Raw genomic sequence first — 57,671 nt, 5'->3', positions numbered from 1 at the left:
GCCGGCTCGTCGTCCTCACCAGCTCCTGACGCCGACTCGCAAGGCCATCGCCTGACACCATCCCCTGCGGCCGTTTCCTGCGGCCGTCTCCTGCGGCTGTTTCCTGACGCCGGGATCCGACGCGGTGCCGCTGTCACAGATCGCGGGGCACCCCGGTCAACACTGTGTATCCGTCATAGGGCAAGGAGAACACCGTGGAATCGCGTCTCGACTTCTTCGGCCACCCGCTCGCGGGCAAGGTGCTGAAGCACATCAATTCGGCCGGCAAGGCCGTCTCGGACTCGACGCTGCCCGACGCGGTCCAGGAGCTGGTCAAGATCCGCGCCAGCCAGATCAACGGCTGTGGCTTCTGCACCGACATGCACAGTACAGACGCCGCGCTCGCCGGCGAGACCGCCCAGCGCCTCCACCTGGTCGCGGCCTGGCGCGAGGCGACCGTCTTCACCGACGCCGAGCGTGCCGCCCTGGAGCTGGCGGAGCAGGGCACCCGTATCGCCGACGCGGCGGGCGGGGTCACGGACGAGGTTTGGGCGAACGCCGCCAAGCACTACGACGAGGAGCAGCTCGTCGCCCTGATCTCGCTCATCGCCACCATCAACGCCTACAACCGCATCAACGTCATCAACCAGCAGCCCGCCGGGAGCTACCAGCCCGGACAGTTCGGCTAGCGCGGAACGGCCGGAAACCGCACGGGGCGACGCCAGTTGGCCCGTGCACCGGCTTGTAGCATGGCGATCCACTACTGGAGGACATCGAGGACAGCTATGCGCGCCGGGCATGACACAGACTCCCTCGACGACTCCCTCGACCGGGCGACGAAGGAGTTCGTCGCGGCGCGTCCCCGGCTCTTCGGCATCGCCTACCGTGTCACCGGCAGTGCCACGGAGGCCGAGGACATCCTCCAGGAGGCGTGGCTGAGGTGGCAGCGCACCGACCGCTCCGAGATCCACGAGCCCGCGGCCTTCCTGTCCACGGTCACCGCCCGGCTGGCGATCAACCACATCCAGTCCGCCAGGGTGCGGCGCGAGTCGCACATCGGGCCCTGGCTGCCCGAGCCCGTCGACACGAGCGCGGACCCGCAGCTCGGCGCGGAACGGGCCGAGGCGCTGGATCTCGCGGTGCTCTTCCTCCTCGAGAAGCTGAACCCCGTGGAGCGTGCCGCGTACGTGCTGCGGGAGGCTTTCGAGTACCCGTACAACGAGATCGCGGAGATCCTGGAGACGAGCGAGGCCAACACGCGTCAGCTGGTGAGCCGTGCCAGGAAGCATCTGTCGGCCGAGCGCAGGAAGCCGGTCGACGCCACCGCGCACCGGCGGCTGTTGGAGGTGTTCCTCGACGCGGCGCAGTCCGGCAACCTCGCGGTCCTCGAAGAGGTCCTCGCGGCGGACGTGGTCAGCTACTCGGACGGCGGAGGGGTGCGCGGCGCGTCCAGGATCCCGGTCGCCGGGCGCCTTCGCGTCGCCAAGTACCTGGCCGCCTTCGCCCCGCGGTTCTGGCCCCCGTCGGAGGTCCGCTGGGTCGAGGCCAACGGCCGCCCGGCCGTCCTGGTCTCGGCCGGCGGGCAGGCGGTGGCCCTGCTCTCCGTCGATGTGTCGGAGCAGGGCATCGAGCGCGTCATGTGGGTCATGAACCCGGCCAAGCTGGCCCCGTACGTGGCTTCGCTGGACCACTGACACGCGACCGCGCGCAACGACCGGACCACGGGCCCCTGTCACAACAGGAGCCGCTGTCCGGTCCCTTCTTTCACCAACCGTGTGACACCGAAACCTCACGGAGAACGAGGTCACTATGCGCACTCTGTCCAGATCAGGCACCGTCGCGGCCCTGCTCGCCGCCCTGTCCCTCCCCGGGGTGGCCCACGCGACCCCGGCGGGTCCCGGGGTGACGGGCAAGGTCATCTCCCAGTACACCGTCGACGGGACCGACTACATCCTGCGGGAGATAACCATCCCGCCGTCCCAGGCCACCGGCTGGCACTTCCACGACGGCACGCTGTACGGCTACGTCAAGCAGGGCACGCTCAGCCACTTCGACTCCGGCTGCGCGTCCGACGGTGTGTACTCCCGGGGCAGTTTCCTGACGGAGCCCTCCGGCGCCGACCATGTGCACATCGGCCGGAACCTCGGCACCACCGACGTCGTCCTGGACGTCCTCTACGTCCTGCCGCACGGCGCGCCCCTCTCCCGCGACGCCGCCAACCCCGGCTGCGACTTCGAGTAACCGATCACAAGCTGTTGCGTTCGGCGCGGAACACTATGATGTCCGGGGACGACCCGTACCAGTGTTCCGGCCGAGCGGTACCGGAAGTGAGCCGGGACGTTGCAGGTGGGGTCGAGGACGAGAGGAACACATGGTTTCCGCGGCGGCGCACAACATTGAGGTCACCACCGAGAGCCTCCAGGCGGATCTGGCCCGCCTGAAACTGCAGAAGCAGGCGCTGGAACGGGAACTGGCGGCGGTCGTGGCCCATCTCGGCTCGGTACAGCGGACCCTGAGTGCGCTGGAGCCCCTGATGCGCGCCTCGGCCGCCGCGCCGGTGTCGGCGGGGGCGGTGGAGGCCGTCCCCGCCGGCACCGGCACCGGCACCGACACGGATGCCGACACCGGCGCTGACGCCGATACCGACATCGACACCGACACCGACGGACAGCCCCGGAAGAAGTACGGCAAGCTGACCGAGCAGATCCTGGAGTACTTCGCCGAGGCGGGCGACGCCGACGTGCGGGCCCGTGACGTCGCCGCGGCGCTGGGCCGCGACACCGACAGCGGAAGCATCAACGCCGTGCGCAGCACCCTCGACCGGCTGGTCGGCACGTCCCGGATCCGCCGCGCGGGCCGGGGCCTGTACCGCGCCGAGCGGTCCTGAACCAGGACGACAAGGGCAGGTCACTGCTCCGTGGAGCGGGAGCGTGCGCGGAAGGTGCGCCGGTAGGCGTCCGGCGGCACGCCGACCGTGCGGTTGAAGTGGCGCCGCAGTGTCGTGGCGGTGCCCATGCCGGTGGCCGTCGCGATGGAGTCGATGCCGTCGTTGGTGGTCTCCAGCAACTCCTGTGCGTGGCGGATCCGTTGGGTCAGCAGCCACTGCAACGGGGTGGTGCCGGTCACGGACTTGAAGTGGCGGCCCAGGTGGCGCGAGCTCATCCCGGCCCGGCGGGCCAGGTCCTGAACCGTCAGCGGCTCGTCGAGCCGTTCGAGCACCCAGGGGAGCAGTCCGCCGAGCGGCGCGTTGTCCGGGGCCGGTACGGGTGTGGTGACGAACTGGGCCTGGCCGCCGTCCCGGTGCGGTGGCACCACCAGCCGGCGGGCGACCGTGTTGGCGATCGCCGAGCCGTGGTCGAGCCGGATCAGATGCAGGCACAGGTCCATGGCGGCGGCCTTGCCCGCGGAGGTGAGCACGCTGCCGTTGTCGACGTAGAGGACGTCCGGATCCACCGTCACGCGGGGATGGCGGTCGGCCAGGACCCGGGTGTGCGCCCAGTGCGTGGTCGCGCGGCGGCCGTCGAGCAGGCCCGCGGCGGCCAGGACGAAGGCGCCCGTACAGAGCGAGGCCACGCGTGCGCCTGCCGCGTGGGCGGCGCGCACGGCGTCGACCAGGTCGGCGGGCGGGTCCACGTCGACGTCGGCCCAGCCGGGGACGATCACGGTGTCGGCCCGCGTGAGCCGGTCGAGGCCGTGCTCGGGCGCCAGCCGGAACCCGCCGACCCGTACGGGCGCGGAACCACAGACGGCGAGGTCGTACCAGGGGACCGTCACATCGGCCGGTGCGGGGCCGAAGACCTCGCAGGCGATGGACAGTTCGAAGTGCAGCATGCCGTCGGTGACGGCCAGCGCGACAGTTCTCACGTCCGGAATTGTACGGGCCGTGTCGTTCCGGACACTAGTGCCGCAGGCCACCCCTCGGAAGGATGTTCCGCGACGGAGCAGACGGATCACGGGAGGGCAGTCATATGGGATCGGCACCCACGGTGGCGGTGTTCGGCGCGTACGGGCACACCGGACGGTTCGTGGTGGCGCGGTTGCGGGAGCGCGGGTTCGTCCCGGTCCTGTCCGGACGCGACGCGGGCAAGCTGACGGAGATGGCGGCGGCCGGTCCCGAGTCGGAGGTCAGACCGGCCACGGTCGGCGACCCGGCCTCGCTCGACCGCGCGCTGGCCGGCACGGCGGCCGTGATCAACTGTGCCGGGCCCTTCGCCTCGACGGCCGCACCGGTGATCGAGGCGGCGCTGCGCGCCGGGATCCCTTACGTCGACGTGGCGGCCGAGATCGAGGCCAACGCCGACACGTTCGCGCACTTCACGGGGCGCGCCCGGGCCGCGGGAGCCGTGGTCGTCCCCGCCATGGCGTTCTACGGCGGCCTCGGCGACCTGCTGGTCACGGCGGCGATGGGCGACTGGACCGCGGCCGACGAGGCGCACATCGCGTACGGGCTGAGCGGTTGGCACCCGACCGCGGGGACCCGTGCCTCGGGTGTGGTGTCGCACGAGCGGCGGGACGGCCGGCGCGTCCGTTACGCGAACGGGCGTCTCGAGTACCACCAGGACGCGCCGCCCACCCTGGAGTGGCCGTTCCCCGAGCCCATGGGCGCGCGGACCGTCGTCGGGGATTTCACGATGGCCGACTCCGTCACCGTACCCAGCCATCTGTCCATCCCGGACGTGCGCAACTACATGACGGCCGAGGCCGCCAGGGACCTGTCGGACCCGGCGACCCCGGCACCGGCCGCGACCGACGACGACGGGCGCTCCGAGCAGACCTTCCTCGTCGACGTCGTCGTGCGCCGCGGCGCGGAGGAACGCCGGGCCGCGGCACGGGGCCAGGACATCTACGCCATCACCGCGCCGCTGGCGGTGGAGGCGCTCGACCGCATCCTCACGGGCCGGACCAGGACGACGGGCGTCGCCTCCGCGGGCCGCATCTTCGACGCGACCGACTTCCTGCGCGCGCTGTTCCCGCACATCTCACTGGAACTGCGGTCGTGAGAAGGGCCCTAGACGAACACCGACAGCAGCAGGGCCATGCCCAGGCCGAAGACGCTCACCAGGGTCTGCACGACCGTCTGCGTCTTGGCCGCCTGGTTCAGGTCCATGCCGAAGGACTCCTTCACCAGCCAGAACCCGGCGTGGTTCACGTAGTTGAGACCGATGGAGCCGGCGCCGATGGCGATGACGAGCAGGGACGCCTGGAGGCCGCCCGTGTCGCCGATCAGCGGGGCCACGATGCCGGTGGCGGAGACGATGCCGACGGTCGCCGAACCCGTGGTCAGGGAGAGCAGCAGGGCGATCAGCCAGCCCAGCAGGATGACGCTGATGTGCGCGCCCTTGGCCGCGTCGGCGATCGCGTCGCCGATCCCGGAGTCCTGGAGCACCTGCTTGAAGGCACCGCCGCCGCCGATGATCAGGAGGATCGCGGCGATCGACTTCAGGCTTCCGGTCAGGGAGTCGCGCACCTCGTCCCCGGACCGGTTCCCGCGGGCGAACGTCACGCCGAGGGCGAAGAGCAGCCCCGCGAGCATGGCCACCAGCGGCTCGCCGATGAAGGTCAGCGCCTGCGCGAACGCGCCGGACTCGTCGAGCGTCGTCTCGGCCAGGGTACGCAGCAGCATCAGCGCGACCGGGACCAGTACGGCGGCCACGGCGAGCGCGGTCGGCACCTCCCGGCGGGCCTTCACGTCGGCACTCGCCTGCGCACCGGGCCCGGACACCCCGGCGGACGCACCCGTCTTGCCACCCGCGCCGGTACCCGTGCCGCTGCCCGTACCCGTGCCGGTGAACTGCGCGACCAGCGCCGCGTCCGGACGGACGTCGGGCAGCCTGGGGGCTATCCAGCGCGCGTAGACCGGACCGGCCAGGACGACGGTGGGCAGGGCGCAGACGAGACCGACGACCAGCGTGAGACCGAGGTCGGCGTGCAGACCTGTCAGGGCGGTCAGCGGTCCGGGGTGCGGCGGCAGCATGCCGTGCAGCGTGGACAGGGAGGCGATGGCGGGCACCCCGAGCAGGACGTACGGGGAGCCGTTGGCGCCGCCGCGCTCCTCCATGCGCCGGGCCACGCTGAAGATCAGCGGCAGCAGCACGATCAGCCCGATCTCGAAGAACATCGGGATGCCGATGACGAAGGCCGCAGCCCCGACCAACCAGGGCAGCCGGCTGACGCTCGCCCGGTCGACGAGGGCGTGCGCGATGGCGTCGGTGGCCCCGGAGTCGGACAGCAGCCGGCCGAGCATCGCGCCCAGCGCGAGCGTGACGCCGACGTCGCCCAGGGTGCCGCCCGCGCCCTCCTCGATCGACTCGGTCAGCTTGGCCACGGGCTCGCCCGCCGCCAGGCCCGTCGCGACGGTGACCACGATCAGCGCGACGAAGGGATGGACCCGCAGCCGCCCGTTGATCAGGTAGATGAGGGCCGCGATCGCCACCGTCAGGATGAGCAGCAGCCACCAGGTGTGTGAGGTCATGCGGGTGCCTTTCGTACGGGCATGGGTGTCTTGCGCGACGGGCTCGGGTGAGGTGCGGAGCGGTGATGTGGGCGGGCCCGGCGGCGCCGGTCGGGCGTACGGCGGCAGGACGGGTCAGTCGAGACCGAGCTGGGCCACCAGGCGGGCCACGGCCTTGTCCTGCTGCTTCAGGTACGCCTCGAAGGTGTGCCCGGTGGCGAAGGCGTCGGTCCAGCCGTGCCGGGCGAGCGCCGTCTTCCACTGGCGGGACGCGTGCAGCGCGGTCAGCGCGTCCACCCAGCGCCGCCGCTGGGCGGCGCTGATGCCGGGCGGGGCCACCACCCCGCGCCAGTTGCTGAAGACCAGGTCGATGCCACAGGCCCGGAGCGTGGGGACGTCGGGCAGCGCGGCGACCGGGTGCTCGCTGGTGACGGCGAGGACCCTCAGCTGACCGGCGTCGATCTGGTCGAGGAACTCGCCGAACCCGCTCGTGGCGAAGTCGACCTTCCCGTCGAGCAGGGCGGGCAGCAGGTCACCGCCGCCTCCGTCGTAGGCGGCGTAGTCGACCTTCCGGGGACTGATGCCGACGACCTGCGCCAGTTCCATCGGGAGCAGGTGGTCGGGGCCGCCCGCGGAGGAGCCGCCGCCGACCGTCAGCGCGGCGGGGTCCTTCTTCCACGCGGTGACCAGGTCGTCGATGGTGCGGTAGGGCGAGTCGTCGCGGACCACCACCGCGCCCGGCTCCCCCAGCAGGCGGGCGAGAGGGGTGGTCCGGTCCAGGGACACCCTCGCGTGCGCGACGTGCGAGGCGCCGACCACGCCCAGACCCATCTGGAGGGCGAGCCCGCCGTTGCCCCGTTCGTTCACGAGGCGTTGCAGGCCGACCGTCCCACCCGCCCCCGGAACATTGAAGACCTGCACGTCGGAGGCGGCACCGATGTCGTCGAGGACCCGTGCCACGGTGCGCGCGGTGGTGTCGTATCCTCCCCCGGGAGTGTTCGGGACCATGATGCGCAGGTCGTCGCCGGCGTCCTGTCCCGCTCCGGGCCACGCCCCGCAGCCGGCCGTCAGCAGCAGTGACAGGGCCGCGAGGACGCGCAGGGCACCGGCCGCGCGGACCGGTCCGTCCCCGCGGGCGCGAGGGGCACGGGTACGAGCTTTCATGGCCCCTCTCTTTCGCGGTCGGCGGGGCGGACGTCATGATTGTGCACCTCGCCGGGCGAGCCCCCCAGCTTGTGTCACCAGGAAAGATTGAGTTCGTTGTGGTCACCACGTTCCGCCGCCAGAGCCTCGCGGGCGAGATGCTGGTGCTCCAGCTCGCCATCGTCGTGGTGGTGCTCCTGGCGGTCGCCGCGGTGTCCCTGGCCCAGTCGGAGGCGACCTTCAACCGGGTCGAGGGGCGGCGGGTCTCGGCGCTGGCGGAACAGCTCGCCGCCAACCCGCTGGTCCGCAACCAGCTCGCCCGGCCGGCACCGCAGCGGACGCTCGCGACCCTGGTGCACTCCACCCTCGTCCAGTCCAACGTGTCGTCCGTCACGGTCGCGGACTCCTCGGGGCGCATCGTGAGTTCCACGAACCCGACCGTGCTCCGCTCGAAGCTGCCCCGGCACGCGGGTGTCGGCCGGGGCCGCAGCTGGTCGGGCTCGCTGACCTGGGACGGCAGCCATGAGCTGGTGGCGCAGGTGCCGGTGCTCGGGGCGACGAGCGGCCATGTCGGCGAGCGCCTGGGCACGGTGATGGTCGGCGCGGCGTCCCCGACCGTGTGGCAGCGGTTCAGCGGCGCGTCCTCGTACCTGCTGGTGTATCTCGGGGTGGCCAGCGGGCTCGGTCTGGGCGGCTCCTGGCTGCTGTCCCGGCGGGTCAAACGGCAGACGCTGGGCCTCGAACCACGGGAGATCACGGGCCTGGCCGAACACCGCGAGGCGATGCTGTACGGGATCGCGGAAGGGGTGATCGCCCTGGACCCGCAGCTCCGGCTGACCCTGGTCAACGACATGGGCAGGCGGCTGCTCGACCTGCCCGCGGACTGCGTCGGGCAGACGCTGGCCGAGCTGGGTATCGAGGGCCGGCTGAAGGACGTGCTCAGCGGTACGCCGGCCGAGCACGGGGACCGGCAGGACGCGGTGGTGGTGCGGCACGGCCGCGTCCTGGTGATGAACCGGATGACCGTCACCAAGGGCGACCGGGAGCTCGGCTCGGTCACGACCCTGCGCGACCGCACCGAGCTGGCCCGCCTGGAGCAGGAGATCGGCTCGTTCCGCAGCTCGGCCGAGCTGCTGCGCGCCCAGGCCCACGAGTTCGCGAACCAGTTGCACACCATCTCCGGGCTGATCCAGATCGGCGAGCAGGAGGAGGTGGTGCGCTACATCCGGGCGGTGACCAGACGCCGCCAGTCCCTGGACATGACCATCGGACAGCGGGTGCGGGACACCGCCGTCGCCGCGCTGCTCATGGCGAAGTCCTCGCTCGCCGCCGAACGCCGGGTGACGCTGCGGATCTCCGACCACACCTCGCTGGGGCGCCTCGCACCGGACGAGGCCGCCGACGTGGCGACCGTCATCGGCAACCTGGTCGACAACGCGATCGACGCCGCCTGCACCCCGGGCCGGGGCACCGGCGACCCCTGGGTGGAGGTCGAGCTGCGCCAGGACGCCTCCAGCGTGGAGATCGTCGTACGCGACTCGGGCCCCGGTGTCGCGCCCGAGCTGGCCCAGGAGGTCTTCACCCACGGCTTCACCACCAAGGCGGCCGTCAAGGGCGAGCACGGGATCGGCCTCGCCCTGACCCGGCTCGTCTGCGAGAGCCGCAGCGGCGAGATCGCCGTGACCAACACGGCCGACGGCGCCCAGTTCACCGCCCGGATGTCCGTGAGCCACCCCGCCGACGAGGCGCCGGAAGGACCGACACGATGAACCCGATGCCAGCGCGGCCAGGACCGGCCGGCACCCGTGCCACCCGCACGATCGACGTCCTCGTCGTGGACGACGACTTCATGGTGGCGCGCGTCCACCGCACCTTCGTCGAGCGCGTACCGCCGTTCAAGGTCGTCGGCACCGCGGGCACCGGCGAGGAGGCCGTCGCCGCCGTCGGGACGCTCCGCCCCGATCTCGTCCTCCTCGACCTGTACCTGCCGGACATGTTCGGGCTCGACGTCATCCCCCGGCTGCGGACCGCCGGGCACGACTGCGACGTCATGGTCATCAGCGCCGCCCGCGAGGCGGAGAGCGTCCGCGGGGCCGTCCGCCAGGGAGTCGTCGACTACCTCCTCAAGCCCTTCGAGCAGGAGGACCTGGCCGCCCGCCTGGAGCGGTACGCGGACCGGCGCGACCGCCTGCTCACCTCGGTCGTACGCGGCCAGGCCGACGTGGACCGGTTCCTGGTCGGCGGCGCGGTGCCGCAGCGGGGCAACACCCTGCCGAAGGGGCTGAGCGTCGAGACCGCCGACCTCATCGCGGGCGCCCTGCGCGCCGCCGACGGCACCCTGTCGGCGGCCGAGTGCGCCGCCGAGGTCGGCATCTCCCGGGTCAGCGCCCGCCGGTACCTGGAGCACTTCTACGCCACGAGCCGCGCCGACGTGTCCCTGCGCTACGGCACCGCGGGCCGCCCGGAACGCCGGTACGGCTGGCGGACGTGACGCGCCGCGCCCTCCTCGACGCACGCACACCGACGAAGGAGACCCGTGTCCACACCCGTCCAGCCGCCCGCCGGCACCGCATCGAGCCACCGGGCCGTCGAGAACCTGATCGCGCGCTACGCCGAACTCGTCGACGACGGCGACTTCGCGGGCCTCGGCCACCTGCTGGCCGACGCCGTCTTCACCGGCAGCGGCCCCTCGGTGAGCGGCCGCGAGGCACTGGAGCGGATGTTCCGGGACACCCTGATCGTGTACGCCGACGGCACGCCGCGGACCCAGCACGTCACGACCAACCTCGCGGTCGAGGTCGACGAGGAGGCGGGCACGGCGGCCGCGCGCTCGTACGTCACCGTGTTCCAGGCCCTGCCCGAACTGCCGTTGCAGGCCATCGCCTGCGGCCGCTACCACGACCGTTTCGAGCGCCGTGCCGGACAGTGGCGCTTCACGGAGCGCCGCGTCCGCATCACCCTCGTCGGCGACGTGAGTCACCATCTGCGCCGGGGCGCCGCGCGGGACTAGCCGCCACCGGACCACGGCCGTGACACCCGTACTCCGGCGGGTGTCGCGGCCGTGGCGCGGCACGTCATTCCTTCGGGTGGAGTAGTCCTCTGAGGCCCAGGGGTATGCCCTGCTCGCTGGCACGATGAGTGACAGCAAGGACTCCGGTCACGCAGGTACGCCGTCCGGTCCGGCCGCGCGCGAGTGGCGCTCCGCCGTCAAGTGGTCCGCGCACACCGCCCCCTGACCCGTGAGTACGCGCGGTCGGTACTCACCCGTCAGGACCAGGGGTTCGCGGCCCCCTCCCAGGAGGTTCCCGTTGTCCCGTCACCAGCCGTCCGCTCAGCACGGCGCGGGCCGCGCACCGGCCCCCGCCCCACCGGAGAACGACCCGGCGGACTCCTCGGCGGAGATCCTGCCGGTGACCGCGGCGCAGCGCGAGATCTGGCTCGCCGAGCAGCGCTCCCCGGACCCGCGCGCGCGTCAGGCGCTGCGTCTCGGCGAGTACCTGGAGATCCACGGGCCGGTCGACCCGGAGCTGTTCGGGGCGGCACTGCGCCAAGTGGTGTCCGAGACCGACGCGTTGCGCGTGCGCCTGGTGTCCGGTGCGGACGGCCCCGTGCAGATGCTGGAGCGCGAACCGCCCTGGGTTCTCACGTACGTCGACGCCGGCGACGAGCCGGACCCGGAGGCCACCGCGCGCGCGTGGATCTCCGCCGACCTGGCCCGGCCCATGGACCTGGCCGCCGGCCCGCTGTTCAGTTACGCCCTCTTCCGGCTCGCCCCGGACCGGTTCTGGTGGTACCACACCTACCACCACGCGGCGGTGGACGCGTTCGGCTACGCCCTGGTGGCACGACGGGTCGCCGATGTGTACACGGCTCTTGCCGGGGGCGGGCGGACGGACCCGAGCCCCTTCGCGCCCTTGTCCGAACTGGTGCGGGCCGACAGGGAGTACCGGGCCTCCCGGGACCGCGTCGCCGACCGCGCCTACTGGATGCGGCACCTGTCCGGATGGACGAGGACCGCCGTGCCGCCGCCCGCGTCGAGGGGTACGACGGCCGAGCTCGCCCCGGCCGGGGAGACCGCCTCGTCCGGCATCCCGGCACTCGCCGCGGTCCCGAAGACCGGACTACGCCCGCTCCTGCGTCCCCGGGCGCTGAAGGCGGCGGCAGCCCGTGCCGGCGTCTCCCGTTTCCGTTTCGTGTTCGCCGCCGTGGCGCTGTACACCCACCGCCTGACGGGCGATCAGGACGTGGCGATCGGCCTGACCGTGTCGGGCCGGGTGGACCCGGCCTCCCGTGCGACGCCCGGAATGCTCGCCAACGCCGTGCCCCTGCGCGTGACGGTCAGGCCCGACATGCCGCTGGGCGAACTGCTGGCGCAGGTCGACGACCGGATGCGCGAGGCGATGGAGCACCAGCGCTACCGCGGGGAGGACCTGCGCCGCGACCTCGGCCTGTCCCGGGGCGCCCGCGCCGCGTTCTCTCCGGTGGTCAACCTCATCGGCTTCGACTACGGCATCACCTTCGCCGGCCACCGCTGCGTCGCGCACAACCTCTCCTTCCCGCTGGGCGCGAACCTGATGATCATGGCGTGGGACCGCCGGGACGGCTCAGGCATCCACATGCGCCTGCACGCGGCGCCCGGAGCGTACGGGAACGGGGAACTCGCGGACGCGCAGCGGCATCTGCTGCGCCTGCTGGACGACTTGGCGGACCTCGACCCCGGCTGCCCGGTCGGCACGGCCGACGTGCTCTCGGCCGACGAGCGGCGACTCCTCCTCGACCAGGGGGACGTCTCCGCGTCGGGTGCCCCCGCCGTCCCCGTACCGGTGCTGTTCGAGGCGCGGGTGCGCCGCGCGCCGGACGCGGAGGCGCTGGTGGCGGGCGACACGACGCTGACGTACGGGGAGTTGAACGCGCGCGCGAACAGGCTCGCGCACGCGCTGGCCGCCCGGGGAGTCGGCGCGGAGGACGTCGTCGCCCTCGCCCTGCCGCGCTCGGTGGAGCTCACGGTGGCCGTGCTCGCCGTGTTCAAGACGGGGGCCGCCTATCTGCCGGTGGACCCGCGGTACCCGGCGGCGCGGCGGGAGTTCATGCTCGCCGACGCGCGCCCCGCCCTGGTGATCGACGGTCCGCAGGCGGTGGCCGGGCTCTCGGCGGGGCAGCCGGACACCGACCCCGGCACCACCGTGGACCCGCGGCACCCGGCCTATGTCATCTACACCTCGGGGTCGACCGGGCGGCCCAAGGGGGTGGCGGTGACCCACATGGGCATCGCCTCCATGGTGAGGTGCCAGGCGGAGCGTCTGCGCATCACCCCGGACAGCAGGATGCTCCAGTTCGCCTCACCCAGTTTCGACGCCTCCGTGTGGGAGCTGTGCGCCGCCCTGCTGGCCGGGGCCACGCTGGTGCTCGCCCCCGCGGACGACCCCGTGTCGATCCTCACCGACCCCGGCGCGTCCGTCACGCACGCGGTCCTGCCGCCGTCCGCGCTGGCGGCGGTGGACGAGCGCGACGTGCGTGTTCCGACGCTGGTGGCAGCCGGCGAGGCGTGCCCGCCGGGGCTGGTGGCGCGGTGGGCGCCGAACCGGAGCATGCTCAACGCGTACGGGCCGACGGAGACCACGGTCATGGCGAGCCTGAGCCGGCCCCTGACACCGTCGGACGCGGCACCCCCGATCGGCCGGCCCATCCCCGGCAGCCGGCTCTACGTCCTGAACGGCACGCTGCAACCGGTGCCCCTGGGCACCGCCGGCGAGCTGTACGTCGCCGGGGCCTCCCTGGCACGCGGCTATCTGCACCGGCCCGCGCTGACCGCCGAGCGGTTCGTGGCCGACCCGTACGGACCGCAGGGGACCCGGATGTACCGGACGGGCGACGTGGTGCGGTGGCGGGACGACGGCGAGCTGGAGTACGTGGGCCGGGCCGACCACCAGGTCAAGGTCCGCGGTTTCCGTATCGAACCGGGCGAGGTCGAGTCCGCGCTGTCCGCGTGCCCGGGTGTGGTGCGGGCCGCGGTGCTCGCCCGGCCCGACCGGCAGCAGGGCGACCTCCGGCTCGTCGCCTACGTCGTGGCGGACGGGGACGGGACACGGCCCCGGCGGCTGCGCGACCGGCTGCGCGAGACCCTGCCCGAGCACATGGTCCCGTCGGCCTTCGTGCTGCTGGACGAGCTGCCGCTGACCCCGAACGGCAAGCTGGACCGCGACGCCCTGCCCGAACCCCACGACGAGCCCTCCGCCTGCGTCGTACGGGCCCCCCGCACCCCGCGCGAAGAGCTGCTGCGCGAGTTGTTCGCCGAGTTCTTGGGGCTGCGGCAGGCCGGGCCCGACCTGCACTTCTTTGAGGCGGGCGGGCACTCGCTGCTGGCGGTCAGGCTGGTGTCCCGGATCCGCGCCGTGCTCGGCGTGGACCTGCCCCTGACCGTGCTGTTCGAAGCGCCCACGGTGGCACAGCTGGCGGCCCGGCTGGACGGCGCGGACCGGGAACGCCCGGCGCTGACCGTCCAGGAGCGGCCGGATCCCCTTCCGCTGTCGTACGCGCAGCAGCGGCTGTGGTTCCTGCACCAGGTGCAGGGGCCCGTCGCCACCTACAACATCCCCTGGGCGCGGCGGCTGACCGGCGAGCTCGACAGGGCGGCGCTGGAGCGGGCGCTGGGCGATGTGACGGACCGGCACGAGAGCCTGCGCACGGTCTTCCCGGACGTCGACGGCGAGCCCTTCCAGCGGATCCTCGACACGTCCGCGGCGCGGCCGTCACTCACGGTCACGGAGGTGGACGACGAGGAATCGCTGCGGTCGGGCATCGAGCGGGCCGCCCGCCACGCATTCGACCTGTCGGCCGAGCCGCCCCTGCGCGCGGAGCTGTTCGCCCTGGGGCCCGCCGAGCACGTCCTGGTGCTCGCGATCCACCACATCGCCGCCGACGGCTGGTCCATGACGCCCGTGGCCCGCGACCTGGCGACCGCCTACGCGGCCCGCCGCCAGGGCCGCCGGCCGGCCTGGGAGCCCCTGCCGGTGCAGTACGCCGACCACACGCTGTGGCAGCGCCGGCTCATGGACGACCGCGACGATCCCGACGGCCCGCCCGGCCGTCAACTTCAGTATTGGACAACGGTGTTGGCGGATCTGCCGTTGGAGATCGCGCTCCCCCGCGACCGGCCGCGTCCCGCCGTCGCCTCGCACCGCGGCGCCCGCGTCACGCTGGACCTCGACGCCTCTTTGCACACCGCCCTGACCGGGCTGGCGCGCCGGTCGGGGACGAGCCTGTTCATGGTGCTGCACGCGAGTCTGGCGACACTGCTGACCAAGGTGGGTGCGGGCACGGACATCCCGGTCGGCACGGTCACCGCCGGGCGCGCGGACGAGGCCCTGGACGACCTGGTGGGCTTCTTCGTCAACACGCTGGTGCTGCGCACCGACACCTCGGGCGACCCCGCCTTCACCGAACTCCTCGACCGGGTCCGCGGTACGGCACTGGAGGCCTACGCCCACCAGGACACGCCCTTCGAGCAGTTGGTGGAGAAGCTGAACCCGCCCCGGTCCCCGGCCCGCCACCCCCTCTTCCAGATCGTGCTCTCCCTCGACGCCGACGACTCCGGCGGGTTCACGCTGCCCGGACTGCGCGTGTCCAGCGTGCCGGTGTCGACCGAGACCGCCAAGTTCGACCTCGACATCGGTGTCCGGGAACAGCGCGCCACGGACGGCGAGTGTCTCGGCCTGCACTGCGCCCTCAACTACGCCACCGACCTGTTCGACCACGAGACCGTGCGGGAGCTGGCCGCACAGTGGGCACGCCTGCTGGCGGCCGTCGTACGGGACCCGGGCCTTCCGCTCAGCCGCATCGACATCCTGTCCGAGGAGGAGCGCCGCGGCCTCGGTGGCGACACCGGCGAAGCGCCGACCGAGCAGGCACCGGCCGCGACGGTGCCCGAGCTGTTCCACGCACAGGTACGTGCCGCACCCACTGCCGTCGCCGTCGTCACGGACACCGAACCACCCCTGACCTACGCCGAGTTGAACGCCTCCGCGAACCGGCTGGCGCACGCGCTGACCGACCGGGGCATCGGTGCGGAGGACGTCGTCGCGCTCGCGCTGCCCCGGTCGGGCCGTCTGGTCGTGGCGCTGCTGGCCGTGCTCAAGGCGGGGGCCGCGTACCTGCCGCTGGACCCCGCGTACCCGGCCTCCCGTATCGCGGACACGGTCGGGGACGCGCGCCCCGCACTCCTGCTCACGGACACCGTCACCGCCGCGTCCGGCGGCCTCGCCGACACACAGGTGCCGCGCCTGCTCCTGGACGCTCCGGGAAGCGTGCGGACGCTGGAGGCTTTTCCGGACACCGATCCGGCGGTCCGGCTGTCGCCCGACCACCCGGCCTACGTGATCTACACGTCCGGCTCGACCGGGCGGCCCAAGGGCGTGGTGGCCCGGCACGCGGGCGTCGCCAACCTCGCCGCGCAGTACCGGGACGAGGTGTTCGGTCCGGCCGCCGTACGGGCCGGGGGCCGGCGGCTGCGGGTGGCGCTGACCGCGTCGGTGTCCTTCGACGCCTCCTGGGGCCAGTTGGCGGCGCTGCTGGCCGGGCACGAACTGCATGTGCCGGACGCCGGTACGTGGGCGGACGCCGACCGGTGCGTGGCCTGGCTGCTCCGCCACCGCATCGATTCGGTCGACGCCACCCCCTCCTACCTGCGCATCCTGGCCGACCGGGGCCTGTTCACCGGCGGACGGTGGCGGCCGGGCGTGGCCGTGCTCGGCGGCGAGGAACTTCCCGACCCGTTGTGGCGGAACCTGCGCGCGGTGGAGGGACTGACGGCGCACAACATGTACGGGCCGACCGAGTGCACCGTCGACGCGCTCCAAGCCCGCCTGGCCAGTGCCGATACGCCGGTGCTGGGCCGTCCGGTGCGCGGCCTGCGCGCCTACGTGCTCGACGCCGCGCTGCGGCCGGTGCCGCCCGGTGTGACCGGCGAGCTTTATGTGGCCGGTGCCGGTCTGGCCCGCGGCTATCTGGGCCGGCCGGGGCTGACCGCCGGGCGGTTCGTGGCCGACCCGTACGGTCCGCCGGGGACGCGGATGTACCGCACCGGTGACCTGGTGCGCCGCCGCGCGGACGGGCCGTTGGTCTTCGCCGGGCGGGCGGACGACCAGGTCAAGATCCGCGGCCACCGCGTCGAGCCGGGCGAGGTCGAGGCCGTGCTCGCCGCCCACCCCCGCCTCGCCGGGGCCGCCGTGATCGCCCGCACCGACCGCCTTGGGGACACCCGCCTGGCCGCCTACGCGGTACCCGCCGCCGGGGCCGTGGTCGACCCGGCCGACCTGCGCGCCTTCCTCCGTCAGCGCCTCCCGGCCTACCTGGTGCCCGCCGCGTTCGTCACGCTGGACGCCCTGCCGCTGACCCCGAACGGCAAGCTCGACCGGGCCGCACTGCCCGTACCGGAGACCGCCGCGACCACCGGCGGACGCGCGCCGCGCACGCCCCGGGAGCGGGCACTGTGCGAACTGTTCGCCGAAGTACTCGACGTCCCCGCGGTCGGCGCCGACGACGACTTCTTCGCCCTGGGGGGCCACTCCCTGCTCGCCGCCCGCCTGGCCAGCCGGATCGGCGAGACCCTGGCCGTCCCCTCGGCTCTGTCGGCGCTTTTGGAGGCACCCACCCCGGCGGGCCTGGCCCGCCGCCTGGACACCCAGGACGCGCACACCGTGTCGTCCTGGGTGCCGGACACGGAGGCGGAGCTGAGCCCCGACCTGCGCTTCGCCCCCTCCCCGCCTCGCGCGAGTGCCCCGGCCGAGGTCCTGCTGACCGGCGCCACCGGCTTCGTCGGCGCCTTCCTGCTCGCCGAGCTGCTGGAGCGGACGACGGCCCGGGTGCACTGCCTCGTGCGCGCGCGGACCGCCGCCCAGGCACACGAGCGGCTGGCCGGGGCCCTGCGGAAGTACGGCATCAAGGCCGCACCGGACGATCCGCGGCTGAGCGTCGTCCATGGCGACCTCGCCGCCGCCGGTCTCGGCATCGGCCCGGCGCGCTGGGCGCGGTTGCGCGAGAGCGTCGACACGATCGTGCACAGCGGCGCGCAGGTCCACCACCTCTCGCCCTACACCCGCCTCAAGCCCGCCAACGTCGAAGGCACCCGGACCCTGCTGCACCTGGCGGCCGAGGGACGCCCGAAGGCCTTCCACCACCTCTCCACCCTCGGCGTGTTCCGCAGCGCCCCGAACTCGTCTGTCATCACCGAGAGTTCGCCGACCAACGGCGAGCGGCACCCGTTCGGCAGGGGGTACGCGGCGAGCAAGTGGGTGGCCGACCTGATGGTGGAACGCGCCTTCGCGCGCGGGCTGGGCGGCGGCATCCACCGGCTGGGCCGCGTCTGGGCACACACCGCCACCGGCACCGTCAGCCGGGACGACATGTTCTCCCGGCTGCTGACCAGTTGCGCGGCGCTCGGCTGCCATCCGGCCGAACCGATGCTGCACGAGGCCCTGCTGCCCGTGGACACCGTCGCCGCCGCCGTCGTGCAGTTGGTGCTCGGCGACGACGCAACCGGCCGGGTGCACCATCTCCACCACCCGCGCGTCACCGGCCCCGCCGCCTTCATGGCCGCCTACGGCCAACTGCACGGCCCGAACAGCGAAGAGGTCCCGCTCGGCGAGTGGCTGCACCGGCTGCGCCGCGCCACCGACCGGGGACAGCAACTGCCGATCCTGCCCTACCAGGCCCACCTGGAGGAGTACGCGCAACAAGCACCGCCCGTCCGGCAGTCGGCGCCGGAGTTCGACAACGACCGGACCGTCCGCCGGCTGCGGCGCCTGGGGGTCGAGATCCCGGAGATCGACCAGGCGGCGATCTCCGGCTACTGGACCTTCGTCGGACGGCGGGACACCGACATGACCGCCGAGAACCAGTGATGGTGACGATGGCCTTGCACCACGAAAGCCCACCCGTTGACACCCCGACGACCTGTCGTACCCGTACGAGAGCGAGCATGCGGCCGCGTTCGATCGTGCACGGCCGCCAACGCTGGGAAGTGGACCGCGTGCGCGGCAGGCCCGCCCTGGCGCGGCTGACGGAGGCCGAACTCCGGCGCGTACCCGGCATCGAGGAGGTGCGCGCCAGCCCCGTGACCGGCCGTGTGCTGCTGCGCCACGACCGCACCCTCACCCCGCGGCAGGCCGCGGGGCTGCTGCGCGGGGCCGTCGAACGCGCCTGGGCGGCCCTGCGTACGGCCGCGGCGAAGCTGCTGGGCCGCGGACCCGCCGCGGAACCGGGACCCGACAGGACGGCAGCGCGCACAGAGGGACGGAGCGACTTCGGTGCGGAGGGGCGAAGTGCCGGGAGCCGGCTGCCCAAAGTGCTCGGCTTCGCCGCCGGCGGTGTGGCCCTCGCGGTCACAGGCGCCGGGTCGTTCCTGCTGAGGATACTCAGCCGCCCCCTGCTCACCCTCGGCCTCGCGGCCGGAGCTACGGCGGCCGTCGTCCGCCGTGCCTGGCGCACGTCCGGCCGCACGCGCGACGAGCCCGGCGGAGCCGCCCCGGGGCCCCATGCCCTGCGGCGCATCATCGGCCCGCACAAGCGGAAGTTCGGCCTGGCCGCTCTGCTGTCCGGGCTCTCGCAGCTCGGCGAGATGGCGCTGTTCGCCCTGTCCCCCTCGATCGTGCTGCTGCTCGCCAGAGGCGGCAGCGCCACCCTGGCCGGGCTCGGCGTGGTCGGTGTCACCGCCCAGCTCACCCTGCTCGCGGGCGCCGCCGGAGCGGCCTGTCTCGCGATGGCCGCCTCCGGCTACGGCGCCAGCGTCGCCTGGCGTCGGCTCGCGCAGGACATCGAGGACGACTGGCGGGTGCGCACCTACGAACACGTCCAGCGGGTGGCGCCGGCCGACCTCGAGAACGAACGGGTCAGCCGGGTCAACGCCGTGCTGTCCGAGGACATCGGCCAGATCGGCACGTTCGTCGGGTCGAACATGCACGAGGTCGTCCAGATGGGCACGGCCCTCGCGCTGCTCGTCCCGGCGTTCCTGCTGCTGGCCCCGCAGATCGCCTGGATCGCCTTCGCGCCGATCCCGGTGGTGTCCTGGCTGTCCTTCCGCTTCCACGAACGCGCGATCACCAGTCACACCGCGTCCGACGAGGAACGCTCCCGGCTGAACGGCCGGGTGACCGAGAACCTGCACGCCCACACCACCATCAAGTCGGCGGTCACCGAGGACCACGAGATCGCCCGGATCACCGAGCTGAACCGCAAGTGCAGCGACGCCAACCGTGCCACCGGACGCAGCTCGGCGATCCCGCCGCAGATCCTGCGCCTGGCCGGCGGTTCGGCGCTGGTCGGCACGGTCCTGCTGGGCGGCCGGTCCGTGCTGCGGGGCACCCTGTCCACCGCGGCCTTCGGCCCGCTGATCGAGATGCCGGGCATCGCCATGCTGCGGCTGTCCCGGCTCGGCTCCACCACCGACCAGTACCAGCGCACCGTCACCGCACTCGACCGCGTGGAGCGGCTGCACACCCTGCCCGTCGAACCCTTCAGGGAGGGCAGCGAGGTCCCCCTCCCCGAGGTGAAGGGGGAGATCGAACTGCGCAGGGTGACCTTCGCCTACCCCGGCCGGTCACCGGCGCTGCGCGAGACGTCCATGGTGATCCCGCCGGGCCGGACCATCGGCATCGTCGGCACCAGCGGCGCGGGCAAGACCACCATCGCCAAACTGCTGATGCGCTTCCACCACCCCGACCAGGGACAGGTGCTGCTCGACGGCGCGGACGTCCGCACCCTGGCCCTGCCCGACCTGCGGCGCGCGATCGGATACGTCACCCAGGAGCCGTTCCTGTTCGACGCGACGATCGCCGAGAACATCCGTTACGGCGTCTTCCACGCCACCGAGGAACAACTCGTCGCCGCCGCCCGCACCGCCGGGGCGGACACCTTCATCGACACCCTGCCCGACGGCTACGCGACCCGCGTCGGCGAACGCGGCGCCGCCCTGTCCGGCGGGCAGAAACAGCGCATCGCGCTGGCCCGTGCCATCCTGCGCGACCCACCCGTCATCATCCTCGACGAGGCCACCTCAGCCGTCGACAACGAGACCGAGGCCGTCATCCAGCAGGCGCTCCACGCGTTCGGCACGGACCGCACGATGGTCGTCATCGCCCACCGGCTGTCCACCGTCCAGAGCGCCGACCAGATCTACGTCATGGGCCCCGGCGGTCTGGTCGCCGAACAAGGCACGCACGACGAACTCGTCACCCGCGGCGGCACCTACACCACCCTGTGGAAGTTGCAGGCCGGCAGACCGGCCCTCAACTGACGCCGTGACCGCGGCCGCGCCGGGGACCGTACGGCATGCCTCGGCGCGGGCTCCGCGCTGCCCTTCCGGGCTCGCGGACCGCTTGTCATTCGTTCGGGTGGCAGCAACATCACAGCCATCGGAAAACCGCCGCTGACCTGCCATGATGGGTCAGGTCCCAGGCCCTCACCACGCCCGTCCGGCCACCGTGGCCCAGTCGCCCGGTCGGCCCGTCGGGAGCAGAACAGGAGCCGACATGACGCACCCGACCAACGCGTTCGAGGACGACACAGCCCGCTTCCTGGTGCTCGTCAACGACGAGGGCCAGCACTCGCTGTGGCCCGCCTTCGCCGAGGTGCCCGGCGGCTGGACCACAGCCCACCCCGAGGACACCCGTCAGGCATGTCTCGATTACGTGGAGAAGGCGTGGACCGACATGCGGCCCCGCAGTCTCGCCGAGGCCATGGACGACGAAGACGGGGACCGGCACCGGCGGTGACCAGTGGTGAACGGCCGCCGCGGCAACGGCCGTTCACCCGCCGCCCGGGTCCTCGCACTCCGAACGATCGGCAAGCCGCCCGCGGGCCTCCGCCCGGTGCGTCCGCTCATCCCCCGAACCGTCTAGGACACCGCCGTGACCCTCACCGAACCCCGTGCCGTTCTCTCCCGCCACCCGGCCCTCGAGGACTTCTCCTCGCGGGTCACCGACTTCCTCGACACGCACCTGCCCGAGCCCGGCACCGAGGCCGCGGCCCGGCCGCGCTGGCTCGAACTGCGCCGGCACGCCGCCGAGGCCGGCCTGACGGGCTTCGACCTCACGTGCGCCGCCGTCGAGCCGGGCGGCGGACACGGACCGGCGGGAGCCCGGGACCCGGTCGTGCCCCCGGACCTCGGACGTACGGCCCAGGGACTGGCGATATTCCTGGCCGGTCGGCGCGACTGCGACGCCCGGGAGATCTTCAGCACGGGACACGGCGCCATGGCCCTGCGCCACGGGACTCCCGTCGTCACCCAGGCGGTACGCGAACGCGTGGTGGAGCGCGGCGAGTTGGCGGGCGTGGCGTCGAGCGAACCGCACTCCGGCTCCGATCTGCGCGGCCTGCGGACGGTGGCGGTCGACCACGGCGACCATCTGCTGCTGTCGGGCACGAAGGGCCTGGTCAGCCGGGTCGAGGAGGCGACCGGTTTCGTCGTCTTCTGCAAGGTGGTCGGACCCGAACAGGCCGTCGCGGCGGACACGGACGGCACCTGGCTGCGCGAGGTGCCCCTGACGGCGCTGTGGGTGCCGACGTCGACCGCGGGCATCCTGACCGAGACCGCCGACCAACTGGGGCTGCGCGGCTGGAGTCTGGGCCATCTGCACTTCGACAACGTACGGGTCGGCAAGGACCTGCTGCTCGGCGCGCCCGGGGAGGGCCGCCTCATCTTCGACGTGCACTTCTCCAACTGGCGTCTGATGATGGCGCTGGTCTGTCTGGGCGCGGCGACCGCCGCGATCGAGGAGACGATGGCCCGGGCCCGCCGGCGCAGCGTCGGCCGCACGTCCCTGGCGAGCGTGCCCTCCGTCGTCGCCCGCCTCGGCACCGCGGCCGCCGAGGTCCAGGCGGCCACGGCCTGGTGCTTCTCCCTGCTGGAACGGATGGAGCGGCACGGCGACGGCGTCGACGTGGCGGCCTGCTCCGCCGCGAAGGCGCTCGCCACTGACACGTCGTACCGCGCCGTCGACGTCGGGCTCCAGCTCCACGGCAGCGAGGGGTACACGCGGTGCACGCCGATGGAGAAGCGGCTGCGGGACATTCGGGGACTGCGGATCGCAGACGGGCCGAACGACACCCTTTACAGCGCCCTGGCCCATTCCCTGCTCATGAGTACGCCGGCGGTCCCGTCCCTGGTGGCACAACGGCACGGATGAATTCAGGAAAGTTTGCTGCGGAGCATCGCGAGATAGAAGGGGAGTTTCCGCAGGGCCGCTTTGGGAACCACGTACACTTCCACGCTGCCGTCCACGTGGTCGCTGATGGTGAGCGTGCACTTTCCTTTCGCATGGCGCACTTCCGCGGAATAAAGAATTTCCTCCCCTTCATTCTGTCCAGCGGGAACGGGATCGCCGGTCGCGGAATTCCCCATGATGACTCCTCACTCACAGAAGACGTGGCGGATGCCGTGCGCGGCATGCCCCGGGCTGCACGGTACCCAGGCGGAGACGGAGGAGATCAACCGAACCAAGGCTGCACCCGAAAGGGTGAAAATGCTGGATCATCCTGGTGAAGTGGCTACCGGAGACGCTAAAGTCGAATTCTGAGGACATTGCCGGGTATTCCGACATGCCGCGAGAAGGGCTGCACCCATCATGCTTATTCCCGTATTTCTGGTTGGGGCAGCTTCGGCCCCCCTCGTCAAAAAGATCATCCGCGGGACGGTCAAGGGCTCCGTGAAACTGGCGATGGACGCCAAGCGGGTCGCCCACGAAATCAATGAGGATCTGAGCGACATCGCCGCCGAGGCCAGCGCCGAGGTCTTCGCCGCCGACCTCCAGGAGAGCCCTGAGGTGCCCCGCCAGACCACGAAGAAGGCCCGCACCTCCAGCGCGACCTCGTAGCATCGACCGCCGCTCGGCGGTCGGACGAAGCCGGGTCCGGAAGTGCGGGCCAGGGCCGTCAGAGTTTCTTCCGAAGCACTACTTCAGATACGGGCCCGCGGTGCCGATCTTTCCCGGTGCCGCGTTCTTGCCGCCCAGATCCAGGACGTACACCCGTAGATTCCCCTTGCCGGGGGCGGCCGCGGTCAGCGTTCCGTCGGTCACCGTCTTCACGTCACCCGTGACCGCGTCCTTGTAGGTGCCGTTCGGAATGTTCCTGAACGTCGCGCCGTCCGTCACGGTCACCAGAGCGAAGCTGTCCACCCCCGAAGCGGCATCCGTGTAGCGGCGCTTGTACGCCATGTTCCCCGAGATGTCGGCCGTCGAGTACTGGCCCATCTGGAGCGCGGGCACGGCCCGGCGGATCTGGTTCAGCCGCTGCACATGCTTGACCAACGGCGCGTCGAGCGTGGTCGCCACAGCGCCGGACGCGCCGGAGACCGTACCGAAGTCCGAGGCCGTGACCGTGCCTTCGAGCTTGTCGCCGTAGTACGCGCGGCCGGTGGAGGCCAGCGGGCAGGTCGGTCCGCAGTCGATCTGCTTGCCCGCCTGGAACTCGGTCTCCGAGCCGTAGTACAGCGTCGGAATCCCGCGGAACGTCCACATCAGTGACATGTTCTCCGCCCAGGCGTCGGTGCCGCCCGCATAGCGGTTGGACGACTTGTTGGGCCCGTAGTCATGACTGTCGACGTAGACGACGTTGTAGGTGGCGTCGTTGGTCGAGTCGTCGGAGTCCTTGCCGTTGTTGTAGGCGTTGGACGCGTCACCGAAATTCATGTGCATCCGCATGTCGATGATGTTCATGCCGGAGAACTTGCTGCGATCGGGCGTGTGGTACGTGTTCCCGTCCAGGAAGGCGTTGGTGGACGTCGGCTGGCTGCCGGTGCCCAGCTGCTCCTCGTAGGTGTACTGCTCCAGGGCCGCCTTCTCGTCGTCGGCGTCGTACTCCCCCCGCTCCTTCCAGGTGTAGAACTGCGCCGAGTGGTTCACCGAGCCGCGGTTCCACTTGTCGTTGACGAAGGCCGCGACCTCCGCGAAGACGAAGAAGTCCTGTGCCTTGGCCGCGCCGAACTGCTGGGTGACCCGCTCCTGGATCGCGGGCAGGAAGCGGCGGTTCCAGGTGACGCGCGGAATGTGCACGGCCGTGTCGACGCGGAAGCCGTCCACGCCCATGTCGATGTACTTGTCGTAGGCGCCGATCAGATAGTTCTGCACCTGGGTGTTCTCGGTGTTGAAGTCCGCCAGGTCCTCGTGCAGCCAGCACGAGCGGGAGTCCTCGCCCTCCCAGTTGCCGATCCAGCACTGGTGGTACAGGGCCTTGGGGAACATGCCCGAAGTGGGACTCGGCCACTGGCAGTTGTAGAGCGTGTAGCCCTCGGCGCTCTTGCCGCCGGTCGGCTTGCCCCAGTTGACGCAGGTGTTGCCCGACGGTTCGGCCGTCGACCAGAGGTCGCCGTTGTAGTACGCCTTCCCGGACACGGGCTCCACGGTTAGGCCGTCGTACTCGAAGCCCTCGTTCTTCGCGTCGTAGTACCAGCTCCACTCGGAGTCGCGGACGCCGTACACGGTGGGGGTGAACAGGCCCTTGGCGCCCCAGCGGGAGGAGTGGTTGTAGACGACGTCCTGGTAGATCTTCATGCCCTTGGCGTGGGCCGCGTCGATCAGGTCCTGGTAGGAGGCGCCGGCGGACTCCAGGCGCGGGTCGACCTTGTAGAAGTCGTAACCGTGGTAGCCGTGGTAGTCGTAGTCGGAGCGGTTGAGGACCACCGGAGTGATCCAGACCGCGGAGAAGCCGAGGCCCTTGATGTAGTCGAGTCTGTTGACCAGGCCCTTGAAGTCGCCGCGGAACATGGGGTCGTTGTTGGCGGCGTTGCCCGACTTGACGTGCTGGCTGCCGCCCCGGTTGTTGGAGGAGTCACCGTCGTAGAAGCGGGCGGTGAGGACGAAGTAGATGGGGTCCTTGCGGGGGTCGCCGCCGAGTGGGGTGCCCGAGGTCTGGGCCGGCTGCTCACCGGTGGTCGCGGCGGCCTCGGCGCTCGCCGGGGACAGGTTTCCGGCGGCGTCCAGCGCCTTGACCGTGTAGGTGTACGTGGTCTTCGGTTCGAGTCCCGTGTCGGAGTACACCGTCGACGTGGCGGAGATGACGGAGGTGCCCTTCGTGCCGCCGGAGCGGGTGATCTGGTAGCCGGTCACGCCCGTGTCGTCGGTGGCGGCCGACCAGGTCAGCACGACCGAGGTGTTGGACACGGTCGCCTTGAGCTGGGCCGGAGCGGAGGGCGCCGTGGTGTCGGGCTCCTCGGCGGCGCAGGGGTCCTTGGCGTTCTTGGTGACGACCGTGTTCTTGACCGTCGAGACGCCGGACGCGAGCTGGTAGTTGGCGCCGTTGTTGTTGTCCCAGGTGCCGTTGCCGTTGTTGAACGTCGCCTGCCAGGTCGTGGCGGTGCCCAGGTCGACGGTCTTCTTCACCCAGCCCGTACAGGCGGCCTCCATGCCGGTGCCGGGGACGGTCGTCCACGAGCCGCCGGTCGGCGCCCAGTGCAGGTTGACCGTGGTCCAGCCGACGGAGGCGGTCGAGTAGTAGACGGTCGCGCCGGTGCCCTCGACCGGATCCGTACCGGCGCAGGGGTCGCTGTGGGCCACCGTCCCGTCCTTGACGGTGATCAGGCCGGTGCCGAGCTGGTAGTTGTTCCCGCCGTTGTTGTCCCAGACGCCGTTGCCGTTGTTGAACGTCGCCTGCCAGGCGGTGGCGGTGCCCAGGTCCACGGTCTTCTTCACCCAGCCCGTACAGGCCGCCTCCATCGCGACGCCCGGGACGGTCGTCCAGGAGCCGCCGGAGGGGGCCCAGTGCAGGTTGTACGCGGACCAGTTGGTGGCGGTCGTCGAGTAGTAGACGGTGGCGGTGCCGGCGTCCGCCGCCCGAGCCGTGCCCGCGCCGAACGGCAGGCCGGGCAGGAGGGTCACCAGGAGGGCCGCGACCAGGGCGAGCACGGTGCCCGCGGGGCGGCGGCGTCTGCGACGCGAGGGATGACTCAAGAGGGCTCCTCAGTCCGGGCCGCAGCGCTGCGGCCTTGTTCCCCCACTCCCTCGCGCGCCACAAGCGGAGTAGGCATGCCTTGCTGAAAGTTGCTGCAAGTTTGTGCCGGAGATTACTGGTCCATGACAAGCACGTAAAGAGGTGCGGCGGCCCAGGACTCGCCCGCTTTGAACGCGGTGCGGTCGCCCAGCCTGGTGTCGATCTTGTAGCTGACGGGCTGGTACGCGGTCCACCACGGGGTGCCCTGGACCCGCTCCTGCGGCGGGGACACCTGGACGTACCCGTAGCCGCCCGGCCCCAGGTCGTTCGTGCACGCGGTGGCGATCGAGCTGAACCTCCATTCGAACATCACGGCCGTGACGCCCTTGTCGCCGGGCGGCGCGGCCTGCGCGGTGCCCGGCACCGTGACGGCCACAGCGGCTCCCGCCACGAGGGCGAGTGCAGCGGCCACGGTTCTCCTGGCCATGGTTCCCCCTGATCCACGAAGCGGGGGTGCGGACGAGAGGCCCTAAGCGGCAACGCGCCCGTGCCAGAAGGACTGTTGGACGGTTCTTGCTGCAAAACATCAGAACGACTTGCGGACGTGACCGTACGAGCCCCTCCCCCGTTGGTCAACCCTTGCCGCACCCACACCTTCACCTCCTCCGGAAGAAGCCCGAGCCCAGCGGATTTCCCGCACGTTGGCGAAGTCGAACGTTGAAATGTCTTTCGCAATGCTTGCAACGGTGTTACGTTCAACCGCACTTCCGGTCCGGCGCGCCGGAGGGATGGAACGCATCCGTTCCCTCACGCGCCCGGCTCGCCGGACCGGTCGCACGGTCCGGGCTCCGCGGCCGTATGCCGCCCCGCAGCCCCGCTGCCCCGACCCCGGGGCCGGTCGCGGAGCCTTCCGGCCACCGCCCGTCCGGCCCGCCTCACTGTGGGCAACGGGGCGGTCACCCGCTACAGTCGCCTGCCATGACCGCGCGGCTCGCCGACATCGCAGACCGGGCGGGGGTCAGCAAGGCCACGGTCAGCCGCGTGATCAACGGCGCGCGCTGCGTCGCCCCGGACACCCGTGCCTGTGTCGTCGCGGCACTCGACGCGCTCGGCTACGAGCGGCCTTCGCGGCCCCGGCAGCGCGACGCCGGACTGGTCGGACTGATCACCCCCGAGCTGGACAACCCGTTCTTCCCCGCGCTGGCGCAGGTGATCGGCCAGGCGCTGACGCGCCTCGGCCACACGCCGCTGCTCGCCACCCAGAGCCCGGGCGGCTCGACCGAGGACGAGCTGACGGACATGCTGGTCAGCCATGGCGTGGACGGCCTGATCTTCGTCTCCGGGCTGCACGCGGACACCACCGCGGGCACCGGGCGCTACGACCGGCTGCTCGCGCGGCAGGTGCCGTTCGTGCTCATCAACGGCTTCTCGCCGGCGGTCGGGGCGCCGTCCGTCTCCCCCGACGACGACTTCGCCATGGACCTGGCCGTGACCCATCTCGCGGCGCTCGGGCACACCCGCATCGGACTGGCGGTGGGGCCCGCGCGCTTCGTGCCGGTGCAGCGCAAGATCGACGGCTTCCGCGGCGCCGTACGGGAGCGGCTGGGGCTCACGGCCGAGGAGTCGGCCGGGCTGGTCCGGCACTCGCTGTTCACCCTGGAGGGCGGGCGGACCGCGGCGGCGGCGCTGCTCGACCAGGGGTGCACGGCCGTGGTGTGCGCGAGCGACATGATGGCGCTCGGCGCCGTCCGCTGCGCGCGGCAGCGTGCGCTGGCCGTGCCCGGGGACTTCTCGGTGATCGGGTACGACGACTCCCCGCTCATCGCGTTCACCGATCCGCCGTTGACGACGATCCGGCAGCCGGTGCAGACGATGGGGCAGGTCGCCGTGGAGCTGCTGCGGGAGGAGATGGCGGGCCGCCCCGCGCCGCGCACCGAGTTCGTCGTGATGCCGGAGCTGGTGGTACGGGGGTCGACCGCGTGCGCGCCGCGCGGGGGCTCCGGCCGCTGACACATGCCGGCGGGCATGGGGAGGGACTCCGGCCGCCGGTTGTCGGGGCGGTGAGCGGGGGCGCCGCCGTCGGGGCGAGGCGCGAGCCCGGCCACTGACGCGCTCTTCCAGGCCGCGGGCCCGGGGTGCCGCCGCCCGTTCACGGCGCCGTGAGCAGGGGACGCCACCAGTCGGGGTGCTGCTTGTACCAGTCGGCCGTCGCGGCGAGGTCGGAGTCGAAGTCGCCGCGCGGGTGGTGGCCGAGTTCGTCGGTGATCTTGGTGTGGTCCACCGCGTAGCGGCGGTCGTGGCCCTTGCGGTCGTCGACGGTGCGGATCCGCTCGGGTCCGGCGCCGCACAGTGCGAGCAGCCGGTGCGTCAGGTCCAGGTTGGTGAGTGAGGTGCCGCCGCCGATGTTGTAGGTCTCTCCCGGGCGGCCCGCGAGCCGGACCCGTTCGAGGGCTCTGACGTGGTCGTCGACGTACAGCCAGTCCCGTATCTGGAGGCCGTCGCCGTAGAGCGGGACGGTGCCGCCGTCCAGGAGGGCGGTGAGGAAGCGCGGAACCAGCTTCTCGGGGTGCTGGTAGGGGCCGAAGTTGTTGGAGCAGCGGGTGACCCGGACGTCGAGGCCGTGGGTGTGCCGGTAGGCCAGGGCGAGCAGGTCGGCGGCGGCCTTGGACGCCGCGTAGGGCGACGACGGCGCGAGCGGGGTGTGTTCCGTGGCCGCGCCGCGCGGGATCGAGCCGTACACCTCGTCGGTGGAGACGTGCACGAGGGTGCGTCCGCCGTGCCGCAGGGCCGCGTCGAGGAGGACCTGCGTGCCGAGCACGTTGGTGCGGGCGAACGCGCCGCCGTCCTCGATGGAGCGGTCGACGTGCGACTCGGCCGCGAAGTGCACGATCTGGTCGTGCCCGGCCACCAGCGACGCCACCAGTTCCGTGTCGCACACGTCGCCCCGGACGAAGGTGAGGCCGGGGTGTGCGCCGACCGGGTCGAGCCGGGCGATGCTGCCCGCGTAGGTGAGCTTGTCCAGGACGGTCACGGCCGTGTCCCGGGGGCCGTCGGGACCGAGCAGATGACGGACGTAGGCGGATCCGATGAAGCCGGCTCCGCCGGTGACGAGGATCGTTGAGCTCATGAGGTGAGATGCACCTTGCTGTGGTCGCCGAGCACGAGACGGTGGGCCTGCGGGGGGTGCGGGGCCTGTCCGACCACGGCGCCGCGGCCGATGAGGGACGCCTCGATCCGGACCGCCCCCTCGATCCGGGCGCCGCGCAGCAGGACGGAGTACTCGATGGCGCTGTCCGCCACCCGGCAGTCCTCCCCGATCGAGGTGTACGGCCCCACGCTGGAGTTGCTGACGACGGCGCCGGCGCCGATGACGACCGGACCGACCACGCGCGAGCCGCGGACGACGGCGCCCTCGGCGACCCGGACCCGGCCGACCAGGGTGCTGCCCGGGTCGACCTTGCCCTCGACGCCGCCTTCGAGGACGTCGAGCACCTCGCGGTTGACCTCCAGCATGTCCTCGACGCTGCCGGTGTCCCGCCAGGGCCGGGTGGTGACGGTGGCGTGCACCGGGTGTCCCTGGTCGATCAGCCACTGGATGGCGTGGGTGATCTCCAGTTCGCCGCGGGCCGAGGGGCCGATGGCGCGCACCGCCTCGTGCACGGCGGGGCTGAACGCGTAGACACCGATGAGGGCCAGGTCGCTGCGGGGTGTGTCGGGCTTCTCCTCCAGGGCGAGCACCCGGCCACCGGCGTCCACCTCGGCGACGCCGAAGGCGGACGGGTCGGGGACGCGGGTCACCAGCAGCCGGGCCGCGGCGGGTGCGGACGCGCCGCGGGTCAGCTCGGTGACGCCTTCGGGAACGTAGTTGTCGCCGAGGTAGAGCAGGAAGTCGTCGTCGCCGAGAAAGTCGCGGGCGATCAGGACCGCGTGCGCGAGCCCGAGCGGCCGGGGCTGCGGAAGGTAGGTGATCCGCAGGCCGAACCCGCCGCCGTCGCCGGTCAGTTCGCGGATGGCCGGACCGTGCGTGCCGACGACGATGCCGACGTCGCGGACGCCGGCCGCGGCGAGGGATTCGAGGGCGTAGAACAGCACGGGCTTGTTGGCGATCGGAAGCAGTTGCTTCGCACCGGAGTAGGTGAAGGGTCTGAGCCTGCTGCCGGTGCCTCCGGCCAGCACCAGCGCCTTCACCTGGGACTCCGGGGTAACGAGGCCTTCTGGGGTTGTGCTCTCAACGCGCCCTCCTCGGGCCAGTGGCGTGGTACTGCCGGAAGGTCACCCCGACTCAAGCAGAGCGGCACCGGCGACCGCAAGACCGACCTGAAACTTTCTGCAATTGCTTGCGGACGGTCGGGGCAGGGTGTTTGACTCACTTCCCGCAGCACCGGAGCGGCCGGTCCAACGCCGTTGCCACGCGGTGCAGTTCGCCCGAACGCAAGGCAGTCCGTCCGACCCGTGGGGGCCGCAGGTGACAGGTATCCGGCAAGCCCGGCAGCTCGAGAGAGAGGCCCGCCATCTGGCGCCCGGCGCGTCCGAGGAGACCGAGCACGGGCGCCGGGTGTTCGCCGAGGGCCGGGGGCCCGTCCTGACCGACCTCGACGGCAACCAGTACCTCGACTTCGCCGCCGGCACCCTGACCCAGTCGCTCGGACACGGTCACCCCGAGGTCGTCGAGGCCCTTACGGCCCAGGCGCACAAGCTGTGGAACGTGCACGACAGCGCGACCCCGGACCGCGCCGAACTCCTAGAACTGCTCGCCCGGTTGCTCCCCGGCCACCTGGACACCTACGCGTTCTTCTCCACCGGCGCGGAGGTCGTCGAGGCGGCCCTGCGGGTCGTGCAGTCGACCGCCGCGCTCGGCCGCAACCGGATCGGCGCGCTGCGCCACGGCTTCCACGGCAAGACCATGGGCGCCAGGATGCTGGTGCACTGGGACGTCGGCCACCAGTCGTTCAGCGGCAACAGCGTGCTCGGCTACGCGCCCTACTGCTACCGCTGCCCGCTGGAATTGGAGTACCCCTCCTGCGGGGTGCGGTGCGCGGCTCTGGTGGAGCGGCACATCGCCCGCAAGCCGAACGTCTCCGCGCTGGTCTTCGAACCCGTCCTCGGCGCCGCCGGGGTCGTCGTGCCGCCGCCGGGCTACTGGGAGCGGGTCGGCGAGGCCTGCCGCGAGGGCGGCGTGCTGCTGGTGGCCGACGAGGTGCTGACCGGCGGCGGCCGCACGGGCGCCTTCCTCGCCAGCGAACTGCTCGGTTTGGAACCGGACTTGGCGATGCTGGCCAAGGGCACGGCGAACGGCTTCCCGTTCGCCGTGCTGGCCGGCCGCTCGGAGCTCCTGCGCAGCCCCGAGGCCGCGACCCCGGGCGCGTACGCGTCGACGTACGCGGGCAATCCGCTCGGGATCGCCGCCGCCCACGCCACCCTGGAGGTGATCGAGCGCGACCGGCTGATCGAGCGCGTCGGCACCCTCGGCGCACGGGTCGGGGAGCGGCTCGCGGCACTGGACGAGCGGTTCGACCAGCTCGGCCAGGTGCGCGGGCTCGGGCTGCTGTGGGGGCTCGAGTTCGTCTCCGACCCCGGCAGCCGCACCCCGGCCCCCGACATCGCCCGCGCCGTCTACACCACCGCCCTCGACCTGGGGCTCAGGGTCGCGCTCGGCGGGCACGTCCTGCGTCTCGCACCGCCGTTCACCATCGACGAGCATCTGCTGGACGAGGGCCTGACCCTGCTGGGCGAGGCCATCGAGCGGGTCACCGGCGGCCCGACCGCCGAGCGGGTGGTCGCGTGATCGTCGCCGAACACCTGGTCAAGGAATTCAAGCTGGCCGAACGGGGGCCCGGCCTGCTCGGCAGCCTCTCCACGCTGCTCACCCGCCGCCACCGCATCGTGCGCGCCGTGGACGACGTGTCCTTCGAGATCCCGGCCGGCACCAAGACGGCGTACATCGGCGCCAACGGTGCGGGCAAGTCGACCACCATCAAGATGCTCACCGGCATCATGACCCCGACCTCGGGCCGCTGCCTGGTCGCGGGCCTGGAGCCGTACCGCAACCGGCAGCTCAACGCCCGCCGCATCGGCGTGGTCTTCGGCCAGCGCAGCCAGCTCTGGTGGGACCTGTCCGTCCCGGACTCCTTCCGCATCCTGCGCCGCATCTACGACATCCCGGACGCCGTCTACGAACGCAACCTCGCGCTGTTCCGGGAGCTCCTCGACATCGACGCGCTCGGCTCCACCCCCGTACGGCAGCTCAGCCTCGGCCAGCGGATGCGCGCGGAGATCGCGGCGAGCCTGCTGCACGACCCCGAGGTGCTGTTCTGGGACGAGCCCACCATCGGACTGGACATGGTGCTCAAGGACGCGGTGCGCGAGCTGGTCAACCGCGCCCACCGGGAGCTGGGCACCACCGTGGTGCTCACCAGCCACGACATCGCCGACATCGCCGCGATCTGCGACAGCGCCCTGGTCGTGGACCACGGCCGGGTCGTGCACCAGGGCTCCCTGCACGAGCTGTTACGGACCTCGGGGCACCGCGCGGTCGTCTTCGACCACCGCGACACCACCTCGGTGACGGCGGCGCTCGGCACCATCGAGGCGGGGCTGCCCGGCGTGCGCGCGCTGCCCGGGGACGAGGGGCGCATCCGCGTCGAGTACCCGACCGGCGCGTACACCTCCCGGCAGGTGCTCGCCTTCCTCCTCGACCGCTTCGACCTCGCCGACTGGTACGCGCCCGAACCGGATCTGGAGGACGTGCTGCGGCAGATCTACAGCGGTTCGAGGGCGGCCGAGCCCGCCGCCGCGGGAAGCGGCGACGCATGACGGGACGGCTGCGCACCTACCTGCCCTTCGCCACCAGCGGGTTGCAGTCCCTGCTCCAGTACCGCTCCACGTTCGCCATGACCGCGATGACCGCGGCGGCCGGCGCGGCGGTCACCGTCTTCCTGTGGCGGGCCGTGTACGCCGCGGACCCCGGCAGCGGCCCCGGCGGCTTCGACCAGCGCGGTATCACCACCTATCTGCTGGTGGCCCAGCTCCTCCAGGTGCTGCACACCAACCGGGTGGACGACGAGGTCGCCGCCGAGGTGTACCGGGGCGACGTCGCGGTGATGCTGGTGCGGCCCGTCAGCTACCCGGTGATGCGGTTCTTCTCCTGCCTGCCGGTGGTGGCCGCCAACGCCGTCCTGGTCGGCGTACCGGTGTTCGCCCTGTTCGCGCTGCTGGTGCCGCTCACCCGGCCCGAACCCCTGGACCTGCTGCTGTTCGCACTGTCCACCGCGTGCTCGGTGCTCCTCGCCTTCTGCGTGAACCTGCTGACCGGCATGACCGGCTTCCTGACCACCAACACCTGGGGGGTGCGCATGGTCAAGCAGAGCGTGGTCGCCTTCTTCGCCGGACAGCTCGTGCCCATCGCGCTCATGCCGGGTCCGCTGGCGGCGCTGGCCAGGGCGCTGCCGTTCAGCGGCATGGTCGACGGGCCGCTGACCCTGCTCCTCGGCCGGTACGACGGCTGGTCCGCCGCCGCCGGAGTGCTGGCCGGACAGCTCGCCTGGGCCGCCGGGCTGACCCTGCTGTGCGCCGTGCTGTGGCGCTCCGCGCTCGGACGCCTGGAGGTGCTCGGCGGATGACCCCACCCGTGCGCACGCCACCGGCCGCGGCCCGAACCCTGCTGCGCTACGCGCGCCTCACCTGGTTCCTCGGCGGCGTGGGACTGCACCGGCTGGCCGCCTACCGGATGGACTTCCTGCTGGGCGCGGGCGCGTTCCTGGTCCGGGTCGGCATCCAGACCGCGGTCGTCGGCCTGGTCTTCCGCCAGGTCCCGGCGGTCGGCGGCTGGTCGTACCACGAGGTGCTGTTCCTGCTCGGCTTCTCGCTGCTGCCGCGCGGTCTCGACCACCTCTTCACCGACCAGCTGTGGGAGCTGGGCCGCAAGCTCGTCCAGCGCGGCGAGTTCTACCGCTATCTGATCCGCCCGGTGAACCCGCTGTTCTCGCTGCTGTCGGAGCGCTTCTTCCACCCGGACGGACTGGGCGAACTGGTCGTCGGCGCGGCCCTGGTGGGCTACACCGGCGCCGAGCTCGGCCTGTCGCCGACCCCCGCGCAGTGGGTGCTCGCGCCGCTGCTGGTGCTGTGCGGGGCGCTGATCCACACGGCGGTGAAGCTGCTCTTCGCCTCGCTGTCCTTCTGGACCGTGACGAGCCTGCCGTCGATGTACGCGGCCGGCCAGGTCTCGGAGTTCGCCGCCTACCCGCTCGACATCTACCACCCGTCGCTGCGCGGACTGCTGACCTGGGTCCTGCCGTTCGCCTTCACCGCGTACGTGCCGAGCACCTATCTGCTGCACGGCTCGGCCGGGCTGCTCGGCTGGCTGCCCGTGGTGACCGCCGGCGCCCTGGCCCTCGCCCTGGCCGTGTGGCGGCGCGGCATCGACACCTACGAGATGACCGGGAGCTGAGGCCCATGACGGACCCCCTGACGGATCCCGTGCCGGACGGCGACGCGCTGGGCGCCCTGCTGCGCGCGGCCCCGTGGATGAACGAGGACGGCCGCCGGGCCGACCGCTTCGAGGTGACCGACCACGTGAGGCTGGACGCGCACACCCGTCTCCTCGTGGTGCGCGCGGCCGGCGGGCCCGGGGCGGGGCAGCGGTACTTCGTGCCGCTCGCCCCGGACAGCGGCGAAGAGGCGCACGGGAGGCCGGAGTTCGACCGCGCCGCCTGGCGGGCCGCCGGAGCCGGGGCCGAGCTGACCACCGCGCGCGGCGGCACCGTCCGCTTCCGCGGCACGGGCCCGGCGGCGGGGACACCGCGCGCGCTGCCCTTCGAGCGCGGCTGGTCCTCCAACGCGCTGTCCCTGCTGGAGACCGGGGGCGTGCCGTACGTGCACAAGACCTACCGGCGTCTCGACGAGCCGGTCCGCGAGCCGGAGCTGCTGCGGCTGATGAACGGCACCGGCCGCACCCCGGACTGGGCGGGCGACTACACCTACGCCGACCCGGCGGACGGCACCCGGCACCCGCTCGGCGTGTTCTACCGGTACGCGCCGGGCGACGGCCTCGACAGCCCGCTGCGGGAGAACATGCGCTCGCTGTGGCCGAAGGTGACCGGCACGGACCGGGCTCCGGGCATCGAGGCGACCGTGCGGGACCATCTGCGGCCGCTCGCGCGGAATCTGCGGGAGGCCGGGCGGTTCCTGGCCGGGTTCCACGCGGACCTGGCCGCCCGCCTCGGCGGCGGCACGCCTCAGCCGTATCCGGTGCTCGACGTCCTCTCCCGCGCCGAGGAACGGCTGACGGTGCTTCAGGCGGCGGACCTCGCGCTCCCGGAGGGTGCGCGTGCCACCGCCTTCGCGGCGCTGCGCGCGGAGGCCGCGGCGCTGCGGACCCGGTTCGAGGACCGCACCGAGGCGTTCGCGTCCGCGCCCGCCCACGGTGATCTGCACCTGTCCCATCTGCTGTGCAGGCCGCGCGCGGACGGCGGCTGGGCGATGCACGTCATCGACCTGTCGACGCCCGCGCTCGGCCCGGACGAGCCGGGCTGGGCGGCCCAGTCCCCGGTACAGGACCTGGTCGCCATCGAGCGGGCCCTGGAGTACTTCACCGCGGACGAGGCGGCGTTCGAGAGCGCCGGGCGGCTCGGCGTCGACTCCCTGGAGACCATGACGGGCGCGCTGGACGGCGCCGCCGACCGGCCGCCCGCACCGCGCGCCGTGCTGCGCCGGGTCTTCCGCGCGGCCGACGTGTGGCGCGCCCAGGTGCTGCGGCTGCTGCTCGGCCCCGGCTCCTGCGACCCGCTGCGCCGGCTGCTGTACCTGGCCCGACTGCTGCACGAACTCGCCTACAACTGCGACCACGCCCGCCCCTACCACGCCGCGATCGACCTGCGCCACGCGCCGGTGCCCGCGCACGCCCCGGCCCCCACCCCCACCTCAGCGAGGACGTGACCGTGACCGAGACCGATTCCGTGACCGGGCCCCGCACCTCCGACGGTCCCCGCATGCACATCGTCGAGACCTACTTCGAGTGCTGCGGCTTCGACCACACCTTCCTCCAGGGCGGCACCTCGGTATATCTGTGGAACCTCTCCCGGGCGTTCGCCGCCCGCGGGCACCGGGTCTCCATCGTCACCCCGGCCCACGGCCGCCTGGACGACCTGCGCTCCAGATACGACGTCGAGGATCTCGACTACTCCGACACCTACACGCTGCCGCTGCTGCTCGACCCCGAGGTCTGGCAGGGCTTCCCCGCCGAGGCGGACCTCCCGCTCACCACCACCGCGCACCGCATCCGGCTCGACGGAGTGGATCTGTACTTCCTCTCCAACGACTGCCTGGACCGGCTGCCGGACACCTTCTACCCGCCGTACTCCGCCAAGGGCAGCGACCTGGTCTTCTTCAAGCCGCTGGTCTTCCAGGTGGACAGCGTGCGGTTCCTGCGCGCCTGGTTCGGCGCGGAGAAGACACTCGTGCACGCCCACGAGCCGTACTACCACTACCTGCTGCCCGCCGCGTTCCGCGACGACCCGCTCAAGCCCGTGGTCAGCACGGTGCAGAGCAACATGCCGATCACCAAGAAGGTCTACGGCCCCGAGGTGCGCAGGCTCCTCGAACTCCTCGGCGCCGGGCTGCCGCTGCCGCTGGACCCGCCGCTGCCGGCCGAGGTGCGCGCCGACCCGGTCCGCCAGTACCAGCAGCTCACCCATCTGCACTACGAGTACCCGCGCGACCATGTCGCCCTGTACCGGCTGATCCTGGACCACGCCGACCTGGTGGACTTCCTCTCCCCCGGGCAGCTCGACTTCTACGCCGCGTTCCGTGACACGCCGTTCGAGGCGCTGTTCCGGGAGCTGCCGATCGCCGGGGCCGTGCGGGACAACGCGCACAAGATGTTCGTCGGCGGCTGCGCGATCTCCGACCAGTGGCTGGCCTGGGACCCGGCGGAGGTGGACCGCGAGGAGGTGCTGTCCGGTCTCGGTCTCGACCCGGCGCTGCCGACCTTCTTCCACAACGCGCGCTACGCGCTGCACCACAAGGGCCAACTGGAGCTGCTGCGCGCCGTGGACCGGGTGCTCAGCGACGGGCTCGCCGCCAACTTCGTGCTGCGCTGCATCTCCGGCGCCCCGCTCGACGACCCGTACTTCCGTGACGTCGCCGACCGGCACAAGGGGCGGCTGCACCTGGAGTCGGAACGGGTCGGCGAGCGGCGCGTCTTCGAGTACGCGGCGTCATCCGACTTCTGCCTGTTCCCGTCCAAGTTCGAGATGGACACCTTCCTCATCGCGCAGGGCGAGGCGATGGTCTGCGGTGCCGTACCGATCGCCACCGCGCAGGCGGGCATGGCGCACTTCGGGCACGCGCTGCCGGAGCCGGACGCCACCGGGTTCGCGGTGAACCGTTCGTTCGCCGAGGACGACGCGCTGCTCACCGACGCCCTGGCCGCGCGGATCCGCGAGGCGGTGACCCTGTGGACCGAGGACCCGGCGCGCCACCGCGAGCTGGCCTCGCGGGCCGCCGCGGTCGCCCGGCAATTCACCTGGGAGCACTGCGCGGACCTGCACCTGGCCGCGTTCCGCCCGCTCTGGGAGGGCGGGGCACCGGTGCTGCCCGCGGAACGGGCGCTGCGGCACGGCTGGTTCGAGCTGCTCGGTGACGACGAACTCACCGAGGAGGCCCTGCTGCGCCACGGTGACCTGGCGGCGTACGAGCGGCTGGCCCCGCTGGACGCGGCGGCCGCCCGGCGGTTCTGGGACACCGCCTGGCAGCGGGCCGACTTCGCGGTGTGCGAGCGGGTCGCGGAGCGCTTCCCCGGGGCGGTGCCCGAGGAGCCGCGGCGCGCGCTGCGCGAGCGCCACCGGGTCGCGGACGGCGTCCTGACGTACCGGCTGCCGCACGCCGAACGGGTGGAGGTCGTCACGCCCGGCGCCGACGACGGCCGGGGCCGCGCGCTGCCCGAGGTGCGGGAGCTGCGCCGCACCGCGCAGGGCGAGTTCACTGGACCGGCACCGCAGCCGGGGGCCCGGCTGCTGCTCACGCTGGACTCGGGCCGGGTCACCTGGGACGAGGTGCGGCATGGCTGACCACGGGGTGCGGACCGTGCTGCTCGCGGGCGGCGAGGGCCGGCGCATGGGCCCGCTGGGCACCGGCCGGCTGAAACCGCTGGTGCCGTACGGCGGCGCCTGCCGGCTGATCGACTTCAGCCTCGCCAACGCCCGTTCCTCGGGCCTGGGCGAGGTGCTGCTGCTCTCGCAGTACGAGGAGCGGCAGCTGATGGACGACCTGCACCGGGTGTGGAACGGCCACCCGGACTTCCGGGTGCACTTCGGGCCGTACGACCGGGCCTACCGCGAGGCCGGCGGCGGGCTGCCGCGGGAGCTGCCCGAGCGGACCCGGCCGGCCGAGCGGGGCACCGCGGACGCGCTGATCCACAAGGCGGAGTACGTCTTCGGGGGCGACCCGGAGCAGATCCTCGTCCTGCACGCGGACCACGTCTACCGCTTCGACCACGGCCCGCTGGTCGCCGCCCACCGGGCCTCCGGGGCCGCGCTGACCGTCTCGTACCAGCGGATCGAGCGGCGGTGGGTGCACCTGTTCGGGATGGTGCGGTTCGACGGGGCGGGGCGGCTCACCGAGTTCACGGAGAAGCCCGCCGAGCCGACCAGCGACCTGGTGTTCGCCGCGTTCTGCGTCTTCGACGCGGCCGTTCTGCGCCGCTGTCTGGAGAAGCTCGACGGCACCGACTGGCAGCACGACATCAGCCGGGACGTCATCCCGGCGATGCTCGCGGCCGGGGAGCACATCCGCGGCTACGAAGTGGCCGGGCACTGGGAGGACATCGGCACCGTCGAGCGCTACCACCGGGCGCATCTGCGGCTGGCCGCCGAGGGCCCGCGCGCCGGTCTGCCGGTGGAGCGGATGCCCTGGACCATCCGCCCGGACACGGCCCGCGCATGGGTGGCGGACGCCGACGGGGTGACGGCGTCGCTGGTGCCCGCCGATCTCGTCAACGAAGGCCGGGTGGAGCACAGCGTGCTGTTCCCGGGCGTGCGCGTCGGGGCGGGCGCGCGGGTCCGGCGCAGTGTGCTGCTCCCCGGGGCCGTCGTGCCGCCCGGCGGCGACATCGACTCGGCGGTGGTCCTGGAGAACGGCCGCGTCCAACAGGTCACCGACAGCACGGCACTACTGGAAGGAACACACCCATGAGTTCGCCCTCCTACGACATCCTGGTGGTCGGCGGCGTAGGCGTCGACACCGTCGTACGCGTCGAGACCCTGGAGGTACCCCCGGGCGACTCGCTGCACGTGCCGCCCGTCATCGACTACGTCGCGCACACCGGCAACGGCGTGGCGCTCGGCGCGCACGCGCTCGGCCTCGCCACCAAGTTCGTCGACTTCCTCGGGGACGACCCGCAGGGCCACGCGGTGCTCGCCGCATACGCCGAGCGGGGTCTCGACTTCAGTCACCTGGTGTCCCCGCACGGCACGCCGCGCGGCATCAACCTGGTCGACGCGCAGGGCCGCCGGTTCTCCTTCTTCGACTCCCGGCACCCGGAGGACCTGCGGCTGCCCCGCTCCTTCTACCTGCCGCACCTGGAGCGGTCCCGGCACGTCCACCTGTCGATCATCGGCCACAACCGCGACCTGTACGAGGACATCCACCGCCTCGGCATCACCAGCTCCACCGATCTGCACGACTGGGACGGGGTCAACCCGCACCACCTCACCTACGCCCTCTCCTCCGACTACGTCTTCCTCAGCGCCGCCGCGATCCACGACCGGTACGAGCAGGTCATGCACCGGATCATCGACGAGGGCCGGGCCCGGTTCGTGGTGGCCACCGACGGCGCGGCGGGCTGCCACCTGCTGGAACGGGGCGAGAGCAAGCCACGGCACTTCCCCGCGGTGCGGCCGGAGCGCCCGGTGGTCGACACCAACGGGGCGGGCGACGCCTTCGTCACCGGCTTCCTGCACGGCCTGCTCGACGGGCGGCCGCCGGAGGAGTGCGTGCTGGCCGGATCCGTGTGCGGTGCCTTCGTCTGCGGTGCCGTCGGCACCCACACCGAGTTCATCGATCTGCCCGGACTGCGCGCGGCCTGCGCCCGCGCCGTCCGGGCCGGATGAGGAGCCCCCCAGGTGCACATCATCGCCTTCTCCTTCGAGTGCGGCGGGTTCGACAACCGGCTGATGCGCGGCGGTCTCTCGCCCCTGGTGTGGAACCTGTGCCGCGCGTACGCGGCCCGCGGCCACCGGGTCTCGCTGGTGACCCCCGCGCACGGCCATCTCGACCCGCTGCGCGACCGCTTCGAGGTCGGGGAGACGGACTACCGGGTCACGGACACGGTCCCGCTCGTCCTGGACCCGAAGGTCTGGCCGGAACAGCCGCCGACGGTCGGCCTGCGGCTCACCACCACCGCCCACCGGCTGCGGCTGGACGGCGTCGACGTCCACTTCCTGTCCAACGCGTACCTGGACGCGCTGCCGGACCGGCTCTATCCGCCGCCGGGCACGGAGGGCCGGGACCTGGCCCACTTCAAGCCGCTGGTGTTCCAGGCGGCCGGACTGCGCTTCGTCCAGGACCGGCTGGGCGGTGACGAGCCCGCGGTGGTGCACGCCTTCGAGCCGTACTACCACTACCTGCTGCCCGCCGTCCTCGCGGGCGACCCGCGGTTCCGTACGGTGAGCACGGTCGCCGCGAACGCGCCGGTCACGCAGCAGGTGTACCGCCCCCAGGTGGAGCGCCTGCTCGGGCTGTTCGGCGCGCCCGCCACGGACCTGGACGCGCTCGACGGGCCGCCGCCCGCCGAGGACTCCCCCGGGGCCACGGTGGCGCGGGCGCTGGCCGGCACCCGGATGCACGTCGAGCAGGGCCCCGACCACGTGGGCCTGTTCCCGCTGGTGGCCGCGCACGCGGACCTGGTGGACTTCGTCTCGCCGGGCCAGCTGCGGCACTACAGCACCTTCGAGGGCACCCCGCAGGAGGCGCTGTTCGCACCGCTGCCGGTGGCCCGGCTGCTGCGCGAGCGGTCGCACAAGCTGCTGGCGGGCGGCTGCGGCGTCGCGGGGAGCTGGCTGGCCCGCGATCCGGGCGCGGTGGACCGGGACGCGGTGCTGCGCGGCCTCGGCCTCGACCCGGCGCGGCCCGTCTTCTACCACGCGGCCCGCTACGCGGTGCACCACAAGGGCCAGCTGGAGCTGATGCGGGCCGTCGAGGACGTCCTCGCCACCGACCCGGACGTCAGCTTCCTCCTGCGCTGCTCGACGGGCGGCGGCGGGGACGGCCCGGCGACCGTGGCGAACGCGGCGTTTCAGGCGCTCGCCGACCGGCACCCGGAGCAGGTGCGCCTGGACTGGCGCCTCGCCGACGAGGACACCCTGTTCACCGAGGCCGCCTGCGCCGACTTCTGCGTCTACCCCTCCAAGTACGAACTGGACGGGTTCCTGATCGCGCAGGCCGAGGCGATGGCGGTCGGGGCGGTGCCGATCGCCACCGCGCAGCGGGTCACCGGGCACTTCGGGCACGCCCGGCCGCTGGACGACCCCGAGGCGACGGGGTTCGCCGTGCGCGGTTCGTTCCGCGACGACGACGCCGGGCTCGCGGCGGCGCTCGCGGACCGCATCCGTCAGGCCGTCGCGGTCTTCCGCGACGACCCCGGCACCTATGCCCGGCTGTCGGCGAACGCCCGGCGCACCGCCCGCTCGTTCACCTGGGAGCGCAGCGCCGCGACCCGCCTCGCGGCCTACGAGCGGATCCTGTGCGACGAGCACCGCCCGCTGCCGGACGAGGAGCTGCTGGCGCTGGGCTGGCTGGACCGGCTGTCCGACGCCGCCTGGACCGGACAGCGCGCACGCGTCGAGCGGGTCGCCCTGGAACACGGTGACGCCGACGCCTACGCGCGCGTGCACGGCGTCGAGACCGGGCGGCTCGAGGCCGACGCCTGCGTACGGCTCTTCGAGGCCGCGTACCGGCGGGCGGACTTCGCGCGGTGCGCGGGGATCGCCCGGCTGTCCGGCCGCCCCGAGCTGACGGGCCGGCTGGCCGGACGGTGCCGGATCACGCCCGGTCCGGACGGCACCCGGCGGGTGCGGTACGTCCACCCCGGGGCCGAACGCGTCGACGTGGTGGTGGAGTCGGGGGCGCCGGCGGCCGGCGGGGACGAGGCGGGCGGACCCGGCCGGGTGCGGGAGTCCGCCGCCGAGGCCCTGGCCTCCGACGAGCCGACACCCGCCGGCGGCGGGGCCGTCCTGCGGCCCCTGGAGTCCGACGGGGCCGGGGGCTTCACCGGTGTCCTGGACGGGCCGCCCGTGGGCCGGCACCTCGTCGCCCAGGTGACGCTGCGCTCGGGCCGGGTGGCCTGGGACGCCGTCCCGGTCGCCGCGCCGCCGTTCCGGGTCGTCGCCACCGACCTGGACGGCACACTCCTGCGCGGTGATCTGACGGTGTCCGAGCGCACCCGGCGCGCCCTGGACCTGGTCGGCGCGGCCGGCGCCCACCACCTGGTGGTCACCGGCCGTCCCGCGGTCGCCTGCAAGCACCTCCTTGACGCCCTCGGCTACCGGGGGCTGGCCGTGTGCGGGCAGGGCGCGCAGCTCTACGACGCGGGCGCCGACCGGCTGCTGTCCTCGCTGCCGCTCGACCGGGAGCTGGCCCGCGAGGTCGTGGCCCGGGTCGAGGCCGCGCTCGGCCCGCTGGAGCTGGGGATCGTCACCTCGCCGCCGGAGAGCCGGTTCAAGGTCACCCCCGGGTTCGGGGAGCGCGTCCGGCACGGCTGGGACGTGACGACCGACCCGGCGCTGCTGTGGGACACGCCGATCGACAAGCTGATCCTGCACCACCCGGAGGTGGACGAGGACCGGCTGGCCGTCACCGCAAGGGAGTTGATGGGGGACGCGGTCACCGTGGTGCACTCGGTCAAGGGCATGGTGGAGATCCTCCCGGCCGGTACGGACAAGGGCACCGGTGTCGCCCGTGCCGCCCGGCTGCTCGGCTTCACCGGCGCGGACACCGTCGCCTTCGGCGACATGCCCAACGACATCCCGCTGCTGGCCTGGGCCGGTCACGGGGTGGCGGTGGGCAACGGCCACCCGGAGCTGCGGGCGATGGCCGACGAGATCGCGCCCGCCAACGACGAGGACGGGGTCGCCGCGGTCCTGGAACGCCTCTTCGGCACGGCCGCCGCGGAGGTCCGCCCATGACGTCCCGCTCATCTTCCCGGACACCGGCCACGCCGGACGGCGCGCTGCGCGAACTGGCCCGCGCGCACTCCATCGCCACCGGCTACACCACCGACCGGGGGCACCGGGTCACGGTCCCGGCGGACACCCTGGTCGCCGTACTGGCCGCGTGCGGGGTCGACGCGGCCACCGAGCGCGCGGCCCGCGCCGCGCTCGCCGGGCGGCGGCGCCCCGCCGACGCCCGGCCGCTGCCGCCCTGCACGGTGGTCCGCGCCGGTACGCGGGCCCGGCTGCCGCTGCCGCCGGGCGCCGAGGCGCATCTCGCCCTGGAGGACGGCGGGCGCGCGGAACCGTCCGCCGAGCTGCCGCCGGGCCGGCACGTCCTGCACGTACGCACCGGAGACCGCGAGGAGTCGGCGTTCGTGCTCGCGGTGCCCGACCGCGTCCCGGTGCCCGAACACCGCGACTGGGGCTTCCTCGTCCAGCTCTACTCGGTCCTCTCGCGCCGTTCCTGGGGCATGGGCGACCTCGGCGACCTGGCCGGGCTGGCGGCCTGGTCGGGGCGCGAGCTGGGCGCCGGGTTCGTCCAGCTCGGCCCGCTGCACGCGATGGAGCCGGGCGGTCTGCCCGACCCGTCCCCGTACCGGCCGAGCTCGCGGCGGTTCACCGACCCGATGCACGTACGGGTGGAGGCGGTGCCGGAGTACGGCGGGCTGAGCGGTGCCGGCCGGGAGGCGGCGGACGCCTGTGCCGCCCGGGCGCGGCGGCTCAACGACGGGGTGCTGCGCGGGGAGACGCTCATCGACCGCGAGACGGTGCGGGCGCTGAAGCAGCGGGCGCTGCGGCTGGTGCACGCGGTGCCGCTCGCCCCGGCGCGCCGGGCCGCGTACGAGGACTTCGTCCGGCGCGAGGGGCGGGACCTCACCGACTTCGCCACCTGGTGCGCGCTGGCCGAGGTGCACGGCGGGGCCTGGCGGTCCTGGCCGGCCGGGCTGCGCGATCCCCGGTCGGCGGCGGTGGCCGCGGCACGCGCGGAACTGGCGGACGCCGTGGACTTCCACCGCTGGCTGGCCTGGATCACCGACGAACAGCTCGGCACGGCGCAGCGGGCGGCCACGGACGCCGGGATGCGCATCGGACTCGTGCACGACCTCGCGGTGGGCGTGGCCCCGGAGGGCGCCGACGCCTGGGCCTTGCAGCACTGTCTGGCGGGCGGCATGAGCGTCGGCGCGCCGCCCGACGACTTCAACCCGCGCGGGCAGGACTGGGGCCAGCCGCCCTGGCGGCCCGACGTGCTGGCGGCCGAGGGATACCGGCCGCTGGCCGCGCTGCTGCGCGCCGGGATGCGGCACTCGGGCGCCCTGCGGATCGATCACGTGATGGGCCTGTTCCGGCTCTGGTGGGTGCCCGAGGGCAGGCCGCCGTCGGAGGGCACGTACGTCCGCTACGACGCGGCGGCGATGCTGGGGGTGCTGCTCCTGGAGGCGCACCGGGCCGGGGTGCACGTGATCGGCGAGGACCTCGGGACCGTCGAGGCCGGGGTCCGCGAGGAGCTGGCGGCCCGTGGCGTGCTGGGCACCTCCGTGCAGCGGTTCGAGTACCTGGGCGGCTCGGAGGGCCGGCACGGGCCGCTGCCCGCCGACCGGTGGCGGACCGACTGCCTGGCCACGCTCACCACGCACGACCTGCCGACGACCGCGGCCTGGCTGAGCGGCGAGCACGTCGAACTGCGGTCCCGGCTCGGCCTGCTGACCCGTCCTGAGGCCGAGGAGAAGGACGCGGCGGCCACCGAGCGCGACGGCTGGCTGGCCGAGCTGCGCCGCGAGGGCCTGCTGCCCGACCCGGACGGCGAGGTCGTCGCCCTGCACCGTCTCCTGGCCCGTACGCCGTCGCGGCTGCTCGGGGTGTGGCTGCCGGACGCCACGGGCGACCGCAGGCCGCAGAACCTGCCCGGCACCGCCGCGGTCCACCCCAACTGGCGGCTGCCCGTGGCGGATCCGGACGGCCGCCCGGTGCCGCTGGAGCAACTGCCCGAGCACCCGCACCTGCACGCCGTCGCCCGTGTGTTCACCGCGCAGGCGGCAAAACCGCACCGACCGAACACTGAGGAGAACGATGTCAGGCACGGCCCTTGCCCGGGTTGAGGAGGCAGTCGAGGGGGTGGTCGAGGACGCCGGAGGCTTCGGCCTGCTGGCACCGGAGGGCACGCGGTACCGCGTGGACGTCACCGCCGGGGTCTTCGACCCCGGCAACCCGCTGCTCGCCGGCTATGTCGCGGGCCGGCGCGTGGTGGCCTTCGTCGGACCCACGGTGCACCGGCTCTACGGCGCACGGCTGCGCGCGTACCTGGACGCCCGGCTCGCGCCGGGCAGCTGGAGCGTGCATGTGATCGACACCGGTGAGCGCAACAAGACCCTCGCCTCCGTGGAGCAGGTGTGCGCGCTCGCCAAGGCGGCCGGTCTCGACCGGCACGGAGTGATGCTCGCGGTGGGCGGCGGCATCGTCGCGGACGTGGTGGGCTTCGCCGCGTCCATGTACGCGCGCGGCATCCGCTACATCAAGGTGAACACCAGCCTCGTCGGCCAGGTCGACGTGGGCGTGGGGGTCAAGACCGGTGTCAACGCGCTGCGTTCGAAGAACATGTTCGGCGCCTACCACCCGGCGCACGCCTCCATCGCCGACCCGTCGCTCCTTGCGACGCTGCCGCCCCGGGAGATCCGCTGCGGACTGGCGGAGATCGTCAAGATGGCGGTGATCGTGGACGGCGACCTCTTCGGGGCGCTGGAGCGGCACCCGGACGCGTTCCTCGGCAGTGCGGACGGGGAGGTGGAGACGTACGTCCTGCGCACCTCCATGCGGCTGATGATGGAGGAGCTGTGCCCGAACCTGCGCGAACTGGAGCTGGCCCGGCTCGTCGACTTCGGGCACACCTTCAGCCCGGTGATCGAGACGGCGGGCGGCCACCGGCTGGAGCACGGTGAGGCGGTCGCCGTCGACATGGCGCTGTCCGCGCACATCGCGCGGCTCCTCGGGCTCGCCGACGCGGAGACCTGCGCCCGGATCGTGACGCTGCTGCGCCGCATCGGACTGCCCGTCTTCGACGCGGCCACCTGCACCGAGGAGCTGATGACGCAGGCGCTGCACGCGTCCTGGCAGCGCCGGGGCCGCAAGCTGCACCTGGTGGTGCCGACGGACATCGGCAAGGCCGCGTTCGTCACGGAGCTGGCGGACCTGCCGGCCGAGGTGCTGCGGGCCGCCCTGCGCGCGCTTGCGGCCGAAGGAGGTGCCCGGTGACCGCGGCCGACGTGACGCACGCGGGGCCGCCGCCGGACGTGCCCAATCTGGACGACCTGTTCAGCGGCAAGGAGCACGACCACGGCGGACTCGGCACGATCCTGGCGCACCGGGTGTTCTCCCGGGCCGAGGGCGGCGAGGGCGCGTCCTTCATCGACCTGGCCGTGCTGCCGCCGGGCACGTCCATAGGGCGGCACCGGCACGGCGCGGACCGCGAGACGTACATCGTGCTGCGCGGCAGCGGCCTGATGTTCCGGGACGGCGCGGAGTTCCGCGTCGCCACGGGGGACGTCGTGGCCAACCGGCCGCACGGTGAGCACGGCCTCGTCAACGACTCCGGCGCCGAGCTGTGGATCCTGGTCTTCGAGGAGGAACTCCGTGACGCTCCCGCGGTCTGAGCCGCTCGTCCCCTCCGGAGCACGGGACGAGCCCACTGCCCCGGACGGCGCCTTCACCGTCCTCGACGTCGGCGGCACCACGCTGCGCACCGGCACGTACGACCCGGTGACGGCGGAGCTGTCCGGGGTGCGCCGGGTGCCGGTGGAGGGCATCGCCCGGCATCCGCACGACCCCGTGCCCGTGTTGCAGCAGCGGGTCGTGGACCAGATCGTCCACGAGGTGGCCCAGCGCGGCGGCGGCGCGCCCGCCCGGCCCGTCGGGGTCGCCTTCGCGGGGCCGATCTCGGCGAGCGGACTGGTGCTCGCGGCGCCCACGGTGTGGGGGCGGCGCGGCGAGCCGCTGCCGCTGGGCCAGTTGCTGTCGCGGCGGATCGGCGCCCCGGTCGTGGTCGTCAACGATCTCACCGCGGCGGCCTGGCGGTACGCGGCGACCGAGGCCGAGCCGTTCTGTCTGCTGACCGTCAGTTCCGGGATCGGCAACAAGGTGTTCCGGGGCGGCGAGGTGCTGCTCGACGCCGACGGCCACGGGGGCGAACTGGGTCACTGGGTGTGCGACCCGTCGCCGGACGCGCCGCTGTGCGACTGCGGCGGGCGCGGCCACCTGGGCGGCATCGCCTCGGGACGCGGGGTGCTGGCCGCCGCCCGGCGCGCGGCCTCGGGCGATCCGGCGGGCTTCGCGCGGTCCCGGCTCGCCGAACTGTGCGGGGGCAGCGGCGGCGTCGGCGGACTGGGCAATCCGGCGATCGCGGCGGCGGTACGGGAAGGCGATCCGTTCGCCACCGAGGTGCTGCGCTCCACGCTCACCTACCTCGCGCAGGCGATCGGCGCGGTCTTCACCTCCGTCGGGATCTGCCGGTACGTCATCATGGGCGGCTTCGCCCTGGCGGTCGGCGAGCGCTACCGCGAGCTGCTGGTCGCGGAGCTCGTCCGGCTCGGCTGCTTCGGGCTCGACGCGGACGCGGTGGACGCCTTGGTGGCGCTGGGCCGCGCGGACGACGACCACGGTCTGATCGGGGTGGGCCGGCTGCTCGCCGACCGGACCGGCGCGCACTCCCGGCAGGAGGCGTGATGGCACCCGACCGCACCCGGACCCCGCCCCGCACGCTCGTCGTCGGCAGCGGCTTCGTCGGCACCGGCATCGCGCGCCGCCTCGCCGCGGCGGGTGAGCCGGTCACCCTGGCCTCGCGCACCCCGCCCGGGGCGCCGCGCGCCGAGGGGAGCGAGTGGACGGCCCTGGACGCCACCGACCGCGCGGCCTGCGCCCGGCTGCTGGCCCGGCTGCGGCCGGACCGGGTGGTCCTGGTGCACGGCCCGTCGGACGTCACCTGGTGCGAGGACCACCCCGGGCGCGCGCTCGCGGCGCACACCGCGGCGGCCGGGAACGTCGCCGCGCACGCCGACGGCGCGCGGGTGGTGCTGATCTCCACCGACAACGTCTTCGACGGCAGCCGCGCCGACAACACCGAGGACGCCCCGGTCGCCCCCGCCAACGCCTACGGCCGGGCCAAGCTCCGCGCCGAGCAGGCGCTCCTGTCCGCCGCCGCGGACGCCGTGGTGCTGCGGGTCAGTCTCGTCTACGGCCACGAGCCCGCCGACGCGGGCAAGTGGCTCAACTTCTTCTCGGCCTGCGCCCACCGGCTGCTCCGCGGCGAACCGGTCCCGGCCCCGGCGGACCAGTGGACCACTCCCGTACTGGTGGACGACGTGGCGGAGGTGACGGCCGCCGTCCTCGGCGCCCGCGAGCCGCTGCCCCCGGTGCTCCACCTCGGCGGCCCCGACCGGGTGAGCCGGGCCGACTGGGCCTCGGTGATCGCGAAGGAGCTGGGCGCGCCGCCCGGTCTGGTGGTGCCGACGGCCCGCGCGGGGACGCGTTACGCCTCCCGCCCGGAGAACACCTGCCTCACCAGCGGGCTCCTCGACCGGCTCCCGGCCACGCGGGACGTACCGCTGCGCGGGGTCCACGAGGCGGCCCGCCTGCTGGCGCGGTCCTTCTGAACTCCTTCGCTTCGTTGATCTGTTCCGACCCCGCAGGAGCCGACGTATGACAGAGAATCCGGCACAAAAGTACGACCTCCTCGTTCTCGGCGGCGGGGTGGCGGGGTGCGTCCTGGCCGCCCGGCTGAGCGAGGACCCCGCCCGGTCGGTCTGTCTGGTGGAGGCCGGACGGGACCACGGCCCCCGTGACGCGGGCTGGCCCGCCGGTCTCCTCGACGCCCGCAGCCTGCCGCGCGAGGAGGTGTGGGAGCGGCACGCCCCGGTGCACCGCGTCCGGGCCCGGGTCATCGGCGGTTCCTCCTGCGTCAACGGCTGCTGGAACACCTGGGGCACCTCGGCCGACCACGCGCAGTGGGAGCGCGCGGGCGGCCCGGCCTGGTCGGCGGCGGCCATGGAACGCCACCGCAAGGCGGCCGTGCGGCAGATGGGGCTGCGGGCCGTGCCGGACGGCGAGCTGTCCGCCTGGAGCCGGGCGGCGCTCACGGCGGCGGGCGAACTCGGTTACGGCGAGGTCGACATGGGCGCGCCCGGCGGCCCCGGCTACGGGACGCCGCTGCTCAACGCCGTCGACGGACTGCGCTGGAACGCCGCCTTCGGCTACCTGGACCCGGCCCGCTCCCGCCCCAACCTGACCGTCCTCGGCGACACCGCCGTCCACCGCCTGGACGTCCGCGGCGGCCGGGTGCACGGCGTTCGGGCCGAGCGCGACGGTGCGCGGCTGACGCTCACCGCGGACACGTACGTGGTGGCCTGCGGCACGTTCGGTTCGCCCGCGCTGCTGCTGCGCAGCGGCCTCGGACCGGCCGCTCACCTGCGGGAGGCCGGTGTCCGGCCCGAGGTCGACCTGCCGGGCGTCGGCGCCAACCTCACCGACCAGCCGGGCGTGTTCGTCCCGCTGGCACCGACCGACGGGCTGAACGCGGCCCTGGCCGACAAGGAGGCGCGCGGCGAGCTGTACGGGAACCGGGTGCTGATCAGGGCGGCGAGCCCGTACGCCCCGGACGGCGCCTGGGACCTGCACATCCTCGCCAACGCGGGGCCGCCGCTGTACGGCAGGCTGCCGCCGGGCCGGTACGAGGCCGGGCTGTCCTCCTTCCTGATGAAACCGGCGTCCCGCGGCCGGGTGCGGCTGCGCTCGGCGGACCTGGCCGACCCGCTCGACATCGACCCGGGCTTCTTCACCGACCCCGGGGGCCAGGACCTGGCCGCCGTGCGGGCGGGCCTCGGCATCGTCGAGGACCTGGCCCGGTCGGCCGCGCTGAGCCCCCTCGTACGGCCGCTGGAGGAACGTCCGTCGGAGCTGTCGGACGAGCTGGTCCGGGCCCGGGCCGGCACGTACTGGCACCCGGTCGGGACCTGTGCCATGGGCCCGGCGGACGACCCGGGCGCTGTGGTCGACGGGGCGGGCCGCGTACGGGGCGTGTCCAACCTGCGGGTCGCCGACGCCTCGGTACTGCCGACGGTCCCGGCCGCCAACACCCAGTTCCCGGTGCTCGCCACCGCCGAACTGCTGGCCGAGGCGGTGCTCCGTGACTGAGAGCCTGTGTCCAGACCCCGGACGGGCGGACGAACGGTCACCGGCGCCCGACGGCGGGCCGCCGCCGTCCGACATCCGCGAACACCGTGTGCTCTACGGCTGCATGGGCCTCGGCGGCGGCTGGGACACGTCCCCGTACACCGCCGCGGACGTCGGCCACGCCGAGGCGGCGGTACGGGCCGCGCTGGCTGCCGGGATCACCGCCTTCGACCACGCCGACATCTACCGGCACGGCAAGTCGGAGGCGGTCTTCGGCGAACTCCTGGCCCGTGACCCGGAGTTGCGCGGCCGAGTCCTCATCCAGACCAAGTGCGGGATCGTGCTGCCGGACGGTGCGCGCCCCGGGTACTACGACCTGCGCGGCGCGTCCGTCGTGCGGCGGGTCGAGGAGAGCCTGACCCGGCTGCGCACCGACGTGATCGACGTCCTGCTGCTGCACCGTCCCGACCCGCTGGCGCGGCCGGAGGAGATCCCGGAGGCGTTCGCCGCGCTGCGCTCGCAGGGGCTGGTCCGCCAGTTCGGGGTGTCCAACATGAGCGCCGCGCAGATCGCCCGCCTCCAGGCGGTGCTGGACGTGCCCTTGGTGGTCGACCAGTTGGAGATGAGCCTGCACCGGCGGGACTGGGTGGAGTCCGGCGTCCTGGTCAACACCCCGGCCGCGGCCGATGACGGCTTCCCGCACGGCACGCTGGAGTTCTGCGCGGCGCACGGGATCAGGCCGCAGGCGTGGGGCGCGCTCGCCCGGGGCCGGTTCACCGGCGGCCACGACGACTCGCCGGCCGCCCGGCTGGTCGCGGAGCTGGCGCAGCGCAAGGGCACCACACCGGAGACGGTCGTCCTGTGGTGGCTGCTCCGCCACCCGGCCGGTATCGCCCCGGTCATCGGCACCGCACGCCCCGACCGCATCGCCGCCTGCCGCGACGCCGTACACCGCTCTCCCGGGCTCGGCCACGAGGAGTGGTACGGCCTCTGGACGGCGGCCCGGGGGAAGGCGCTGCCCTGACCCGGGGCCGGGACTCGGGGCCGCCGTCACCGTCTGAGGCCGCCCCGCCGGTTCGGGTCCGGCCACTCGTCGAGGTAGCGGTCGACCACGCGGCCGAGACGGGACAGCCACTCCTCGCGGGTGCGGCGGTCGGGAGCCCGCAGCCGTACGGACAGCTCCTCGCCGTCGCGCAACCGCACGAGCACGTGGAAGGTCCGGCCGAGGCCCGACACGGCCGGGATCACCTGGGCGATCTCCTCCCAGGCGAAGTCGGCCTCCACTTCGGCGACGCGCACCGTGACACCGTTCTCGTCCACGGCGACGGCGTTGCGCGGGTCGGTCAGGGTGACCGGCCCCGATGTGTCGGCGCGGGCACGGCCCCGGGCCGCCGCCGGGACGGCGGGCGCGCGGGCGGGGGTCACGGGTGTGGTGTCCGGGACCGGCGGAGGCGGCCCGCACGGCGGGCGGGGGCGTCCGCCGGACGACCCTCACGACGCGACCCGCACCGGCCCGATCCGCCCGGCGTCCACCACGCACTCCCCCTCGTCCCCCGTGCCCCGGTCATGTCGGTCGCGGGGCCCGGCCAGTATCGCGGGTGTCCGGGGCGGACGCCGGGGAACCGGGGGTCAGCGCACCAGGCACGGGCGTTTGGCGTCGAACTGCCAGCCTGGGATCAGATACCGCATGGCGGTCGCGTCGTCGCGGGCTCCCAGGGCCTTCTCGCGGTAGAGGTCGTGGGCCGCGTGGAGTCTGTCCAGGTCCAGTTCGACGCCGAGGCCCGGGGCGTCGGGGACGGCGATCTCACCGCCGGTGATGCGCGGGGGCGCGGTGGTGAGGCGTTCCAGTCCCTCCTGCCAGATCCAGTGCGTGTCCAGGGCGTTGTACTCGCCGGGTGCCGCGGCGCCGCAGTGGGTGATCATGGCGAGGGAGATGTCGAAGTGGTTGTTGGAGTGGCAGCCCCAGGTCAGCCCCATCGCGTTGCAGAGCTGGGCCACCCGCACCGAGCCCTGCATGGTCCAGAAGTGCGGGTCCGCGAGCGGTATGGAGACGGACTGCAGGGCCAGGGCGTGGGTGAGCTGCCGCCAGTCCGTGGCGATCATGTTGGTCGCCGTCGGCAGACCGGTGGCGCGCCGGAACTCGGCCAGCGTCTCGCGTCCCGAGTAGCCGTCCTCGGCGCCGCAGGGGTCCTCGGCGTAGGCGAGCGTGCCGGCCAGCGGGCGGCACAGCTCGATCGCCTCGCGCAGCGACCACGCGCCGTTCGGGTCCAGGGTGATCCGGGCCTCGGGGAACCGGCTCTTGAGCGCCCGTACGGCCGCGACCTCCTCGGGGCCTGCCAGGACGCCGCCCTTGAGCTTGAAGTCCCGGAAGCCGTAGGCGTCGTGCGCGGCCTCGGCCTGGCGGACGATCGCCTCGGGGGTCAGGGCCTCCTCGTGGCGGACGCGGTGCCAGGCCACGTCCGCGTCGGGTTCGCGGACGTACTCCAGGTCGGTGCGGTCGGGGTCGCCGACGTAGAAGAGGTAGCCGAGGACCCGTACGGAGTCGCGCTGCTGCCCGTCGCCGAGGAGCGCCGCGACGGGGACGTCCAGGTGCTGCCCGAGCAGGTCGAGCAGCGCCGACTCGACCGCGGTGACCGCGTGGACGGTGGTGCGCAGGTCGAAGGTCTGGCCGCCCCGTCCGGCGGCGTCGCGGTCGGCGAAACGGTCCGCGATCCGGCGCAGAACGCGTTTGTAGTCGCCCACCTTCGCCCCGACGACCAGGGATGCGGCGTCCCGCAGCGTGCGCGTGATCTTCTCCCCGCCGGGCACCTCACCCAGCCCGGTACGCCCCTCGGAGTCCTCCAGGACCACGACGTTGCGGGTGAAGTAGGGGCCGTGGGCGCCGGAGAGGTTCAGCTCCATGCTGTCCCGTCCGGCGACGGGACAGACGGAGAACGCGGTGACGGTCGGCTGTCCGGTACTCATCGGGGGCCTTTCTGCGGTGGGTGCGGGGACGGGGAGGTCACAGCTGGAGGACGCCGAGGGTCCACTCGACGGCCAGGACGCCGCCCAGGCCGAGGACCGCGAGCACCGTCGTGTACGAGGTCCGCACCTTGATCGCCTCGATGACGGACAGGTTGAAGTACTCCTTGAACAGCCAGAATCCCGGGTCGTTCACATGGGAGAAGGCGATCGAGCCGCAGGCGACGGCGAGCACCATGACCTCCGGGTGGGCGCCGCTGTCCGCGAGGAGGGGCAGCACGACTCCGGAGGCCGTGACGACGGCGACGGTCGCCGAGCCGAGCGCCACCCGCAGGATGACGGCGATCAGCCAGGCGAGGACGATCGGCGAGACGGACCAGCCGTCGGTGGCGTCCTTGATGTAGTCGGAGATGCCGCCCTCGACGAGCACGTTCTTGAAGGCGCCGCCCGCCCCGATCACCAGCAGGATCATCGCCATCGCCTGGGCGGCGGAGGTGCAGGAGGCGCCGACCTCGGCCAGGCTCCGGCCGATGCGCGGTCCGAACGCCCAGATCGCCAGGCACAGCGCGAGCAGCAGCGCGATCGGTGCCGAGCCGATGAAGGCGACGACGTTGAGGAACGGGCTCTCGCCGGAGGTCGCCATGTCGATCACCGCGGCGGTCACGATCAGCGCCACCGGGAAGAGGGCCACGAACAGCGACCAGCCGAGCCCGGGCATCTCCTCCTCGGTGAACTCGCGCTCGCTGACGAGGCCCTTGGGTATGGACGGGTCCATCGCCCTGACGAACGGCAGCCGCGGCCAGGTCAGCGCGATCAGCGCGCCGACGGGGACCGCGATGAACAGCCCGTAGAACAGGGTGAGTCCGACGGAGGCGTGGAAGGTGGCGGCGACGGCGGTGGGTCCGGGGTGCGGCGGCAGGAAGCTGTGCATGGTGGACAGCGCGATGGACATCGGCAGCCCGACCCACAGCAGTTTCGCGCCGGTGACCCTGACCAGTGTGAACGCGATCGGCACGATGATGACGAAGGCGACCTCGTAGAACATGGTCACGCCGATCAGCATGGACGTGACGACCATGGCGACCTGGACCCAGCGCGGTCCGAAGGCGTCGAGCAGACTGCCCGCGATCCGCTGGGCGGCGCCCGAATCGCCCATGACCCGGCCGACCATGGCGCCGAGCCCGATGGTCAGCATGGTGTCGCCGATCTGGCCCCCGATGCCTTCGGAGAGGACGTCGGGGATGGTCGCCACGGGTATGCCCCGCACCAGCGCGACCCCGACGGCCACGAGCAGCAGGGCGGCGAAGCCGTTGAGTTTCAGCCTGGTCATGAGCAGGAGCAGGACCAGGACGCTGATCCCCACTACGACGAGCGGCACGGAAGTTCCCCTTTGAACACCGGGCGGACACGGCCACGACGGGCGTCCGCGGGCGCGGACCGTCCCATCCCATTCCTGTATGCAGACGCTGTCCGCATATGCAGATGGAGGTTAGGGGGGTGCTCCCGAGGGGTCAATGGGTGCGCGGACGCGGATGCGTGCGGACGTCGGGGACGTATCGCGGGCCCCGGGGACGTATGCGGACATACGATGGGCCCATGTCAGGGGAGACAGGGGTCCGCGGTGTGAAGTCGGCGGCCAGGACCGTCGCGTTGCTCGAACTGCTCGCCGCGCGGGGCGAGCGGCCCTCGCGCCTGGACGAGCTCGCCGAGGACCTGGGCGTGCCGCGCAGCAGCATGTACCAGCTGCTCCAGACCCTGGTCGAGTGCGGCTGGGTCCGTACGGACGTCACCGGCTCCTACTACGGCATCGGCATCCGCGCGCTGCTCACCGGCACCGGCTATCTCGACGGCGACCGGCGGATCCGCGCGGTGCGCCCGTATCTGGACGAGGCGTCGGACGCGCTGGGCGAGACGATCCACCTGGCGCGTCTCGACGGACCGGACGTCGTCTACCTCGCCACCCGCGAGTCGCACGAATACCTGCGCACCATCAGCCGCGTCGGCCGGCGTGTCCCGGCCCACGCCGGCGCCCTCGGCAAGGCGCTGCTCGCCGAACGGCCCGACGCGGAACTTCCCCTGCCGGACGGCCCGTTGACCGGCCTCACCGAGAACACGCACACCGACCGCGGCTCGCTCCACGCCGACCTGGCGGAGGTCCGCGCGCGCGGCTACTCCGTCGACCGCGAGGAAACGGTCACCGGGATCGCCGGGTTCGGCTTCGCGCTGCGCTACGACACCCCGGCCACCGACGCGATCAGCTGCTCGGTTCCGGTGGCCCGGCTCACCGCGGCCCACGAGGCCCGCATCGTCGCCGTCATGCGGGAGATACGCACGAAGGCCGAGGCCGCGCTGCCGCCTGTATCGGGCACCCCGGACTGGCGCTGAGCCGCGCCCCCGACAACGCCCTTCTTCGTGACGCCGCCGCCGAGTACGCCTCCTCGCACGTGACGCCTTCTCGCTCGTGACGCCGCCGCCGCGTGCGCCTTCTCGCTCGTAACGCCTCCGCCCGAGTACGCCTCCTCGCACGTGACGCCTTCTCGCTCGTGACGCCGCCGCCGCGTGCGCCTTCTCACTCGTAACGCCTCCGCCCGAGTACGCCTCCTCAGAAAGCGTGGCCACCGGAGCATGCGCCTTCCCTTCCGTACCGCCCTGTCCGCCGTCGGCCGGCGCGGCTCGCGCGGTCTCCGGGTGACGAGCGCCGCCACCGTCGCCCTCGTCTCGGCCGCCCTGCTCACCGCGATCCCGCCCGCGCGGGTCGTACCGTCCGGGCCGGTACCGGACACGGCCCGGCACCGGCTGGCGGAGCTGGTGACGGCGGACGGATTCCCGGCGGCCCTCGCGGCGGTACGCGGCCGGGACGGGCGGACCGGACAGCTCACCGCAGGCGTCCAAGACCTGCGGCGCGGCACCCCGGTACCGGCCGACGGGCAGGTGCGCGCGGGCAGCAACACCAAGACCTTCACCGCCGTCGTGGTATTGCAACTGGCCGGCGAGGGCAGGGTCCGCCTCGACGCGCCCGTCGAGGACTACCTGCCGCGTCCGGTGCGCGGCCGGGGCATCGACGGCCGCCGCGTCACCGTACGGCAGGTGCTCCAGCACACCAGCGGGCTGCCCGACTACGTCGACGAACTCGACGACTACTTCACGATCCGGAACCGGTCCTACACACCCAAGGACCTGCTCGCCCTGGCGCTCGCCCGCCCGGCGCGCTTCGCGCCCGGCACGCGGTGGGAGTACAGCAACACCAACTACCTGCTGGCCGGACTGCTGATCGAGCACGTGACCGGCCGGTCCGCGACCGACGAGATCACCCGGCGGGTCGTCGACCGTGCGGGGCTGCGGCACACGTACTTCCCCGCGCCGGGCGAGCGGACGATCCGCGGCGCGCATCCACGGGGCTACCACGCGAGCAAGGCGGGCACGCCCCTGCGCGACCTCACCGACTTCGATCCGTCCTACGCATGGACGGCGGGCCAGCTCGTCACCACACCGTCCGATCTCAACCGCTTCTTCACCGCCCTGCTCGGCGGCCGGCTCCTCGGCCCCGGCCTGCTGCACCAGATGCGGGCCACCGTGCCGGCGCCGGGCACCTGGCCCGGCGCCCGCTACGGCCTCGGCCTGGTCAGCACGCCCCTGAGCTGCGGCGGACTGGCCTGGGGGCACGGCGGCGACATCCCCGGCTACGAGACGCGCGGCGGCGTCACCGCGGACGGCCGCGCCGTCACCGTCGCCGTCACGGCGATGCCGACCGTGCTGCCCGCCGCCGACCGCGCCGCCGCACACGTCCTGGCCTTCGTCGACCGGGCGCTGTGCCCTGCGCGCGGCGCGCGGTCCGGGTAGGCGGGCGTGACGGCATGACC

43 protein-coding genes and 1 pseudogene (1 of these 44 only partly in view) are annotated in these 57,671 nt (G+C 73.1%); 33 read left to right on the top strand and 11 right to left on the bottom strand.

The window, feature by feature from the left end; all coding sequences use genetic code 11:
* The 5 genes from helR to ACFV6E_RS04710 all read left to right on the top strand — a co-directional run.
* Positions 1–29 carry the 3' end of an RNA polymerase recycling motor ATPase HelR gene (gene helR / locus ACFV6E_RS04730; protein WP_385459391.1) on the top strand. Its footprint begins 2,140 nt before the window's first position, so 29 of the gene's 2,169 nt are visible here — the last part of the coding sequence; the start codon falls outside the window, past its left edge; the stop codon is at positions 27–29.
* Positions 30–194: 165 nt separating this feature from the next.
* Positions 195–668 (top strand): carboxymuconolactone decarboxylase family protein, encoded by a 474-nt coding sequence (locus tag ACFV6E_RS04725; RefSeq protein ID WP_385459389.1) that lies wholly within the window; start codon positions 195–197, stop codon positions 666–668.
* A 96-nt stretch (positions 669–764) separates the two neighbouring features.
* Positions 765–1,673, top strand: coding sequence for an RNA polymerase sigma-70 factor (locus ACFV6E_RS04720; RefSeq protein ID WP_385159395.1), 909 nt, complete (start codon positions 765–767; stop codon positions 1,671–1,673).
* Positions 1,674–1,788: 115 nt separating this feature from the next.
* A complete protein-coding gene (locus ACFV6E_RS04715; RefSeq protein WP_385159397.1) occupies positions 1,789–2,220 on the top strand; it encodes a cupin domain-containing protein in 432 nt (143 codons plus the stop codon).
* A 130-nt stretch (positions 2,221–2,350) separates the two neighbouring features.
* Positions 2,351–2,866, top strand: a complete 516-nt coding sequence (locus ACFV6E_RS04710; protein ID WP_385459387.1) for a hypothetical protein — start codon at positions 2,351–2,353, stop codon at positions 2,864–2,866.
* Positions 2,867–2,886: 20 nt separating this feature from the next.
* Here the strand turns inward: ACFV6E_RS04710 and ACFV6E_RS04705 are convergent, their stop codons facing one another.
* On the bottom strand, positions 2,887–3,843 hold the full coding sequence (locus tag ACFV6E_RS04705) for a helix-turn-helix domain-containing protein (protein ID WP_385459385.1): 957 nt from the start codon (positions 3,841–3,843) through the stop codon (positions 2,887–2,889).
* Between the two features lie 104 nt (positions 3,844–3,947).
* Here ACFV6E_RS04705 and ACFV6E_RS04700 point away from each other — a divergent pair, with 104 nt between their 5' ends.
* On the top strand, positions 3,948–4,979 hold the full coding sequence (locus tag ACFV6E_RS04700; protein ID WP_385159403.1) for a saccharopine dehydrogenase family protein: 1,032 nt from the start codon (positions 3,948–3,950) through the stop codon (positions 4,977–4,979).
* 8 nt (positions 4,980–4,987) lie between these two features.
* Here the strand turns inward: ACFV6E_RS04700 and ACFV6E_RS04695 are convergent, their stop codons facing one another.
* Positions 4,988–6,451 (bottom strand): GntP family permease, encoded by a 1,464-nt coding sequence (locus ACFV6E_RS04695; RefSeq protein WP_385459383.1) that lies wholly within the window; start codon positions 6,449–6,451, stop codon positions 4,988–4,990.
* A gap of 114 nt (positions 6,452–6,565) precedes the next feature.
* Positions 6,566–7,594 carry a Bug family tripartite tricarboxylate transporter substrate binding protein gene (locus ACFV6E_RS04690; protein WP_385159407.1) on the bottom strand — a complete coding sequence of 343 codons (1,029 nt, stop codon included), beginning with the start codon at positions 7,592–7,594 and terminating at the stop codon, positions 6,566–6,568.
* Positions 7,595–7,692: 98 nt separating this feature from the next.
* Between ACFV6E_RS04690 and ACFV6E_RS04685 the strand changes: the two genes are divergently transcribed.
* From ACFV6E_RS04685 to ACFV6E_RS04655, 7 genes are all read left to right on the top strand, one after another.
* The gene (locus ACFV6E_RS04685) at positions 7,693–9,342 is read left to right on the top strand and encodes an ATP-binding protein (protein WP_385159409.1); all 1,650 of its coding nucleotides are present in this window, start codon (positions 7,693–7,695) and stop codon (positions 9,340–9,342) included.
* Positions 9,339–10,064, top strand: a complete 726-nt coding sequence (locus ACFV6E_RS04680) for a response regulator (RefSeq protein WP_385159411.1) — start codon at positions 9,339–9,341, stop codon at positions 10,062–10,064. Before ACFV6E_RS04685 ends, ACFV6E_RS04680 begins: the two co-directional genes overlap by 4 nt.
* Before the next feature lie 45 nt (positions 10,065–10,109).
* A complete protein-coding gene (locus tag ACFV6E_RS04675) occupies positions 10,110–10,583 on the top strand; it encodes a nuclear transport factor 2 family protein (protein WP_385459381.1) in 474 nt (157 codons plus the stop codon).
* A gap of 298 nt (positions 10,584–10,881) precedes the next feature.
* Entirely contained in the window at positions 10,882–18,471 is a 7,590-nt protein-coding gene (locus ACFV6E_RS04670) for an amino acid adenylation domain-containing protein (RefSeq protein WP_385459379.1), read from the top strand.
* Between the two features lie 77 nt (positions 18,472–18,548).
* Positions 18,549–20,861 (top strand): ATP-binding cassette domain-containing protein, encoded by a 2,313-nt coding sequence (locus tag ACFV6E_RS04665; protein ID WP_385459377.1) that lies wholly within the window; start codon positions 18,549–18,551, stop codon positions 20,859–20,861.
* A 235-nt stretch (positions 20,862–21,096) separates the two neighbouring features.
* Complete coding sequence (locus ACFV6E_RS04660) at positions 21,097–21,339, top strand: MbtH family protein (RefSeq protein WP_385159419.1); 243 nt, start codon at positions 21,097–21,099, stop codon at positions 21,337–21,339.
* A gap of 135 nt (positions 21,340–21,474) precedes the next feature.
* Positions 21,475–22,752 carry an acyl-CoA dehydrogenase family protein gene (locus ACFV6E_RS04655; RefSeq protein ID WP_385159421.1) on the top strand — a complete coding sequence of 426 codons (1,278 nt, stop codon included), beginning with the start codon at positions 21,475–21,477 and terminating at the stop codon, positions 22,750–22,752.
* A 2-nt stretch (positions 22,753–22,754) separates the two neighbouring features.
* Here the strand turns inward: ACFV6E_RS04655 and ACFV6E_RS04650 are convergent, their stop codons facing one another.
* Complete coding sequence (locus tag ACFV6E_RS04650) at positions 22,755–22,967, bottom strand: hypothetical protein (protein WP_385159423.1); 213 nt, start codon at positions 22,965–22,967, stop codon at positions 22,755–22,757.
* A gap of 229 nt (positions 22,968–23,196) precedes the next feature.
* On the opposite strand from ACFV6E_RS04650, the gene ACFV6E_RS04645 reads away from it, so the two are divergent.
* Positions 23,197–23,439: a DUF5132 domain-containing protein gene (locus tag ACFV6E_RS04645; RefSeq protein ID WP_385459435.1), complete on the top strand. Its 243-nt coding sequence runs from the start codon at positions 23,197–23,199 to the stop codon at positions 23,437–23,439.
* Between the two features lie 78 nt (positions 23,440–23,517).
* Here the strand turns inward: ACFV6E_RS04645 and ACFV6E_RS04640 are convergent, their stop codons facing one another.
* The gene (locus ACFV6E_RS04640) at positions 23,518–26,511 is read right to left on the bottom strand and encodes a carbohydrate binding domain-containing protein (protein ID WP_385459376.1); all 2,994 of its coding nucleotides are present in this window, start codon (positions 26,509–26,511) and stop codon (positions 23,518–23,520) included.
* A 164-nt stretch (positions 26,512–26,675) separates the two neighbouring features.
* Positions 26,676–26,978 (bottom strand): annotated as a pseudogene (locus ACFV6E_RS04635) (glycosidase); the annotation flags it as partial.
* A 491-nt stretch (positions 26,979–27,469) separates the two neighbouring features.
* Here ACFV6E_RS04635 and ACFV6E_RS04630 point away from each other — a divergent pair.
* Positions 27,470–28,501, top strand: coding sequence for a LacI family DNA-binding transcriptional regulator (locus ACFV6E_RS04630; protein WP_385159427.1), 1,032 nt, complete (start codon positions 27,470–27,472; stop codon positions 28,499–28,501).
* 139 nt (positions 28,502–28,640) lie between these two features.
* On the opposite strand, the gene rfbB is transcribed toward ACFV6E_RS04630, so the two are convergent.
* Positions 28,641–29,618, bottom strand: coding sequence for a dTDP-glucose 4,6-dehydratase (gene rfbB / locus ACFV6E_RS04625; protein ID WP_385459374.1), 978 nt, complete (start codon positions 29,616–29,618; stop codon positions 28,641–28,643).
* Positions 29,615–30,679 (bottom strand): glucose-1-phosphate thymidylyltransferase, encoded by a 1,065-nt coding sequence (locus tag ACFV6E_RS04620; RefSeq protein ID WP_385459372.1) that lies wholly within the window; start codon positions 30,677–30,679, stop codon positions 29,615–29,617. Before ACFV6E_RS04620 ends, rfbB begins: the two co-directional genes overlap by 4 nt.
* A 277-nt stretch (positions 30,680–30,956) precedes the next feature.
* Here ACFV6E_RS04620 and ACFV6E_RS04615 point away from each other — a divergent pair, with 277 nt between their 5' ends.
* From ACFV6E_RS04615 to ACFV6E_RS04540, 16 genes are read left to right on the top strand one after another with little or no spacing between them, the layout of a single operon-like run.
* Complete coding sequence (locus ACFV6E_RS04615; protein WP_385459370.1) at positions 30,957–32,276, top strand: aspartate aminotransferase family protein; 1,320 nt, start codon at positions 30,957–30,959, stop codon at positions 32,274–32,276.
* A complete protein-coding gene (locus ACFV6E_RS04610) occupies positions 32,273–33,304 on the top strand; it encodes an ATP-binding cassette domain-containing protein (protein ID WP_385459368.1) in 1,032 nt (343 codons plus the stop codon). The genes ACFV6E_RS04615 and ACFV6E_RS04610 overlap by 4 nt, the downstream gene beginning before the upstream one ends.
* Positions 33,301–34,110, top strand: coding sequence for an ABC transporter permease (locus tag ACFV6E_RS04605; protein ID WP_385459367.1), 810 nt, complete (start codon positions 33,301–33,303; stop codon positions 34,108–34,110). The genes ACFV6E_RS04610 and ACFV6E_RS04605 overlap by 4 nt, the downstream gene beginning before the upstream one ends.
* Positions 34,107–34,937, top strand: a complete 831-nt coding sequence (locus ACFV6E_RS04600) for an ABC transporter permease (protein WP_385459365.1) — start codon at positions 34,107–34,109, stop codon at positions 34,935–34,937. The genes ACFV6E_RS04605 and ACFV6E_RS04600 overlap by 4 nt, the downstream gene beginning before the upstream one ends.
* Before the next feature lie 5 nt (positions 34,938–34,942).
* A complete protein-coding gene (locus ACFV6E_RS04595; RefSeq protein WP_385459363.1) occupies positions 34,943–36,424 on the top strand; it encodes a hypothetical protein in 1,482 nt (493 codons plus the stop codon).
* A 2-nt stretch (positions 36,425–36,426) separates the two neighbouring features.
* Positions 36,427–38,556 carry a glycosyltransferase gene (locus ACFV6E_RS04590; RefSeq protein WP_385459361.1) on the top strand — a complete coding sequence of 710 codons (2,130 nt, stop codon included), beginning with the start codon at positions 36,427–36,429 and terminating at the stop codon, positions 38,554–38,556.
* Positions 38,549–39,679: a sugar phosphate nucleotidyltransferase gene (locus tag ACFV6E_RS04585; RefSeq protein WP_385459360.1), complete on the top strand. Its 1,131-nt coding sequence runs from the start codon at positions 38,549–38,551 to the stop codon at positions 39,677–39,679. Before ACFV6E_RS04590 ends, ACFV6E_RS04585 begins: the two co-directional genes overlap by 8 nt.
* The gene (locus ACFV6E_RS04580; RefSeq protein WP_385159447.1) at positions 39,676–40,596 is read left to right on the top strand and encodes a carbohydrate kinase family protein; all 921 of its coding nucleotides are present in this window, start codon (positions 39,676–39,678) and stop codon (positions 40,594–40,596) included. The genes ACFV6E_RS04585 and ACFV6E_RS04580 overlap by 4 nt, the downstream gene beginning before the upstream one ends.
* A 12-nt stretch (positions 40,597–40,608) precedes the next feature.
* On the top strand, positions 40,609–43,668 hold the full coding sequence (locus ACFV6E_RS04575; protein WP_385459359.1) for a Cof-type HAD-IIB family hydrolase: 3,060 nt from the start codon (positions 40,609–40,611) through the stop codon (positions 43,666–43,668).
* Positions 43,665–45,791 carry a 4-alpha-glucanotransferase gene (gene malQ / locus ACFV6E_RS04570; RefSeq protein ID WP_385159451.1) on the top strand — a complete coding sequence of 709 codons (2,127 nt, stop codon included), beginning with the start codon at positions 43,665–43,667 and terminating at the stop codon, positions 45,789–45,791. Before ACFV6E_RS04575 ends, malQ begins: the two co-directional genes overlap by 4 nt.
* Positions 45,763–46,941 (top strand): sedoheptulose 7-phosphate cyclase, encoded by a 1,179-nt coding sequence (locus tag ACFV6E_RS04565; RefSeq protein ID WP_385159453.1) that lies wholly within the window; start codon positions 45,763–45,765, stop codon positions 46,939–46,941. Before malQ ends, ACFV6E_RS04565 begins: the two co-directional genes overlap by 29 nt.
* On the top strand, positions 46,938–47,339 hold the full coding sequence (locus ACFV6E_RS04560; protein WP_385159455.1) for a cupin domain-containing protein: 402 nt from the start codon (positions 46,938–46,940) through the stop codon (positions 47,337–47,339). The genes ACFV6E_RS04565 and ACFV6E_RS04560 overlap by 4 nt, the downstream gene beginning before the upstream one ends.
* On the top strand, positions 47,320–48,408 hold the full coding sequence (locus ACFV6E_RS04555) for an ROK family protein (RefSeq protein WP_385459357.1): 1,089 nt from the start codon (positions 47,320–47,322) through the stop codon (positions 48,406–48,408). The genes ACFV6E_RS04560 and ACFV6E_RS04555 overlap by 20 nt, the downstream gene beginning before the upstream one ends.
* A complete protein-coding gene (locus ACFV6E_RS04550; RefSeq protein ID WP_385459355.1) occupies positions 48,408–49,334 on the top strand; it encodes an SDR family oxidoreductase in 927 nt (308 codons plus the stop codon). The genes ACFV6E_RS04555 and ACFV6E_RS04550 overlap by 1 nt, the downstream gene beginning before the upstream one ends.
* Positions 49,335–49,380: 46 nt before the next feature.
* Entirely contained in the window at positions 49,381–50,871 is a 1,491-nt protein-coding gene (locus ACFV6E_RS04545; RefSeq protein WP_385459353.1) for a GMC family oxidoreductase, read from the top strand.
* Positions 50,864–51,874, top strand: coding sequence for an aldo/keto reductase family oxidoreductase (locus ACFV6E_RS04540; protein ID WP_385459351.1), 1,011 nt, complete (start codon positions 50,864–50,866; stop codon positions 51,872–51,874). The genes ACFV6E_RS04545 and ACFV6E_RS04540 overlap by 8 nt, the downstream gene beginning before the upstream one ends.
* Before the next feature lie 26 nt (positions 51,875–51,900).
* On the opposite strand, the gene ACFV6E_RS04535 is transcribed toward ACFV6E_RS04540, so the two are convergent.
* The 3 genes from ACFV6E_RS04535 to ACFV6E_RS04525 all read right to left on the bottom strand — a co-directional run bounded on the left by ACFV6E_RS04535 (position 51,901) and on the right by ACFV6E_RS04525 (position 55,189).
* Positions 51,901–52,275 (bottom strand): hypothetical protein, encoded by a 375-nt coding sequence (locus ACFV6E_RS04535; protein WP_385459349.1) that lies wholly within the window; start codon positions 52,273–52,275, stop codon positions 51,901–51,903.
* Between the two features lie 204 nt (positions 52,276–52,479).
* Positions 52,480–53,814 (bottom strand): enolase C-terminal domain-like protein, encoded by a 1,335-nt coding sequence (locus ACFV6E_RS04530; RefSeq protein WP_385159467.1) that lies wholly within the window; start codon positions 53,812–53,814, stop codon positions 52,480–52,482.
* 37 nt (positions 53,815–53,851) lie between these two features.
* On the bottom strand, positions 53,852–55,189 hold the full coding sequence (locus ACFV6E_RS04525) for a gluconate:H+ symporter (protein ID WP_385459347.1): 1,338 nt from the start codon (positions 55,187–55,189) through the stop codon (positions 53,852–53,854).
* Between the two features lie 218 nt (positions 55,190–55,407).
* Between ACFV6E_RS04525 and ACFV6E_RS04520 the strand changes: the two genes are divergently transcribed.
* Complete coding sequence (locus ACFV6E_RS04520) at positions 55,408–56,196, top strand: IclR family transcriptional regulator (RefSeq protein WP_385159471.1); 789 nt, start codon at positions 55,408–55,410, stop codon at positions 56,194–56,196.
* A 240-nt stretch (positions 56,197–56,436) separates the two neighbouring features.
* A complete protein-coding gene (locus ACFV6E_RS04515; protein ID WP_385459345.1) occupies positions 56,437–57,651 on the top strand; it encodes a serine hydrolase domain-containing protein in 1,215 nt (404 codons plus the stop codon).
* Positions 57,652–57,671: the final 20 nt, after the last annotated feature.

The organism is Streptomyces sp. NPDC059785 (genome assembly GCF_042732375.1).
Classification (GTDB): Bacteria; Actinomycetota; Actinomycetes; order Streptomycetales; family Streptomycetaceae; genus Streptomyces.
Note: the sequence above shows the minus strand (reverse complement) of the source record. Positions and strands in the feature narration are given on the sequence as shown.

Bases quoted from the DNA above. Each gene is read 5' to 3' on its own strand.
- ACFV6E_RS04515 (WP_385459345.1), top strand. From the start codon at position 56,437: ATGCGCCTTCCCTTCCGTACCGCCCTGTCCGCCGTCGGCCGGCGCGGC.
- ACFV6E_RS04585 (WP_385459360.1), top strand. From the start codon at position 38,549: ATGGCTGACCACGGGGTGCGGACCGTGCTGCTCGCGGGCGGCGAGGGC.
- ACFV6E_RS04680 (WP_385159411.1), top strand. From the start codon at position 9,339: ATGAACCCGATGCCAGCGCGGCCAGGACCGGCCGGCACCCGTGCCACC.
- ACFV6E_RS04595 (WP_385459363.1), top strand. From the start codon at position 34,943: ATGACGGACCCCCTGACGGATCCCGTGCCGGACGGCGACGCGCTGGGC.
- ACFV6E_RS04710 (WP_385459387.1), top strand. From the start codon at position 2,351: ATGGTTTCCGCGGCGGCGCACAACATTGAGGTCACCACCGAGAGCCTC.
- ACFV6E_RS04715 (WP_385159397.1), top strand. From the start codon at position 1,789: ATGCGCACTCTGTCCAGATCAGGCACCGTCGCGGCCCTGCTCGCCGCC.
- ACFV6E_RS04600 (WP_385459365.1), top strand. From the start codon at position 34,107: ATGACCCCACCCGTGCGCACGCCACCGGCCGCGGCCCGAACCCTGCTG.
- ACFV6E_RS04520 (WP_385159471.1), top strand. From the start codon at position 55,408: ATGTCAGGGGAGACAGGGGTCCGCGGTGTGAAGTCGGCGGCCAGGACC.
- ACFV6E_RS04565 (WP_385159453.1), top strand. From the start codon at position 45,763: ATGTCAGGCACGGCCCTTGCCCGGGTTGAGGAGGCAGTCGAGGGGGTG.
- ACFV6E_RS04660 (WP_385159419.1), top strand. From the start codon at position 21,097: ATGACGCACCCGACCAACGCGTTCGAGGACGACACAGCCCGCTTCCTG.
- ACFV6E_RS04530 (WP_385159467.1), bottom strand. From the start codon at position 53,814: ATGAGTACCGGACAGCCGACCGTCACCGCGTTCTCCGTCTGTCCCGTC.
- malQ (WP_385159451.1), top strand. From the start codon at position 43,665: ATGACGTCCCGCTCATCTTCCCGGACACCGGCCACGCCGGACGGCGCG.
- ACFV6E_RS04580 (WP_385159447.1), top strand. From the start codon at position 39,676: ATGAGTTCGCCCTCCTACGACATCCTGGTGGTCGGCGGCGTAGGCGTC.
- ACFV6E_RS04720 (WP_385159395.1), top strand. From the start codon at position 765: ATGCGCGCCGGGCATGACACAGACTCCCTCGACGACTCCCTCGACCGG.
- ACFV6E_RS04690 (WP_385159407.1), bottom strand. From the start codon at position 7,594: ATGAAAGCTCGTACCCGTGCCCCTCGCGCCCGCGGGGACGGACCGGTC.
- ACFV6E_RS04700 (WP_385159403.1), top strand. From the start codon at position 3,948: ATGGGATCGGCACCCACGGTGGCGGTGTTCGGCGCGTACGGGCACACC.
- ACFV6E_RS04695 (WP_385459383.1), bottom strand. From the start codon at position 6,451: ATGACCTCACACACCTGGTGGCTGCTGCTCATCCTGACGGTGGCGATC.
- ACFV6E_RS04665 (WP_385459377.1), top strand. From the start codon at position 18,549: ATGCGGCCGCGTTCGATCGTGCACGGCCGCCAACGCTGGGAAGTGGAC.
- ACFV6E_RS04545 (WP_385459353.1), top strand. From the start codon at position 49,381: ATGACAGAGAATCCGGCACAAAAGTACGACCTCCTCGTTCTCGGCGGC.
- ACFV6E_RS04630 (WP_385159427.1), top strand. From the start codon at position 27,470: ATGACCGCGCGGCTCGCCGACATCGCAGACCGGGCGGGGGTCAGCAAG.
- ACFV6E_RS04605 (WP_385459367.1), top strand. From the start codon at position 33,301: ATGACGGGACGGCTGCGCACCTACCTGCCCTTCGCCACCAGCGGGTTG.
- rfbB (WP_385459374.1), bottom strand. From the start codon at position 29,618: ATGAGCTCAACGATCCTCGTCACCGGCGGAGCCGGCTTCATCGGATCC.
- ACFV6E_RS04550 (WP_385459355.1), top strand. From the start codon at position 48,408: ATGGCACCCGACCGCACCCGGACCCCGCCCCGCACGCTCGTCGTCGGC.
- ACFV6E_RS04650 (WP_385159423.1), bottom strand. From the start codon at position 22,967: ATGGGGAATTCCGCGACCGGCGATCCCGTTCCCGCTGGACAGAATGAA.